The organism is Streptomyces sp. MCA2, assembly GCF_023544705.1.
GTDB classification, from domain to species: Bacteria; Actinomycetota; Actinomycetes; order Streptomycetales; family Streptomycetaceae; genus Streptomyces; species Streptomyces decoyicus.
Window position 1 is genome coordinate 1 of sequence record NZ_JAMJFM010000046.1, and the last position, 57671, is coordinate 57671.

Consider the following 57671-nt stretch of genomic DNA (forward strand, 5'->3'; position numbering starts at 1 on the left):
AACGTGGGGCGACAACCAAACGCGTACGGCGGGTCAGCCGGAATCGTGGGCCGAAAATCCGAGCCCGAGCCGGCTCGGCCGCGTTCCCAGGACCAGTGTCCCCAGTGCGGTGTCGAGGTCGGGGCCCAGGTACCAGTCGCCGGTGTGGTCGAGGCTGTAGACGCGGCCTTCGGTGTCGATGGCGAGGGTGGCCTGGCTGTAGGTGGTGCCGTCGGGGGCGGTGAGTTCTTCGCGGCCGAGGGGGGCCACGTCGGTTTCCAGTGCGCGGCCGAGGTCGCCGAGGGTGCGGGCGAGGTGGAGGCCGTGCAGGGGGTTGATGGCGAACGGGGTGGGGGCGATGTGGCGGCCGGGGCCGGGGCCGGTGATGTGCAGGTCGCCGAATTCGGCCCAGGCCTCGACGGCGGCGGGGAAGACGGTGTGGCGGTGGCCTGCGGGGGAGGCGTGGGCGCGGAGGGTGTCGGCCCAGTGTTCCGCCTGCTGTATGTCCCAGCGTCCGGGTTGCCAGCCGGCTTCCTGGAGGGCGACGTCGACGGCGGCGGGGAAGCGGGTCGAGTCGGTGCGGTCGTGGTCGGCGGAGCGGGGGCCGGGGGTGGTGGGCGGCATGGTGGCGGTCAGCTTCCTGTGGGCGTGGTGCCGCTGATGGGCATGACGCCGAAGTGGGCGAGGAGTGCGTCGCAGGAGCGGCAGGGCGGGGCGTAGCTGCCGTGCTGGGGGTCGCCGTCCTCGCGGATATGGCGTGCGGTGATCTTGGAGTGTTTCAGGGAGCGGCGGGCTTCGCCATTGGTGAGGGGTTTTCGGGAGGCGCGTTTGCCGCGGTTGCCCTCGACGGCGGTGAGGTGGCGGGAGAGCAGGACCGCTTCGGGACAGCGTCCGGTGAAACGTTCGCGCTGTGCGGTGGCGAGCGTGTCGAGGAAGTCCTGCACCAGGGGGTGCAGGGCGGGGGGCTGTTCGGCCTTGCTCGCGGTGCAGGTGAGGGTTTGTCCGCGTACGGACAATGCGGCGCCGACGGTGGGGAGGATGCCGTCGCGGCGGTGGTGGAGGGCGGGCGCGCGATGGGCGTCGGCGGTGCCGCTCCAGCCGATGCGGGGGTCGCCGGCGGCTGAGTGGTGATGACGTGCGGTGGTGCTCATGGTGGTGCTTTCCCTCCCCGAATCCCCGTGGTACTGGGGGTCTCCCCGCCGTAGGTGGGGGAGGGTCAGCCTGCCAAATGTGCTGGGCGTTGCGGTAGTCGGGCGGCCTGTCGGTGATCTCACGGCGAGCTGACGGGGCGTCGGCCGGGGCGGAACGGGGCTGGTCGGCGGGGTGGTGCGCGGGGGGCTCGGGGGTGGTGCGGCGGTGGGTGACGCCGGTGTGTCGCGGGGCTGACGTGCGGGGGCGGGCGGGCGGGGGCGGGTGTTGCGGTACGGCATAGGCTGTGCCCCAAAGCCAGCTTCAGCCAGGGGGCAACCGCGATGACGACAGGTCGGCAAGGGCTGGGGGCACTCCCCGGCCCCCGGGCGGCGGGAGATGCCGCCCCACCGAATTCGGCCTATGCCGGGCAGGTCGTGCAATTTCCGGACCCGGTCCGCGCCACGCGGTATCCCGCCGGAGTGCGCATGGATGAACACGGTTTCCCGGAGTTCTCGCCGTATGCGCGCGCCGCGGCGGAGATCGCCGAGCCGCCGGAGGGGTTCGGCGTCGACGAGCTGCGGCTGACGGACTATGTGTCGGCGAACGCGGCCCTGCACGCGCAGGGGCACGAGCTGTGGATAGATGTGCCGGCGGTGGCGACGCCGCACGGCTGGACCTGGCATCACGTGGCCGGTACGCGGCGGATGGAGCTCATTCCGGTCGAGGTGAAGGCGCTGTTGCGCCATCACGGCGGGCTGGCGACGGCCGCGGTGGCGCACGACAGGCGCGGTACCCGCCCGTTGCAGGAGACGCGGCCGGTGCACTTCGGGCTCCCGCACCGTGATCTGTCGGTGGCCGAGGAGCAGGTGGCGCAGGCCGAGGAGGTGCTGGGCTATCGGCTGCCGGGTGCCTACCGGTCGTTCTTGAAGGCGGCGGGCGGCTGTGCGCCGGTGGGTGCAGCGCTGGACGCGGAGTTGGGGCTGCTGATCGACCAGCCGTTCTTCACGGTGCGCGATGACGCCGCGGTCAACGATCTGGTCTATGTGAACAAGTGTCTGCGGGACCACTTCACCAAGGACTATCTGGGCGTGGTGTTCGTGCAGGGCGGTGTGGTCGCGGTGAAGGTGCGCGGCGAGGCGCTCGGCTCGGTGTGGTTCTGCCCGTACGACGATGCGCGGGATCAGGACGGATGGACGGTGCAGGAGCGGGTGGAGCGGCTGCTGTTGCCGTGCGGTGCGGATTTCGATGAGTTCCTCCAGCGGCTGGCGGGCAATCCGCCGGAGCTGGACACCGTGGCGAACTTGATGGTCGACGGCGGTTTTGCGTACGCGGTTGCGGTGGGGGGCTGAGCACGGTGGTGACGTTCGCGCAGGCGCAGGAGCGCGCGGAGCTGTGGGTGAACGGCGAGGTGCCGGTGCCGCTCCATCGAGAGGTGCGGGTGCGGGAGTTCGATCTGGGCTTCGTGGCCTGGGCCGAGGACCGCGAGGGAGGGCCGTCGACGGATGGCGGCCGGGCCCGGATGGTGATCGCGCGGGACAGCGGGGAGACCACGCTGTGGCCGGGGCTGCCGGTGGGCGAGGTGATCCGGCGGTATGAGGAGGTGTACGGCGCTCCCGCGGACGGCGGGTACGGCGCGTCCGAGGCGCCTGCGCAGCGGATCGATCTGGAGGCCACCTCGTTTCTGCTGACGCCGCCGGAGTGGTTGCAGGAGGCGGCGGACGGGATCGGCGGCGCGGACCGGCGCGGGGCCGGGAGCGCGGGGGCCGCCGGTGAAGCCCCGGCGGCTTCTCCGCCGGGTGCGTCTGCGCCGGCTGCCGCGCCGTCGGCTTCGGACGCCTGGGCCGAGGTGAGCGTCAACGGCACCGAGGGCGGGGCCACCGGGCCCGGTGTGGAGGCGGCCCCGGGTGCCGGTGCCGGGGAGCCGACGCCGTGGGCCGGGACGGACACGACCGCCGGTGCGGGCGGCGAGGACCGGTCGGTGGGGCTGCCCGCGACGGTCTTCGCGCCGCCGCTGGCCGGTTTCGACGAGGAGCACGACGCTCCGCCGACGCCGCGGGCCCGGCCGGAGGCCAAGACCGAACTGCTGCACGGCGGCAGTCAGTTGCCGCGTACACAGGTCGCGCCCGCGCTGGATCTGCCGGAGGGGGCCGGGCCCGACGGCGGTCCGGCCGGTCAGGCACGTCCGGCCGGCGGGCCCGCCGGCGCTCCGCTGCCGCCCCCGATGCCTCCCGCGCCGCCCGCTACGCCGCCTGCCGCGCCGCAGGCCGTGGGGCTGCCGGATCTGCCGCCGCCGTCCGGGCCGCCGGTCGCCGATGTGCCGCCTCCGCCGGGTGCCGGTGCGCCCGCCGCGGGCGGGCCCGGCGTACCCGCCCCCGGTATGCCGCCCGCCCCGCCCGCGGGCGGTGGGGTGCATGCCGCCGCGACGATGCTGGCGGACGGTTCGTCGCTGCCCGGGAACGCCGCCGCGGGACCGCCCCCGCCTCCCGGCGTGCCCGGTCTCCCCGGTGCGGGCCGTTCCGGTGCGGCGCAGGACCCCGCGCAGGCCGCCCAGGCCCAGGCCGGGACGGGCAGGGCCGAGGTGCGCCCGCCCGGCGGGCTCGCGGCGTCCGGCCCCGGTGCGTCCGGTGCGCCGGCCGGTGGTTATGTGCCGACGCAGATGGTTTCGCAGCTGGACGGGGCGGATCTGGATCTCAGCGCGGTCGACGGGCCGGGCGGGACCGGTGAGGCCGCTGGTTCCGACGGTGCCGGTGCCGGTGCTTCCGGTTCCGGTTCCGGTTCCGGTTCCGGCGGCACGGGTTCCCCCGGTGCCGGCGGTCCGGGCCCCGGTGGGGTACATGCCGCCGCGACGATGCTCGCCGACGGCGCGTCCCTCCAGGCCGGTCTCGCGGGCGGCAACGGGCCGGGCGGCGCTGCCGGCGGCCCCGGTGTGCCCCCGCCGCCCGGTCCGCCCGGCCCGCCCGGTGCGCCCAAGCCTCCCGGTGCGCCCAAGCCGCCCGGCCCGCCCGGCAGGCCCGGCGCGTCCGCGGGCGCCCGGGGCTCCGGCGGCCAGGACGGTCCGCCTCCGCCCTCCGCGCCGCCCGCCCCGCCCGCCGCGGGTGGTGGCGGTGGGGTGCATGCCGCGGCGACGATGCTCGCCGACGGCGCGGCGCTGTCCGGGAACGGCCCGGCCGGTCCCGGCGGCCCCGGCGCGCCGGGCGTACCCGGAATGCCGCCGGCGTCCGGCCCCGGCGTCCCGCCCCCGCCCGGTCAGCCCGCCCCGCCCGGGCCTCCGCCGGGTGCGCAGGGTCCCGGTGTGCAGGGCCCCGGCGGTGGTGGTGCGTACGGCTATCCGCAGGCGCCCAGCGGTCAGCCGACCGTCGGCCCGGGCTATATGGCCGTGCTGAGCTATCGCGCGCCGGACGGCTCGGAGCAGAAGATCGTGCGTCGTTCGGCGCCCGGTACGCCGCATCCGGAGTGGCAGCTGCTGCATGAGCTGCGCGCGATGAACATCCCCCCGCAGCAGGTGCTGGAGCTGCACACGGAGCTGGAGTGCTGTGATCTGCCGGGTGGCTACTGCGCCCGGATGATCCGGGACAACTGGCCGCAGGTGCGGATCAGCCACACCGCCGCGTACGGCAGGGACCATGCCTCGCGGCAGCAGGGCGTACGGCATCTCGTCGAGCATCAGGGCGAGTTGCACCAGGTCGCGGACGGTCCGGCGCGGCCGGCGCCGGTGCGGGTGCCGTTGCCGCATCCGTCGCAGGTGCAGCCGGTGCCACCGGTGCCGCCGCAGGCGATCGGGCAGGAGCTGGAGCAGGCGTTCGGGCCGCAGGGCATCTTCCGTTTCGACCAGCGGGCGGTCTCCCGGCACGGCGTGCCCGACGTGGTGGCGCAGACGCTGGTGTGGTCCGGGCTGCCGGTCGACTTCGGGCCGTTCTTCTGGGCGCAGGCGCAGCCGGGCCGTCCGGTGCCGACGCTGGCGGAGCTGGCGGCGGAGCGGATGGTGCAGCCGGCGTCGGATGCCGGTTCGTATCTGGTGATGGGCAACGACTTCGGCCGTCAGCTGTGTGTGCAGTTCGGGACCGCGCACATCGTGGCGGTGCCGATGGAGGCCGGGCCGGGCGGTGCGCCGGCGACGCCGCAGTTCGTGAACTCCGGGCTGCCGGAGTTTGCGCGCTGTCTGGCGATGCTGGGGCGGATGTGGCGGCTGCGGTACGGGCTGACGCCCGAGCAGGCGGGCCGCTGGACCGTCGACTTCCAGGCACAGCTGGTCGCGCTGGACGCGCCGGCGCTGGGTTCGCCGGAGACCTGGTGGTCGGTGCTGCTGGAGCAGATGTGGGACGGGCTGCTGTAGGGCGCGCCGTGCGGAGCACCCCGTCCCCGGCCGGTCCGGAAGACGTGGCTCAGGGCCCCTCCGGCGGATCACGGCCGGGCCCCCGGTGGAGCGGATCCGGCCGGAGGTCCCGGCGGAGCGGACCCGGCCGGACCCTGGCATAGCGGGCGGGCCGGGGTGCTCGACAGGCGGGACGGGGCGGGTGCCCCGACCATGCGTATATGGGCCGTCCGATACCCCCGTTGTCGCAGTCGTCGTCGACGACTGCGCTGTACCGGGCGCAGCGTCCGCGCTGGTGGCACCGGCAGCGGACGGCCAGGTCGCTGCGCGGTCCGGGCCCGCCCCGGCGCCGGTGGAGATGGCTGGTCTGGCTCCTGGTGTCGCTGCTGGTGCTGGTCGTCGCCGTGGTCGCGGTCGGGGCCTGGCTGTATGTCTCGGCGAACCGGCAGCTGCGGCACATGGACGCGCTGGCCGGCTACGCGGGGCGGCCGGCCGCGGGCAAGGGCACGAACTGGCTGCTGGTCGGTTCGGACAGCCGCAGCACGCTGACCCCGCAGCAGCGCAGGGACCTGCACGTCGGCAACAACCAGGTGCGGAACACCGACACGATCATGGTGCTGCACTACGGCGATCACGGGCCCTCGCTGGTCAGCCTGCCGCGCGACAGCTACGTACCGATACCGGGCCACGGCAGCCGGAAGATCAACGAGGCATATGCGGACGGCGGTCCGAAGCTGCTCACCCGAACGGTGGAGCAGGCGACCGGGCTGCGGATCGACCGCTATGCCGAGGTGAACTTCCTGGGGTTCGTGCAGGTCGTGGACGCGCTGGACGGTGTGCGGCTGTGTCTGGACAAGCCGCTGCGGGACGAGAAGTCGGGGGCGGACTTCCCGGCGGGCTGCCAAGAGATGAACGGCACGCAGGCGCTGGCGTACGTACGGGCCCGGTACACCGACCCTGACGGTGACCTCGGACGGGTGAAGCGCCAGCGGCAATTGCTCGGTGCGGTTGCCGACGAGATGGCATCCCCGGACGTGTACCTCGACCCGTCCCGGCTGAAGCGGGTACTGGACACCTCGCTGGCGGCGGTGACCGTGGACGACGGTGCGGATCTGGCGCGGGTGCTGGATATGGGCTGGTCGATGAAGCAGATAGCCGGGGGCGGCGGGACGGCGACGACGGTTCCGGTGCTGCGGCCCGGGGTGATGGTGAGCGGCGTCGGGTCGGTGCTGCGGTGGGACGAGACCGGGGCGGGGCGGTTGTTCCAGGCGCTGCGCAACGATGATCGGATTCCGACTTCTGGCGATAAATAACGCATCCTTGTGGGGTGGGTTGGGCGGAGTGTCGCGATGGTGCGGCTTCGGCACGATCCCCGGGAAGTGCGCGTAACTGCACAGGGCTGCACGGAATCATGCGAAACGACGCGGAACGCCGCGGGTCGCGCGACTGCTGTGCGCGGCGGAGAGGGGCTTGAGGGATGAGTGCATCGGTTTCGCCTCACGGGTTCGAGGCCGTACGAGGGCGTGGCTACCGGCCGGAGGATGTGGACCGCCGGGTCACGGGGCTCTCGGTCGACCGCGACTCCTGCTGGGAGCGCGCCGCACGGCTCACCGTCCTGTCCAACGAGATGGCGGCCGAACTCGAACAGCTGCGGGTTCATCTGGCGCAGCAGCCGCCGCAGACGTACGAGTCGCTGGGCCGCGAGGCACGGCTGATCCTGACGACCGCGGAGTCCGAGGCGGCCCGGCTGCGGACCGAGGCGGAGCAGGCGGCCGGGCAGGCCCGTGGCGCGGCCGCCGCCTATGCGGACGAGGTGCGGGACGCGGCCGAGCGGGCGGCGTACGCGGTGCGCGCCGAGGCGGACACGCGGGCCCGGCGTACGGAGGGGGCGGCGCGCGGCGAGGCCACGGAGCTGGCGGCCGTGTCGGCCGAGGACGCCGAGCGGCTGCGGAGCGAGGCGGCCGAGGGGCTGGCGGAGGTACGCCGGCGCACCGCGCAGCTGCTGCGCGACCAGGAGCAGCGGCAGGCGGAGGAGGCGGACGCGGCCGCGCGGGAACTGGCGGCGATGGAGGCGGAGACGGACCGGCGCGTCGCGGAGCTGGACGCGCGCGGGAAGGCCGTGCGCGCCGACGCCCGGACGCGGTACGCGGAGGCCGAGGAGACCGCCCGGCACCGCCAGGAGGACGCCGAGGACCGTGCCGCCGGGCTGTTGGCGCAGGCGCGGGCGGAGGTGGAGCGCATCGAGCGGACCACGGAGCGGATCCTGCGCACCCACGACGCGGAGCGCGAAGAGGTCCGCGTCCATATGACCCATGTACGCAACAGCCTGGCGGTGCTCACCGGGAAGGCGCCGGTGGCGGAGGGGGACGACGGGGACGCCGCGGGGGCGCGGGCCGGCGGACGGGGCTCCGGCTCCGCCGGTCCCGACGAGGAGGACACCCTGGAGACGCAGGTGCCCCGTGGGGGCGGTGCCGCGGGCGGCTGACCGCGCGGACTCCCCGCGCCGGCCGGCTACTTCCCGGCCGGCTCGCCCTCGCTCGTGGCGCGGACGTCCGTATGTACCGGGAAGTGCCGCGGGGCCAGCAGCAACAGCGCCGCCAGCGCGAGCGCGGCGGCCGCGGCGGCGCCGAGGTAGACGTGGTCGACCGTGGTGTCGACGGCGCGGCGGAGGTAGTCGGTGGCGTGGGCGGTGAGGGCGCCGGGGTGCTGGAGGGTGTGCGAGACCGCGTCCAGGTCGTCGGGCAGGCCGGGGCGGATGTCCGAAGGGGCGTGGGCGAGGCGGTCGTTGAGGGTGGCGTTGGCGAGGGCGCCGAAGAGCGCGGCGCCGAGGGACTGGCCGACCTGGCGGCAGAAGAGTATGGAGGCGGTGGCGGTGCCGCGCTCGGCGTAGCCGACCGAGGACTGGACGCCGATGATCAGCGGTAGCTGGAAGAGGCCGAGGGCCGCGCCGAGCGCCAGCATGATCAGGGCGGGCTGCCAGGCGGCGCCGGGGTAGGGCAGCAGGGGGAAGGCGAGCAGGATCAGACCGGCCGCGCCGATGCCGAGCACCGCGCAGCTGCGGATCCCGAGGCGGTTGTAGACGTGGCTGCTCAGGGCGGCCGAGACCGGCCAGCTCAGGGTCATGACGGAGAGCACGAAGCCGGCGGCCGTCGGCCCCAGGCCCAGTACGGACTGCGCGTAGGTGGGCAGGAACACGGTCGGGGCGACCATCAGCAGGCCCAGGGCGCCGAGCGCGACGTTGACGGCGGAGATGGTGCGGCGGCGCCAGACCCAGCCGGGGATGATCGGTTCCGCGGCACGGCGTTCGATCAGCACGGTGAGGGTGGCGCACAGCGCGCTGCCGCCGAGCAGCAGCAGCGACGGCACGGAGAGCCAGGGCCAGGCCACACCGCCCTGGACCAGGGCGGTCAGCAGCAGCCCGCCGCAGGCGAAGATCGCCAGCGCGCCGGGCCAGTCGACGCGGGGGCGGCGGGCCCGGGGGCTCGCCCGGCCGCGTTCCGGCTCGGTGAAGTACCGCACGATCAGCCAGAGGGCCACCGCCCCCACCGGCACATTGACCAGGAAGATCCACCGCCAGTCGGCGTAGGCGGCGAGCAGTCCGCCCAGTGCGGGCCCGGCGACCGCCGAGGTGGCCCAGACACTGGAGAGCCTGGCCTGGATCTTGGGGCGTTCCTTCATCGGGTAGAGGTCGGCGGCGATGGTCTGGACAGTGCCCTGGAGGGCGCCGCCGCCCAGGCCCTGGATCACGCGGAAGGCGATCAGCGAGGCCATGTTCCAGGCGCCCGCGCAGGCCAGCGAGCCGGCGAGGAAGAGCACGATGCCGGTGATCAGGATGGGCCTGCGGCCGAAGGTGTCGGAGAGCTTGCCGTAGACGGGCAGGGTGACGGTGACGGCCAGCAGATAGCCGGAGAAGAGCCAGGAGAAGACCGCGAAGCCGCCGAGGTCCCCGACGATCTGCGGGATGGCGGTGGCGATGATCGTCGAGTCGAGCGCGGCCAGCGCCATACCGAGCATGAGGGCGGCGACGACGGGGCGGCGGCGGGGGTCCGCGGGTGCCGGGCCCGCCGGTCGCAGGGCATCGCGTTCGCTGTGGCCGGTAGGCCGTGCGCTGTTGCTCACCGTTCCCCCTCCGCAGGTCCTTGTACGGTGCACCCTTCCATGCGGGAGGCGGGTCGCGGAACCGCGTTTCCGGGCCCGGCGCGGGGCAACTGGCCCTGGGGTTCGCCTCGTTGGTGCCCGTGAGGCAAGAAGTGTCCCACGTCACAGGGGTGGCCGCACGGGAGGGCTCTGTGTGCATTTGCCCCCATTGGGGTGACGGCCGGATCCGGACATAGTGATCGAGTCCGGTATCAATTCGCCATGTCCGTGGTTGCGGACTTTGAGGTTCCCCTGAGGATATGCGCGGGCATTCCCGTTAATTCCCTCTTCCGCCCCGCACTCTCGCGCTATTTTCCCTCCCGGAGCCGGTTTCGGATACGGCTTCCGATGCAGCATGAAATCGGGGAAGGGAAACAAGTGAACACGATGCGGACCTCTTTCGGAGGTGTCGTACTGGCCGGTGTCCTCGCTCTGGGGACGGCGGCACCCGCGCTCGCCGCGGCGCTGGCAGAGACGGCCGGGACCGGACCGTCCCGTGTGATGCGGCAGGCGGACGTGGCCGGTCCGGCGGTCGGCGCGGCGTACCGGCTCAAGAAGCTGAAGTCGCTGACCAGCAAGGGGCAGGCGTCCCAGGACGCCTGGTTCAAGTACCTCGGGCTGTACCGCTCGGGCTCGAACTACTTCCGGTTCAACTGGAGCACCAACGGCTGCAACAGCTCGCCGGAGAAGCTGCCGGGCGGCTATGACTTCACCTACTCCTGCCACCGCCACGACTTCGGTTACCGCAACTACAAAACAATTGTGGGGAAGCCGGCCTGGCGCCGGGATCACAAGAAGCGTATCGATGACGTATTCCTCCAGGACATGCGCAAGGCCTGCCAGTACAAGCCCTGGGCCGACCCGCTCACCCCGGCGATGCGGAAGAAAATGAAGGCCGCTTGCCTCAAGACCGCGGACAAGTACTACGCCGCGGTCCGGGTCGCCGGCTGATCTCCGCCGCTCGCGGCTGACGGCGTGCGCCGCGGCCGGGAGCGCGGCCCCGGCGCACGCCTTCCGGCGCGCCGGGGCCGCCCCGGGTTGTCGGCCCGTCCGGGTGGCGGGCGGGCGTACGCTTGGCAACCCCGGCCCGTGAGACGTGTCGGGCTGCTGCGTTGTTCGCCTCGCTGGGACGGAACCTTCTGATGAGCCTGACTGGTCTGCTCGACGCCGTCGTACGGGACCCGGCGCTCGCCGAAGCGCTCCAGGCCGCGACCGACGGGAACCGGCCGCATGTGGACCTGGTGGGGCCGCCGGCCGCGCGCCCGCTCGCGATCGCCGCGCTGGCCCGGGAGGCCGGCCGCCCGGTGCTCGCGGTGACCGCCACCGGCCGGGAGGCGGAGGACCTCGCCGCCACGCTGCGCAGCCTCGTGCCGGCCGGCGAGGACAACTCCGTCGTGGAGTTCCCGTCCTGGGAGACGCTGCCGCACGAGCGGCTCTCCCCGCGCTCGGACACCGTCGGCCGGCGCCTCGCGGTGCTGCGCCGGCTCGCCCACCCGCGCCAGGACGACCCCACCGCCGGGCCCGTCTCCGTCGTCGTCGCCCCCATCCGCTCCGTGCTCCAGCCGCAGGTCAAGGGCCTGGGCGACCTGGAGCCCGTCAGTCTGCGCACCGGCCAGAGCGCCGACCTCGAAGAGATCGTCGACGGTCTGGCGGCGGCCGCGTACGCGCGCGTCGAGCTGGTCGAGAAGCGCGGCGAGTTCGCGGTCCGCGGCGGCATCCTGGACGTCTTCCCGCCGACCGAGGAGCACCCCCTGCGGGTGGAGTTCTGGGGCGACGACGTCGAGGAGATCCGCTACTTCAAGGTCGCCGACCAGCGGTCCCTGGAGGTCGCCGAACACGGCCTGTGGGCGCCGCCGTGCCGTGAGCTGCTGCTGACCGACGAGGTGCGGCAGCGGGCCGCCGCGCTCGCCGAACAGCATCCCGAGCTGGGCGAACTGCTCGGCAAGATCGCCGAGGGGATCGCCGTCGAGGGCATGGAGTCACTGGCTCCGGTCCTGGTGGACGACATGGAGCTGCTGCTGGACGTGCTGCCGGCCGGGAGCATGACGGTGGTGTGCGACCCGGAGCGGGTACGCACCCGGGCCGCCGACCTGGTGGCGACCAGCCAGGAGTTCCTCCAGGCGTCCTGGGCGGCCAGTGCCGGCGGGGGAGCGGCGCCGATCGATGTGGGCGCGGCCTCGCTGTGGGGCCTCGCGGACGTCCGGGACCGGGCGCGCGAGCTGGGGATGATGTGGTGGTCGGTCAGCCCCTTCGCGGCCGACGAGGAGCTGCTGACGGGCGGCGACACCCTCAAGCTGGGCATGCATGCCCCCGACACCTACCGCGGTGACACCCAGCGGGCACTGGCCGACACCAAGCAGTGGGTGGCGGACGGCTGGCGCACGCTGTTCCTCACCGAGGGCCACGGCCCGGCGGCCCGTACGGTCGAGGTCCTCGGCGGCGAGGGCATCCCCGCCCGCCTGGACGCCGACCTCGCCGAGATCTCCCCGTCCGTCGTCCATGTCTCCTGTAGCTCCCTCGACAACGGCTTCGTCGATCCGTCGCTCAAGCTCGCCGTCCTCACCGAGACCGACCTCTCCGGCCAGAAGGCGGCCGGCAAGGACGGCGCCCGGATGCCGGCCCGCCGCCGCAAGACCATCGACCCGCTCACCCTCGAAGCGGGCGACTTCATCGTCCACGAGCAGCACGGTGTGGGCCGCTACATCGAGATGGTGCAGCGCACGGTCCAGGGCGCCACCCGCGAATACCTCCTCGTCGAGTACGCCCCCGCCAAGCGCGGCCAGCCCGGCGACCGCCTCTACATCCCCACCGACCAGCTGGAGCAGGTCACCAAGTACGTGGGCGGCGAGGCCCCGACCCTGCACCGGCTCGGCGGCGCCGACTGGACCAAGACCAAGGCGCGCGCCAAGAAGGCCGTCAAGGAGATCGCCGCCGACCTCATCAAGCTGTACTCCGCGCGGATGGCGGCGCCCGGCCACACCTTCGGCCCGGACACCCCCTGGCAGCGCGAGCTGGAGGACGCCTTCCCGTACGCGGAGACGCCCGACCAGCTCACCACCATCGCCGAGGTCAAGGAGGACATGCAGAAGTCGGTCCCCATGGACCGCCTGATCTGCGGCGACGTCGGCTACGGCAAGACGGAGATCGCGGTCCGTGCCGCCTTCAAGGCCGTCCAGGACGGCAAGCAGGTGGCGGTCCTGGTCCCGACCACCCTCCTCGTCCAGCAGCACTTCGGCACATTCAGCGAGCGCTACGGCCAGTTCCCGGTCAACGTCCGGGCGCTCTCCCGCTTCCAGACCGACACCGAGGCCAAGGCCGTCCTCGAAGGGCTGCGGGACGGCTCCGTCGACCTCGTCATCGGCACCCACCGCCTCTTTTCCTCCGAGACCAAGTTCAAGGACCTGGGCCTGGTCATCGTCGACGAGGAGCAGCGGTTCGGCGTCGAGCACAAGGAGCAGCTGAAGAAGCTCCGCGCCAACGTCGACGTCCTCACCATGTCCGCCACCCCCATCCCCCGCACCCTGGAGATGGCGGTGACGGGCATCCGCGAGATGTCCACGATCACCACCCCGCCCGAGGAGCGCCACCCGGTCCTGACCTTCGTCGGGCCGTACGAGCAGAAGCAGATCGGCGCCGCCATCCGCCGTGAACTCCTGCGCGAGGGCCAGGTCTTCTACATCCACAACCGGGTGGAGTCCATCGACCGGGCCGCCGCCCGGCTCCGCGAGATCGTCCCCGAGGCCCGTATCCAGACCGCCCACGGCCAGATGGGCGAGTCGCAGCTGGAGCAGGTCGTCGTCGACTTCTGGGAGAAGAAGTTCGACGTCCTGGTCTCGACGACGATCGTCGAATCGGGCATCGACATCTCCAACGCCAACACCCTGATCGTCGAGCGCGGCGACAACTTCGGCCTCTCCCAGCTCCACCAGCTGCGCGGGCGGGTGGGCCGTGGCCGCGAGCGCGGCTACGCCTACTTCCTCTACCCGCCGGAGAAGCCGCTGACCGAGACCGCACACGAGCGGCTGGCGACCATCGCCCAGCACACCGAGATGGGTGCGGGCATGTACGTCGCCATGAAGGACCTGGAGATCCGCGGCGCGGGCAACCTCCTCGGCGGCGAACAGTCCGGCCATATCGCCGGCGTCGGCTTCGATCTCTACGTACGGATGGTGGGCGAGGCGGTCGCCGACTACCGCGCCTCCCTGGAAGGCGGCGTGGAGGAGGAGCCCCCGCTCGAAGTCAAGATCGAGCTTCCCGTGGACGCCCATGTCCCGCACGACTACGCCCCCGGTGAGCGGCTGCGCCTCCAGGCCTACCGGTCCATCGCCTCCGCCTCCTCGGAGGAGGACATCGCGGCGGTCCGCGAGGAACTGGTCGACCGCTACGGCAAGCTGCCCGAGCCGGTCGAGAACCTGCTGCTGGTCGCCGGTCTGCGCATGCTGGCCCGCTCCTGCGGCGTCTCGGACATCACCCTCCAGGGCTCCAACGTCCGCTTCGGTCCCGTGGAGTTGCGCGAGTCCCAGGAGCTGCGCCTCAAGCGGCTGTACCCCCGTACGGTCCTCAAGCCGGCCACCCGGCAGATCCTGGTGCCGCGCCCGGCCACCGGCAAGATCGGCGGCAAGCCGCTGGTCGGCCGCGAACTGCTGTCGTGGGTGGGGGAGTTCCTGGCCACGGTCCTCGGGTCGTAGGCGTCGTCCGGCCTTCCCGTTCCGCGGCGGGACGGGGGGTCGGCGTGCGTCCGGCGGGGCGGGGCCGATGGGCGTGCGTCCGGCTGGGCGGGCCCGCCCCGAGGGTGCGCGGCCACGTCCGATTGTCAGTGGTCGCGGTGAGAATTGATGCCATGACGCGGACGGTTCGCACGGAAGCCGGACGCCGCCCCCTGCGCGCAGCGGGGGCGGCGATGCTCGGTTTTCCGTCGGTTCTTCCGCCGATGTCCGGCAGTTTCTGAGTATGCGTCACCATCGTGCGCAGTTGGCGAATGATGCCTCGTCAAACCATTCGTCATCGCAGGTCAACGGGTGTGTGCTGAGGATGCGGAGGGTGGCTCGCGAATTAGGTACGGGTACTCATGCGGGCGGCTTCGAGGGGTGTGACGGTGGGAGTAACGGGGGGCCGAGTGCGGCGGAGGGAAGCGTGGGCCGAACGGCGCGGGGGCGTCGGGGAGCCGGTACACCGCTCGAGTTCGTGTCCCCGGCGCCATACGGGAAGGGAGGGATGCTCCCACCGAAGGGGGCCTGTGTGACGGCACGCAGGCATTCGGCAGCGGCAGTGGGACGGGCCGGTACCCGGGACCGGGGGACGGTGTCCGACCGCTGACCGTGCAAGCAGGGTCCGCCCGGGATGTGTTCACCCTCGCGGGCCCGGACCAGGGGGAAAGCAATGAAGACGTCCTTGCGCGCACGGGACGGTATGCCCTGTCCCTACCAGGGATCGGACGACGGCCCGCTCGAAGGCCCGGTGGATCTCAGCCAGTTGACCGCACGCGAGAAGCAGGTGCTCCTGCTCCTCGGGGGCGGCCCGTCCAACGGCGAGCTGTCCCGGCGGCTGAAGATCTCCGAGCGGACCGTCAAGGCACATATCTCGCGCATCCTGATCAAGACCGGCCAGAGCTCCCGCTTGCAGGCCGCCATGGTCTCCGCCCTCTACCACCACCAGTTGTGCCCGTCGCCGAACTGCCGGTGGAGCCCCGGGGCCGGCTCGCCGTCCCATGACGTGGTGTCCGCCGCTTAGCCGGACGAGGAGCACGCCGTGCCGTCCCTGAGGGCAACTGCCCTCGGGGCGGTGGCGCTAGGCGTGAGCGCCTGCGGCGGTGGTCAGCGCGAGGAGGTCCGGTGCAGGACGAGGAGGTCCGCGGCGCCGCCGAGGACGACGTAAGTGGACTTGGGATGGCGGGCGGTGGCGTCCGCCAGTGCCTGGCGCGGGGTGCGGTTGTCGCGCAGCTGCACGGCGACGTAGTCCGGTGACAGGCCGCCGGTGTCGCCGGTCCAGAAGACCCGGGTGCGGCCGGTGAGGCGGCTCAGCGGCCGGATGTCGGACTCCACGCTCGCACCGTCGGGTATGCGGTCCAGCAGCTTCTCGGCGGCGGCGACGTCCGGCGGGGTGCGGTAGGTGGCGCTTTCGGTGAGGCGGGCCAGCGGAAGCGTGGTGGTCAGCGCGAGGGCCACGGCCACGACGGCGGCCGGCAGATGGTGGGCGTAGGAGCGCAGCCAGGGGCGGGTGGAGACCCGGGCCTTCGGCAGGGCGTCGATCAGTGCGAGGAAGACCACCGGCATCAGGACGGCGTTGTAGTGCCAGTCGATGCCCCAGTAGTGCGGCTCGTGGGACAGGAAACGCCACCCCAGGGTGGGCAGCGCCACCAGCAGCAGAGGGGAACGCAGTGCGAGCAGGCCGGTGGTGGGCAGCAGGACCCACAGCGTGGTGCGCAGGGCGGTGTCGAGGGGAATGGTGAGGCCGCCGCCGTCCGCGCCGAACTTGCTCCAGTAGTCGTACGAGCCGGAGCCGTTGAACCCCGGTATGAGCACGCCGAGGGTGACGGCGGTGGCGGTGATGCCGAAGGCGACCAGCCCGATGGCCAACGGGCTGGCCCGCCGGGTCCGCAGCAGGGCGAGCGCCCCGATGACGGCCGCGGTCACCCCGAGGTCCTCCTTGACCAGCACCAGCGGCGCGGCCCAGCACACCACCGCGGTCCACCGTCCGCGCAGCACCGCTTCGAGCGCGAAGGCGATCAGCGGCAGCGCGAAGGCGATCTCGTGGAAGTCGAAGTCGACGGCCTTCTGCACGCCCCAGGACGTGCCGTAGGCGACACCGATCGCGAGACCCGGAACGCGGCCCAGGTAGCGGGCGGCGGCACGGGTGACCGGTATCGCGGACAGCGCGAAGAGCGCGGACTGCGCGATCAGCAGGGTCAGGGAAGAGGGGAACAGTCGGTAGAGGGGGGCGAGCACGACCAGTACGGGACTGAAGTGGTCGCCGAGGATGTTGGTGCCGGGCCCCTTGAGGTCGACGATCGGGGCCCGGAAGTGGGCGTAGCCCCGTATGGCCTGCTCGAAGATGCCCAGGTCCCAGGAGGACGTGGACAGGGTGCGGAAGCGGTAGAGGGACAGCAGCGTGAAGGCGACGAAGAAGAACCCCGCCGTCCAGTACGGGTCGAGGCGGGGGGCGCGCAGGGGAGCGGTCCGGGTCCGCAGGCGCTGCGCGGCGCTCCGCAGTCGTCCGGGCCGCTCCGGCGGCGGCGCGACGGTGGTCGCGGCCTCGTCGCCGGACGGGGTGGCGGACCGCGGCGGTGGCACGGCACCGGCCGGGCCGGCGGTCCGGGGCGCGGGTACGGCGCCGACGTCCTCCCCAAGAATCCGTCCGGGGGCACCCCCGGCCGTTACTGCGGCCGTGTCCATGCGGATCCTCACTCTCCCATGTCGAAAAGATACTCGAAGCGGATCCCCGGACGGCCCGGCGGCCGCTGCGCCGAGACGGCGGGGTGCCAGTGGGTCAGACGCGGGCGCGGGGCGGTCCGTTCCCGGGGCGGGAACGCGGGCGGCCCGGGACCGCGTAAGTCGCGGTTCCGGGCCGGCACTGTGGAGAGCGATGTCGTGACAAGTCTTCGGTAGGTGACTCCGGCGACGGCTGTACGTTTCCGATGACCGTGTATCCCCATCCCTCGTACAGCCGCTGAACCTTCCCGTCGCCGGCGGCCGGGTTCACCATCAGCGTCGCGTACGGTTCCTTCCTCGTAGCCAGTAGCCCATCGTGGATGCGGCGTGCTACGCCCTTTCCCTGCCATGACCGGATGACCCCGATCTCCTTCACCGCGACCGCGGGCACCGCCGTGTACGCGACGGGGGCGGGTGTGGCCATGCGAGCCCACCAACGGTCGGTCGGCGGCAGTAGGCATAGCCCAGCAGTTTCCCGCCCCCAGCGGCGCGGCCGCCTTTCCCCCGGATTTGCTGCCGAGGTGGTGGTCACGTCAGTACCTCCCGCTGGTATTGCGTCCAGGCGCGGGTGTGCGAGCTGTGTGGTGCGACCTCTCACGGGCCGGAGCCGAAAGCGGCGAGGATGCCAGCCACACGTGGATGTCTCACGACATTGAGCGGGACGCCTATCGCCGTGGCCATGGCGGGTTCCACCTCTCCTTGCCCTAATTGAGCCTGGGCGAGCCGGGCGGTGACGAGGGCGCGGTCGCGCTGCATGGAGGGACGGAGCAGGGTCAGGCTGCGGTGGGCCTGTGCTTCGGCCCGTTCGAAGTCGCCGAGGCTGCTTCGCCGGACCGGCCGAAGAGCGCGTGGACGTCCCGATCTTGGGCAGAGAACGCGTCGTCAGCGTCCTGCGCCGCTGAAGCGGTGGGACCGCATACGCCAGAAACCTGCCGTGCTGACCGGTAAGCGCTGGTCAGTGGGTGCCCGAGTTGGGACTGACCAGATCACTCCGTCACGGGCAGGCACTCGGCGAGCAGGTCGACGACGTCATGCCAGGCTCGCTGCGCATGCCGCGGGTGGTATCCGACGCCGGGGCGCACGGTGTGGTCGACCGGCGGGTGGTGGAAGGCATGCAAGGCGCCGCCGTAGACCACGAGGCGCCAGTCGACGCCCGCGGCTTGCATCTCGGCCGTGAATGCGTCCCGTTGCGCGGGCGGCATGATCGGGTCTTCCGACCCGACCCCGGCCCACACCGGGCAGCGGATGCGCGCCGCCTCGTCCGGTCGGCCGGTGGTCAGTCCGTTGACGGTCCCGATCGCGCGCAGGTTGACGCCGTCGCGCCCGAGTTCCAGCGCGATCGCGCCGCCGGTGCCGTAGCCGACGGCGGCGATCCGGTCGGGTTCGGTCCGCGGTTCGGCGCGCAGCACGTCGAGCGCCGCGTGGCCGATGCCCCGCATCCGGTCCGGGTCGGCGAGCAGCGGCATGCAACGGGCCAGCATCTCCTCGGGGTCGCCCAAATAGCGTCCGCCGTGGATGTCGAAGGCAAGCGCCACGTACCCCAGTTCGGCGAGGGTGTCGGCCCGGCGGCGCTCGACGTCGCTGAGCCCCGTGCCCTCTGGTCCGAGCAGCACTGCGGGCCGGCGGTCGGTACCGGCCGGAAGCGCGAGGTGCCCGAGCATCGTCAGACCGTCGGCCAGGTACTCGACCGTGCGCGTGGTAATCGTCGTCATGAGACTGGACGGTAGTGATCGACGGGCACGGTCGGGCCGGGGTTCACCGCCGGCAGAACAGCGCGGGTGTCCCTCTGGCCGCGCCAGAAACCGCTGAAGATACGGATGTTTCTCAGCTGCCGTGTCCGTGGACCGGGGCGGCTTCAAAAAGGCGCGGGAGCTCTTTGTGGACGCGGCCCGTATGTGTCTCAAGGACTCCTTGAGTGGTTGAGCCCTGACCGGCCCGGCGACGGATCTCGTCGCCAGCCGGTTGGCGCTGGGGCGCACGCAGCCGATGAGGGCGGGCAACGAGCCGCCGCTCGGGAACAGAACCGACCCCGCCCCAGATCGTTGGCCGAAGCAGTGGCCTGGGCCACGCCGACTCCATAGCATCGATCCACCAAGGTCGAGACTCCGTCGCACGATCTGCCGGGAGGCCAAGTGTTCCGCCGTAGGACAGCGCTCTCCGTATCCGCCACCGCCGCTCTGCTGGCCGTGGCCCCGTTGCTCACGGCCTGTGGCAGCGACGCCCATCCGGGGGCCGCGGCCATCGTGGACGGGAAGCGGATCACCGTCTCGCAGTTGCAGGCGAAGGTGAAGGACGTACGCGCCGCCCAGGCGAAGTCCCCGCAGGGCGGCCAGATGATCATGAACACCGGGCGGCTGAGCCTGGCCACGCTCAACGGCATGATCTTCGACGAGGTGCTGGCCCGCGGCGCGAAGGACGCCGGGGTGACGGTCACCCGCCGCGACGTCCAGCGGTGGCGGGCCGAGGCCGAGAAGCAGGCCGGCGGCGCCGAGCGGCTGAAGGCGATGTGGCTCCAGCAGGGCGTCGCCCCCGACGAGGTCGACTCCACGGTCCGCAATCAGCTGCTGCTCGACGGTGTCGCCCGGCACCTCGGCGCGGACCGCGGCAAACCGCAGGGCCAGCAGAAGCTCGCCCAGGCGCTGGCCAAGACCTCCCGTTCCATGGGGATCGACGTCAATCCGCGGTTCGGCAAGTGGGACGACCACCAGGTCATCCTCGGCGAGACCAAGGAAGCGTGGATCACCCGGGAGCCCGCGAAACAGCAGGCCTGAGCGGTCGGGGCAGCTGTAGGGGGCGGTCCGTAGGGGTTGGCCACGGGCGCCGTCCGTACAGGCCGGCCCTCACGGGGCGGGCCGTACGGGGTGAGCGGAGGGGAGCGCGGGGGTGTCCGGGCCCTTGCCGGCCGGGGCCGGGCATTGTCGGTGCGGTGCGTTACGTTCGAGGCGTGAACGCTGACGCCTCTGCCGCCGAGACCGGCGCCGACGCCCGCCCCGAGGGCACCGGCACCGGACGCCTGGTTCTGCTCACCACCAGCCACCGGGTCGCCCCCGGACTCCTGTCATGGCCTGCCTGGCAGATCCTGCGCGGGGCGGACCGGGTGCTGTGCGCCGACCCGGACCATCCGCAGCTGCCCTATCTGCGGGAGGCCGGCATCGAGGTGGAGACGGCCGCCCCCGCCGCCCGTGAACTGGTCGACTACTGCGTGCCGGAGGGCCGTACGGCCGTCGTCCTGACCTCGGCGGACGGTGAGAGCGCGCTGACCGACGGCCTGGCCCGGCTGGCCGGCTCCGGCCGCGAGACCATGCCGGACCTGGAGCTGCTGCCCGGCTCCTACGACCTGCCCGGCGCCCGGCTGCTCGACCTCGTCCAGGTCATGGACCAGATCCGCGCCGCCTGCCCCTGGAGCAGCATCCGTACGCACCGTGACCTCGCCAAGTACGGCATCGAGGAGGCGTACGAGCTGGTCGAGGCCATCGAGGAGGGCGACCGCGAGGCGCTCCGCGAGGAGTTGGGCGATGTCCTCCTCCAGGTCGTCTTCCATGCCCGGATCGCCCAGGACGACCCCGATGAGCCGTTCTCCCTCGACGATGTCGCGGGCGGCATCGTCGAGAAGCTGATCCATCGCCATCCCCATGTCTTCGGGGAGGAGGATGCCGCGACCCCGGAGGACGTCAAGGCGCACTGGCTGCGGACGAAGGCCGAGGAGAAGCAGCGCGAGTCGGTGACCGAGGGCATTCCGCTGGCCCAGCCCGGTCTGGCGCTGGCGGCGAAGCTCGCCTCGCGGGTCCGCACGGCGGGGCTCGACGTCGCGCCCCCGGCCGGCCAGGGCATCGGGTACGAGCTGCTGGCGCTGGCCATGCGGGCCGAGGCGGAGGGCGTGGACCCGGAGGCGGCGCTGCGGGCGGCGGCGCGGGCCTACCGGGATGCGGTGGTGGCCGCCGAGGGCGGTGCCGCCCCGGACCGGTCCGGCGGATCCGGGCCGGACTTGGCCTGAGGGCCGCACCCGTCATGAGGGCCGCACCTGTCCTGGCGCCGGACCGTCCCGAGGACCGCACCCGTCCTGCGGGACAGTGCGGCAGCGGATTCCGCAAGGGGCGGTTGGGGCACGGGAGTTGACGCGGCCGGCGCCACCGCCTCCTTCACGACGTGACCGACGCGGCTGTCTCCGTCACGAAGCGACCGGGGCCGTCGCCTCCGTCACGACGTGACCGGGGTGGTCGCTTCGCCGGCGGACGTCCCTTCGCCGGCGGCCGCCGGTTCCCGATCGCCGCGGCTGCCCGTCGTGGGGCGGCGCCGTAGCCGGTCGGCGAGCCAGAGCCCCACGACGGCCAGGGCCAGCGCGGCACCCAGTACGCACACCCCGCCCCAGTCCGCCGTGCCCCACACCACGGACGTCAGCGCCGAGCCCGCCGCCCCGCCCACGAAGTAGCTGGTCATATAGGCCGAGTTGAGGCGGTTGCGGGCCTCGGGGCGGACCGCGTAGACCAGGTTCTGGTTGCTGATGTGGACCGCCTGCGCGGCCAGGTCCAGCACGATCACCCCGGCCACCAGCGCCGCCAGCGACCAGGCACCGCCCGCCCCGCCGGCCGCCAGCAGGCCCCAGGACCCCAGCAGCAGGAACGCCGCGGCGCCGGTGACGTGATGCGCCAGACCCCGGTCCGCCAGCCGTCCGCCCACCGAGGCGGACAGCGAACCGGCCGCGCCCACCAGCCCCAGCAGACCGATGGCCGACTCCTGCCAGCCGTAGGCCGGTCCGGACATCAAGAACGCCAGCGCCGTCCACAGCACGCTGAAGCCCGCGAAGGTCAGCGCGCCCAGCGCGCCCCGCCACCGCAGCACCGGCTCCTGGGCGAACAGCGCCAGCGTGGAGCGCAGCAGCGCCGGATAGCGCAGCCCGGCGGTGGTGCGCAGCGTGGGCAGCCGGAGCCGCAGCAGCACCGCCATCAGCAGCATCAGCGCCGCGTTCACCCAGTACACGGTGCGCCAGCCGCCCAGCTCTGCCAGCAGCCCGGCGGCCGTACGGGCCAGCAGGATGCCCAGCAGCAGCCCGGTCATGACGGTGCCGACGGTCCGGCCGCGCTCGGCGGGCGCCGCGAGGGTCGCCGCGTAGGGCACCACGACCTGGGCGGCGACCGAGGTCAGGCCGGTCAGGGCGGTGCCGGTCAGCAGGAGGGCGGCGTTCGGCGCGCTCGCGGTGACGGTGAGGAAGGCCGCGGTCGCCGCGGTCAGGGTGACGGCCAGCCGGCGCCGCTCCAGCAGATCGCCGAGCGGGACGAGCAGCAGCAGGCCGAGGCCGTAGCCGACCTGGGCGACCGTGACGACCAGCGCGGCGGTGGACGCGGACAGCTCCAGGTCGCGGCCGATGACGTCCAGCAGCGGCTGGGCGAAGTAGTTGCCGGCGACGGACAGTCCGGCGGCGACCGACATCAGCAGCAGCATGCCGCGGCCCAGCCCCGGCCGCGGGCCCGCCGCGCCTTCCGCGGCCGGCTCGGGTATCTGCGCGCTCGCCATGACATGACCTCCCCTGTAACGCCCGCGGCCACCGCGGCGGCGGGCACGTCCCAGCCTGGGCCCGTCCGATCGATGAGTCCAACACATCGTTGTCATCGCATCCATCGTGGATCGAGATCAGTGCTGGCTAGGATCGGTGGACATGGAGCTCCAGCAGATGCGCTATGTGGTCGCGGTGGCCGAGACCGGTGGGTTCACCCGGGCCGCCGAGCGCTGTCATGTGGTGCAGTCCGCGCTCAGCCATCAGATCGCCCGGCTGGAGAAGGAGCTCGGGGCCCGGCTCTTCGACCGGACCAGCCGCAGCGTCCGGCTGACCACCGCCGGTGAGGCCTTCGTCCCGGTCGCCCGGCAGGCGCTGGAGGCGGCCGAGCGCGCCCGCGCGGAGGTGGCGGCGGCGACCGGCGAGGTGCGCGGCCGGCTCGCGGTCGGCGCGATCTCCACCGTCGCGGCCGTGGACCTCGCCCGTGAGCTGGGCGCCTTCCGCACACGTTGTCCCCAGGTGCGGATCAGCCTCCAGATGGAGATGAGCGATGCGCTCCTGGAGAAGGTGCGGCAGGGCGTGCTGGACGTCGCCTTCGTCGGGCTGGTGCCCGGCGCCCGCACCGTCGGCGTACGGGAGAAGGAGCTGGCGCGCGGTGAGCTGGTCGCCGTGGTCCCGCCGGGGCATCCGCTGGCGGGGCGGGAGTGGACCACGCTGGCGCGGGTGGCGCGGGAGACCTTTGTGGACTTCACGGCGGGGTCCGCGGCCCGCCGGCAGCGCGACGAGGCGTTCCGTGCGGCGGGGCTGACCTCGGAGGTGGCCTTCGAGGTGACCACCGTTGAGTTCCTGGCGAAGCTGGTGCGGGCGGGCCTCGGCGTCGGCATGGTGCCGGAGGCCATCGCCTCCGAGCTGTCCGGGCTGCACATCGTGCGGGTGCGCCCGGCGCCGGAGCGGACCGAGCGGGTGGTCTGGAGCGGTCTCGGCCCGTCGCCGGCGGCCGTGGCGTTCCTGCAAGGGCTGGGGGTGGATCCGGCGTAGCGCGGGGTGCGGTGGGCCCCGGCCGGTGCGCGGGCGCGCCGTGGTGCGCCCAGCGGTTACGGTCGGAAGGTGCACGACAAGCCCCACGCCCCCTCCGCCGACGCCCCCGCGGGCTGCCCCGCCGCCGCGCCCGCCCCCGAGCTGTTCACCTGGGAGTTCGCCGCCGATCCCTACCCCGCGTACGCCTGGCTGCGCGAGCATGCGCCGGTGCACCGGACCGAGCTGCCCAGTGGTGTCGAGGCCTGGCTGGTGACCCGTTACACCGAGGCGCGGCAGGCGCTCGCCGACGGCCGGCTGTCCAAGAACCCGGTGCATCACAGCGAGGCCGCGCACGGCAAGGGCAAGGTCGGCATCCCCGGTGAGCGCAGCGCCAACCTGATGACGCATCTGCTCAACATCGACCCACCGGACCACACCCGGCTGCGCCGGCTGGTCTCGAAGGCCTTCACCCCGCGCCGGGTCGCCGCCTTCGCCCCGCGGGTCCAGGAGCTGACCGATCACCTCATCGACCAGTTCGCGGCGAAGGGGGAGGCGGATCTGATCCATGAGTTCGCCTTTCCGCTCCCCATTTACGCGATCTGCGATCTGCTGGGCGTCCCGCGCGAGGACCAGGACGACTTCCGCGACTGGGCCGGCATGATGATCCGGCACGGCGGGGGGCCGCGCGGCGGTGTCGCCCGGTCCGTGAAGAAGATGCGCGGCTATCTCGCCGAGCTGATCCACCGCAAGCGCGAGTCCCTGGGCGACACCGCGGAGCCGGACGAGGATCTGATCTCCGGCCTGATCAGGGCCTCCGACCACGGCGAGCACCTCACCGAGAACGAGGCCGCCGCGATGGCCTTCATCCTGCTCTTCGCCGGTTTCGAGACCACCGTCAACCTCATCGGCAACGGCATCTATGCGCTGCTGCGCCACCCCGCCCAGCGCGAGCTGCTCCAGAAGTCGCTGGCGGCGGGCGACACCGAGCTGCTCACCACCGGTATCGAGGAACTGCTCCGTTATGACGGGCCCGTGGAGCTGGCGACCTGGCGGTTCGCGACCGAGGAGCTGACGCTGGCCGGGCAGCGGATCGCGAAGGGCGACCCGGTCCTGGTGGTGCTGGCCGCCGCCGACCGCGACCCGGCACGCTTCGACGAGCCGGACGTCCTCGATCTGACCCGTCGTGACAACCAGCATCTGGGATACGGGCACGGCATCCACTACTGCCTGGGCGCGCCGCTCGCCCGGCTCGAAGGACAGGCCGCTCTGGCGACGCTGCTGAACCGGCTCCCGGACATCCGGCTTGCCGCGGAACCGGATGATTTGCGCTGGCGTGGCGGGCTCATCATGCGCGGACTGCGGTCGCTGCCGGTGGAGTTCGGGCCCGAGCGGCCCTGACCAGCGAAAAGGACAAATGTGACGCTGAGTCAGTCGTGTGACCTTTACGTGATCTCCACTACACCGACTTGTGACTACCCGTGACCCCGGCTACCTTTCGACCGACGATCGACGGCTTCACTCGATCGGCCGAAGCGGTGATGTGGGGGACCGGTGTAACGGTGTGCCTCGTGCGCGCCGGCCGGGCGGGTGACCCGTCGAGCAGCTCGACGAGCTCGTCGTACAACTCAACCGCCGCGCGAAAGGCATCCGCATGCGTTCCGGGAACGGCCGACATCGTCGCCCCCGTCAGGCACCGGCCATCTTTGTCACGGTGGGAGCGACCGGCGCCGGCATCGCCCTGCCCCTGCTCGGTGCGAGCGGCGCTCACGCCGCCGACACCGCGACCTGGGACAAGGTCGCCCAGTGCGAGAGCGGCGGCGTCTGGAGCGCGGCCTCGGGCAACGGCTACTACGGCGGGCTCCAGCTCACCCAGGAGCTGTGGGACACCTACGGCGGCGCGGCCTATGCCTCGCGCCCCGACCTCGCCAGCCGCTCCCAGCAGATCGCGGTGGCCCAGTCGATCCTCGACGCCCGCGGCCCGGACCAGTGGTCGAGCTGTGCGGTGAGCGCCGGTCTCGCCAAGGACGGGCGCGCGCCGGAGGTCGACCCGGGCAGCGTCGCCACCCCCTCGCCCGCCCCGTCGGACGCGGACGGGTCCTCGGACCCCTGGGACTCGTCCGGTTCGTCCGGCACGCACGGCGACCCGGACTCCGTCGGGCAGCAGCGCGACGAGCCCGGCGACGAGCCGTCCGATCCGGCGCCCTCGCCCGACGCCACGGACTCCGGCCGCTCCGGCGACGCGTCCACGAGCCCGGAGCCGTCCGACCCGGAGCCGTCCGACCCGACGCCGTCCGACCCGGCGACGCCGGACGACCGGGACGGCGGCCCGTCGCAGTCCGCCGACCCGTCCGACGGGGGCAGCCGTCCGGACACGACCGGCACCCCGCAGGAGAAGCCCGCCAAGGGCAAGCACCGCGGCGGCGCGGGCGACGACGAGGACAGGTCCGCCGGCGGCCGGCATGCCTCGCGGGGCGATGACGCGCACCGCACGGGCCCGGCGGCCGACGGCGACTACACCGTGCGGCCGGGTGACACGCTGTCAGCCATCGCCCAGGCCCACCGGCTGCCCGGTGGCTGGGCCGCGCTCTACGAGGGCAACGAGGGCGTCATCGGCTCCGACGCCGACCTGATCAAGCCGGGCCAACTGCTCGATCTGGGGCACAAGGAAGGGTAGTTCGCCACCTTCGCCCGCTTTTGGGGAAAGTGAGACAAGGCTCTCGTTGACTCCGGTGAACCCCGGTTCGTCCCACCTCGTGGAACCGGGGTTCACCTGCGGATATGTGACCTAGCCGTGATCAAAAACGGTCAACTTGGTTCACATGATGGGGTTTGAACCCCAGGGCGGTTACTGCTTAACGTCAGGACCGCTCGCCAAAGCGGGCCCTTTGATCACACGCCGAATCCTGCCGGTGATCGGAGGCACTTGACGCGCAAGCGCCGAAGGCAGGAGCGGGGGACCCAAGGTACGTGCCGGCCCCACCCGTGAAAGCGGGTCAACCGGCTTGGGGTGAAGCCACGTGCGCCACGCGCACGCGGCCGGGCGACTTCTCACAGCCCGAACCCGACAGCTCACCTCGTAGGCGTCGGTGAGGAAACGAACGAACCATGCTGATCATCAAGGGCAAGCACCGTCGTCCCTCCAAGGCCGTCCGCGTCGCCACCCTCGCCGGCATCGCCGGTGCTGCCGTGGCCGTCCCGCTGATGGGCGCCACCTCCGCCTCTGCCGCCTCCGTGGCCACCTGGGACAAGGTCGCCCAGTGTGAGTCCGGCGGCAACTGGTCGATCAACACCGGTAACGGCTACTACGGTGGCCTCCAGTTCTCCAACTCCAGCTGGGCCGCCGCCGGTGGCACCCAGTACGCGGCGCGCGCCGACCTGGCCAGCAAGTCCCAGCAGATCGCCGCCGCCGAGAAGCTCCTCGCCATCCAGGGCCCGGGTGCCTGGTCCTGCGCCGGTGCCGGCAACCTGACCTCCGGTGGCCCGGCCGCCGACGTCGACACCTCCGGCTCCGCGCAGACCAAGTCCGCGCCGCAGCAGGACCAGGGCAAGACCGAGGCGAAGAAGGCCCCGGCCGCCCCCGAGCAGCACGCCTCGCGCTCGACCGAGCGCAAGTCCATGGGCCACGGCAACTACACCGTCAAGGCGGGCGACACCCTCGCCAAGATCGCCAAGGCCCACGGCAGCGACTGGAAGTCGGTCTACAAGGCCAACAAGTCGGTCATCGGCGGCAACCCGAACCTGATCTTCCCGGGTCAGAAGCTCAACGTCTGAGTCCCTCCCTCTCCGGGACGCGGGCGGGCCCGAGCGGCGGGCCCCCTTCCCCCGTGAGACCGCCCCGCCCCGGCGCGCCCTTCCCCCGAGCGCGCCGGGGCGGGGTTTCTTCTGCCCGGGCCGAGACCGGACCGCGCCCGGGCAGACGCCGCCGGGCCCGAGGCCGGACCGACGCCGGGCCGCGACCGCACGCCGCCGACCGCTCCCGCTCGGCGAATGTTCCCGTTCGGCGAACAATGCGGCCAAACGCCCGTGAACTGGGTCTTCAGAGGGCTTTGCACGGCTTTCCATCCCACAGAGCGGGCCAAGGGCAGGCGGACGAGCCCGGGGCCGTTAGGCTCATGCGCAGAACGCCAGACACCCACGAAGGAGACAACGTGCCGTCGATCGACGTCGTCGTAGCCCGCGAAATTCTCGACTCGCGAGGTAATCCCACGGTCGAGGTCGAGGTCGGCCTCGACGACGGCAGCACCGGCCGTGCCGCCGTCCCGTCCGGTGCCTCCACCGGCGCCTTCGAGGCCATCGAGCTCCGCGACGGCGACCCGAACCGCTACCTGGGCAAGGGCGTGGAGAAGGCCGTCCTGGCCGTCATCGAGCAGATCGGCCCGGAGCTCGTCGGCTACGACGCGACCGAGCAGCGGCTGATCGACCAGGCCATGTTCGACCTGGACGCCACCGACAACAAGGGCTCGCTCGGCGCCAACGCCATCCTCGGCGTCTCCCTCGCCGTCGCGCACGCCGCCTCCGAGGCCAGCGACCTCCCGCTGTTCCGCTACCTCGGTGGCCCGAACGCGCACGTCCTGCCCGTCCCGATGATGAACATCCTGAACGGCGGCTCGCACGCCGACTCCAACGTGGACATCCAGGAGTTCATGATCGCCCCGATCGGCGCGGAGTCCTTCTCCGAGGCGCTGCGCTGGGGCGCCGAGGTCTACCACACCCTCAAGAAGGTCCTGAAGACCAAGGGTCTGGCCACCGGCCTCGGCGACGAGGGCGGCTTCGCCCCGAACCTGGGCTCCAACCGCGAGGCCCTCGACCTCATCCTCGAGGCCATCAAGGAAGCCGGTTACGCCCCCGGCCAGGACATCGCGCTCGCGCTGGACGTCGCCGCCTCCGAGTTCTACAAGGACGGCAAGTACCAGTTCGAGGGCAAGGACCGCTCGGCCGCCGAGATGACCGAGTACTACGAGGAGCTGGTGGCGGCCTACCCGCTCGTCTCCATCGAGGACCCGCTGTTCGAGGACGACTGGGCCGGCTGGAAGGTCATCACCGACAAGCTCGGCGCCAAGGTCCAGCTCGTCGGCGACGACCTGTTCGTCACCAACCCCGAGCGCCTCGCCCGTGGCATCGAGGAGGGCTCCGCCAACGCGCTGCTGGTGAAGGTCAACCAGATCGGCTCGCTGACCGAGACCCTGGACGCCGTCGAGCTGGCCCAGCGCAACGGCTTCAAGTGCATGATGTCGCACCGCTCCGGTGAGACCGAGGACGTCACCATCGCCGACCTCGCCGTCGCCACCAACTGCGGCCAGATCAAGACCGGCGCCCCGGCCCGCTCCGAGCGCGTCGCCAAGTACAACCAGCTGCTGCGCATCGAGGAGATCCTCGACGACGCCGCGGTCTACGCCGGCCGCTCCGCCTTCCCGCGGTTCCGTCACGGCAGCTGACCCACGGCGGCCCGCCGCCCCGGCCGACCGGGGCAAGGGCTGAACGGGCGAGACAACCGCCCAGCACCCCGTACGTCCCCGGCAACGGTCCCGTACCGTTGCCGGGGACGCGTCTGCTTCAGCAGTCAGGCGTCCGTCAGTGAAGGGGAGACGACGTGCCCGCGGACCGGTTCTCGACCGCGACCCGACTCAAGGCGCTCGGCGAGCAGGCCGCCGCCCGCGTCTACCGAGCCCGCCCGCCCCGCCGCAACCGCCTCACCGGCCGTGCCGCACTGCTGGCGCTGGTGATGTGCTCCCTGGTCGTCGCCCTCGCCTACCCGATAAGGCAGTACGTCTCCCAGCGTTCGGACATCGCCGACCAGCGCCGCAGGGCCCAGGACGCCGGCGCCGCCCTGGACCGGCTGCGCGAGCAGAAGGCCCGCTGGCAGGACCCGGAGTACGTACGCCAGCAGGCCCGCCGGCATCTGCACTACGTCATGCCGGGCGAGACCGGATACATCGTCCAGGACGGCTCCGGCACCGGCTCCGCACCGAAGGGGCCGCAAGCGGCGCAGCGCCCCTGGTACGAGAACCTGTGGGACACCGTCGACGCGGCCGACAAGCGGTAGCCGCGGCCTGCCCGTACCACCGCCGGGCGGCAGCCCGTAATGTCGGCACGGGACGGCCCGCACCGGCCCGCCGTCACCTCACCACTCACCTCACCGAAAGCGCACATGGACACGCCCCCGCCCCAGACCGAGTCCACCGAGCCCACCGACGCGGACATCGCCGCCTTCCGGGAACAGCTCGGCCGCCCGCCGCGCGGCCTGCGCGCCATCGCGCACCGCTGCCCCTGCGGGCAGCCGGATGTCGTCGAGACGGCGCCGCGCCTGGAGGACGGCACGCCCTTCCCCACGCTCTACTACCTCACCTGCCCGCGCGCGGCCTCCGCGATCGGCACGCTGGAGGCCAACGGCGTGATGAAGGAGATGACCGAGCGGCTGGCGGCCGACCCGGAGCTGGCCGCCGCCTACCGGGCCGCTCATGAGGACTACATCCGGCGGCGGGACGCCATCGACGTGCTGCAAGGCTTCCCGAGCGCGGGCGGCATGCCGGACCGGGTCAAGTGCCTGCATGTCCTCGTCGGCCATTCGCTGGCGGCCGGGCCGGGCGTCAACCCGCTCGGCGACGAGGCCCTCGCGATGCTGCCGGAGTGGTGGAAGAAGGGGCCGTGCGTGACCCCCTGCCAGGACACCCCCGGAACCCAAGTCGCTCCCGAAGGAGACGCCACGTGAAGCGGGTCGCCGCCATCGACTGCGGTACGAACTCCATCCGTCTGCTGGTCGCGGACGCCGACCCGGCGACGGGCGAGCTGAAGGACCTCGACCGCCGGATGCAGATCGTCCGGCTGGGCCAGGGCGTGGACCGCACCGGGCGGCTGGCGCCCGAGGCGCTGGAGCGCACCTTCGCGGCCTGCCGGGAGTACGCCGCGGTGATCAAGGGCCTGGGCGCCGAGCAGGTCCGCTTCGTGGCGACCTCCGCCTCCCGGGACGCCGAGAACCGCGAGGACTTCGTCCGCGGTGTGGTGGACATCCTGGGCGTGGAGCCCGAGGTGATCACCGGTGACCAGGAGGCGGAGTTCTCCTTCAACGGCGCCACCAAGGAGCTCACCGCCCGCGAGGACCTTCGGCGGCCCTTCCTGGTGGTCGACATCGGCGGCGGCTCGACCGAGTTCGTCCTCGGCAGCGAGTCCGTACGCGCCGCCCGCTCGGTCGACGTCGGCTGCGTACGGATGACCGAGCGGCATCTGGTGCACGGCGGCGACATCAGCGACCCGCCGGCCCCGGGGCAGATCGCGGCCATAAAGGCCGATGTCGCGGCGGCACTGGACCGGGCCGAGGAGACCGTCCCGCTGGGCGAGGCCGCCACCCTCGTGGGCCTGGCCGGCTCCGTGACCACGGTCGCCGCGATCGCGCTGGGTCTCGGCCAGTACGACTCCGAGGCCATTCACCACTCCCGGATCCCGCTGGCGAAGGTCCGCGAGATCACCGACATGCTGCTGTCCTCCACCCATGCCGAGCGCGCGGCCATCCCCGTCATGCACCCGGGCCGGGTCGACGTGATCGCCGCGGGCGCGCTCGTGCTGCTGTCGATCATGGAGCGGACGGGCGCCGGGGAGGTCGTCGTCAGCGAGCACGACATCCTGGACGGCATCGCCTGGAGCCTCGCCGGCTGAGGCTCTTCGGAGCGCGGCGGAGGCCGGCAACGGGCCTCTGCCGCGTGGCCTTTCGAGCGGTGGGTCCGCCCGTCCGAGCGCCCTTCGGGGGGCGCCGGGAGGTCCCGCGGACAGGTCCGCGGAGAAAGTTCGTGAAATCCTTCACATGAAAAAGCCTCCCGTTGGACGAACAATCTGATCGTCCGACCCTCATTCGAAGGCTTCGGGGCGTCCGGACCCGGAAAATGCGCGGCTGCCGATCCGCGGGCGGCGCGCTCGCACCGGCGCTGGTTCCTCCGTCGGACGGGCGACAATCCCTGATCAACAGGGGTCTCCAACGCCTCGCATGACATGGTGGTTCCGGATTGGACTATGGCGTCGGTCACGAAGGCGGCGGAGTGTAGCAGATGCCTCCCGGGTGCTTGTGAAGGGGCTCACGAGCGACCCCCCATGTGGGGGTGGATACTCGATTGCATGAGCACCACGGAGCGTCCCAGGATCCTCGTTGTAGGCGGTGGGTACGTAGGCCTGTACGCGGCACGTCGCATCCTCAAGAAGATGCGGTACGGCGAGGCGACCGTCACGGTCGTCGACCCGCGCTCGTACATGACGTACCAGCCCTTCCTCCCTGAAGCTGCGGCCGGCAGCATCTCCCCCCGCCACGTCGTGGTTCCGCTACGACGCGTGCTCCCCAAGGCGGAGGTTCTCACCGGCCGGGTCACGACCATCGACCAGGACCGCAAGGTGGCGACGATCGCCCCGCTGGTCGGCGAGGCGTACGAGCTGCCCTTCGACTACCTGGTCATCGCGATGGGTGCGGTCTCCCGTACCTTCCCGATCCCCGGTCTGGCCGAGAACGGCATCGGCATGAAGGGCGTGGAAGAGGCCATCGGCCTGCGCAACCACGTGCTGGAGCAGCTGGACAAGGCCGACTCCACGACCGACGAGGACGTCCGCCGCAAGGCGCTGACCTTCGTCTTCGTGGGCGGTGGCTTCGCGGGTGCGGAGACCATCGGCGAGGTCGAGGACATGGCCCGTGATGCCGCGAAGTACTACAACAACGTGAAGCGCGAGGACATGCGCTTCCTGCTGGTCGACGTCGCCGACAAGATCCTCCCCGAGGTCGGTCCCAAGCTCGGTGCCTACGGCAAGGAGCACCTCGAGAGCCGCGGCGTCGAGGTCTACCTCAAGACCGGCATGGACTCCTGCGTCGACGGCCACGTGAAGCTCAACAACGGCCTCGAGGTCGACTCCAACACCATCGTGTGGACTGCGGGCGTCAAGCCGAACCCGGCGCTGGCCCGCTTCGGTCTGCCGCTCGGCCCGCGCGGCCACGTCGACACCGGCACCACCCTCCAGGTGCAGGGCACCGACTACATCTGGGCGGCCGGCGACAACGCGCAGGTCCCCGACCTGGTCGGGCGCAAGGCCGGCAACGAGAACGCCTGGTGCCCGCCGAACGCGCAGCACGCGCTGCGGCAGGCCAAGATCCTCGGCGACAACGTGGTGTCCGGGATGCGCGGCTTCCCGCAGAAGGACTACAGCCACGCCAACAAGGGTGCGGTCGCCGGTCTGGGCCTGCACAAGGGCGTCGCGATGATCGTCATGGGCAAGATGAAGATCAAGCTCAAGGGCCGTCTCGCCTGGTACATGCACCGCGCGTACCACGGCATGGCGATGCCGACGTTCAACCGCAAGATCCGGGTCTTCGCCGACTGGACGCTGGCGATGTTCCTCAAGCGCGAGGTCGTCTCGCTCGGCGCCATGGAGAACCCCCGCGAGGAGTTCTACGAGGCCGCCAAGCCGGCGCCGGCCCCGCCGACCGCCGCCGAGGCCGGGGACAAGACCAAGGCCAAGGCTTCCTGAATTCCCGGTCGGGTACTCCGACCAGCCCGAAGGGCGTCCGCCATCCGTGGGGCGGACGCCCTTTGGCGTGTCCGCTCTGGCGAAAACCGGGCGGTGTGCGGTTCTCTTGCGTGTGAACGGGACTATCTGGGCGCCCCATTGGCGTTTACGTGGTGGGTGAAACTTCTTTGCCCGACTCGTCAACACGGAGGTGTGCGACATGGCCGACGCCGCTGGACGGCTCACCAAGCTCGCCGAGGAGGTGCTGGGGGCCCCGCTCCCCGTACGCATCCGCGCCTGGGACCGCAGCGAGTCCGGCCCGCCGGGGGCACCCACACTCGTCATCCGCCATCGCCGTGCGTTGCGGCGGCTGCTGTTCAAGCCGGGTGAGCTGGGGCTGGCCCGTGCGTGGGTGGCCGGTGACCTCGATATCGAGGGCGATCTCTACGCCGCGCTCGATGTGCTCGCCGGGCTGATCTGGGAGCGCGGCACCGACGCCCCCCAACCGCGGCGCGCCGCCGTGCTGCGCGCCCTGGCCCGCCCGGAGATCCGCGCCGCCGCCCGGGAGATGCTGACGCTGGCCGGCGTCCCGGTCCCGCCGACGCCGCCCGCGGAAGAGGTCAGACGCCGGCGTGGACCGCTGCACACCCTGCGGCGCGACAAGGAAGCCATCAGCCACCACTACGACGTCGGCAACGACTTCTACGCCCTGGTGCTGGGCCCGTCGATGGTCTACTCGTGCGCCTACTGGGGGACCGCGGACGACGGCGTCACCAGCCTGGAGGACGCCCAGCGCGACAAGCTCGACCTGATCTGCCGCAAGCTCGGGCTCCGGGAGGGCGCGCGGCTGCTCGATGTCGGCTGCGGCTGGGGTTCGATGGTGCTGCACGCGGCCCGCGAGTACGGCGTACGGGCGGTCGGCATCACGCTCTCCGAGGAGCAGGCCACCTTCGCCCGTAAGCGCATCGCCGAGGCCGGGCTGGCGGACCGGATCGAGATCCGGGTGCAGGACTACCGCGAGATCAAGGACGAGCCGTTCGACGCCATCTCCTCGGTCGGGATGGCCGAGCATGTCGGGCGGACGCAGTACGCGGAGTACGCCGAGGCGCTGTTCTCCCTGCTCAAGCCCGGCGGGCGGCTGCTCAACCACCAGATCGCCCGCCGCCCGGTGGCCGACGAGGAGACGTACCACGTCGACGAGTTCATCGACCGGTATGTGTTCCCGGACGGTGAGCTGGCGCCGCTCGGCCGGACCGTCGGCCAGCTGGAGGAGGCCGGGTTCGAGGTGCGGGACGTGGAGGCGATCCGTGAGCACTATGCGCTGACGCTGCGGCGCTGGGTCGCCAACCTGGAGCGGCACTGGGACGAGGCCGCGCGGATCACCTCCGTGGGGCGGGCCCGGGTGTGGCGGCTGTACATGGCCGCGTGCGCGCTGTCCTTCGAGCGCAACCGGATAGGAGTCAACCAGGTGCTGGCCGTCCGTACGCCGGAGCCCGGGGCCTCGGGGATGCCGCTGCGGGCGCGCGACTGGCGCACCGGCACCCACCGCGGCTGAACGCCGTCCGCCCACCCGCTGCCGTGACGGAGCGGGTGGGCGGGCCGGGGGCCGGAGACGGGGGGCGTTATTCGGCCTTGATGGCGGCCAGCATGTTCAGCCTCGCCGCCCGGAACGCCGGCCACAGGGCGGCCAGTACGCCGACGAGCGCGGCCAGGCCGAGGAAGAGGCCCATCCGGGCCCACGGCAGCACCAGTTCATAGGTGGGCAGGTGGGCGCCGATCAGCTGACCGACCGCCCAGCCCATGAACACGCCGAGCCCGACGCCGAGCACCCCGCCGAACAACGAGATGACCAGCGACTCCAGCCGCACCATCCGCTTGATGCCGCGCCGGTCCAGGCCGATCGCCCGCAGCATGCCGATCTCCTGCGAGCGTTCGAAGACCGACATCGCCAGGGTGTTGATGACCCCGAGCACCGCGACGATCACGGCCATGGCCAGCAGACCGTAGAGCATGTTCAGCAGCAGGGTGAACATCGAGGCGATGCCGCTCGAGACGTCCTTCTTGTCCGCGACGGTGACCGCCGGGTTCTTGCCGAGCGCCTCGATCAGGTCGTCCTTGTGCGCGTCGGTCGCGCCGCCGGCCATCTTGACCAGCAGCTGCTTGTCGCTGATGTCCTTCTGGTGCGGAGCCAGGGTGCGGTTGTCCAGGAAGACGCCGTGGAGCATCTCGTTGCCCTTGTAGACGCCCGAGACGGTCAGGGTGGCCTTCTTGCCGTCCTCGAACGTCACGGGGAGCCGCGAGCCGGCCCGCCAGCCCTTGTTGGTGGCCGTGTTCTCGTCCACCAGGACCCGGTCGCCGCGCAGGGTGCCGAGCGACCCCTCGCTGATGTCGAGCCGGACGAGCGAGCCGAACCGTGCGCCGTCCACACCGGTCAGCTCGGTCGGCTGCCGGGCGGCGCTGCCGGTGCCGATCGTCGCCATGCCCGCGCGCAGCGGGGTGAGGGCCGTGACGCCGGGCACGTCGCGGACCGCCTTCTCCGCGGTGGTGGGCAGCCGTGTGTTGCCCTGCATGGAGACCGTGTAGTCGGCCTTCAGCGCATCGACGGCCATCTTGTCGATGCCCTTCTGCGTGCTGCCCGCGATCACCGTCATGCCGGTGATCAGGGTCAGCCCGATCATCAGCGCGGAGGCGGTGGTGGCCGTACGGCGCGGATTGCGCAGTGCGTTCTGCCGGGCGAGGAGGCCGGAGATGCCGAAGGCGCGCAGGACGGGGGTGGCCAGCGCGATCAGCGGACGGGACAGCAGCGGCGTCAGGATGAACACGCCGACCAGCAGCAGCATCCCGCCGCCGCCCAGCATGATCTTGCTGGTGTCGTCGCCCTCGTAGACGGAGGTGGCGACGACGACCGAGGCCGTGCCGATGCCCGCGACGAGCGCGCCGAGGATGTTGCGGACCAGCAGCGATTTGGTGGTGGCGACGGCGTGCACGCTGTTCATCGCGGCGACCGGCGGAACCTTCGCGCCGCGCCGCGCGGGCAGCCAGGCGGCCAGCACCGTGATGACGATGCCGATGCCCAGGGCGGCGACGGCCGTGGAGGGCGAGACCACCAGCGGCCCCTCGGGGAACTTCGCGACGAAGCCGTTCAGCACCTCCCGCAGCAGTGCGGCGATGCCGATTCCGGCCGCCAGGCCCGAGACACCGGCGATCGCACCGACGAAGAACGCCTCGATCAGCACCGAGCGGGTGACCTGGCGCCGGCTTGCGCCGACCGCCCGCATCAGTGCCAGCTCCTTGGTGCGCTGGGCGACCAGCATGGTGAAGGTGTTGGCGATGAGGAAGATGCCGACGAAGAGCGCGACGGCGGCGAAGGCCAGCAGCGCGGTCTTCATGCCCTCCATGTCGTGGTCGATCGCCTTGGCTTCGAGGTCGGCGAGTTCCTTGCCGGTGATGGTGGTGGCGCTGTCCTTGGGCAGCGCCTTGCCGATCGCCTGCTGGAGTGCGGTCTGGGACGTCCCGGCCTTGGCTTCGACGTCGATCTGGCTGTATCCGCCGGACAGTCCGAACAGCTGCTGCGCGGTCCGGGTGTCGAACAGGGCCAGCGAGCCGCCGGCGGCGACCCGGCCGTCGTCGGTGGTGAAGATGCCGGTCAGCTTCTGCTGCCGGACCGGTCCGTCGGCGGATATCCGGACGGTGTCGCCGACGTGGTAGCCGCCCTTCGCGGCGGTGCCCGCGTCCAGCGCGAACTGGTCCGCGCCGGTGGGGGCCGTGCCCTGCTTCAGCGGGTAGCGGGCGTCCTTGCCGTCCTTGCCGGGGAAGTAGTTGCTGCCGCGGCTCTCGCCCGAGCCGATCAGCTTGCCGTCCTTGTCGCCGATCCCGGTGAAGCCGTCGACGGTGCCGGTGACGGAGGCGGCGCCGGGGAGACGGGACACGGTGTCGAGCGTCTTGCCGTCGAGCCGGGGGTCCTTGGCCCGGGTGCCGGGCCCGTCGGGCGACGGTGGCGTCAAGGCGACATCGACGTGGTCGAAGCTCTTCTGGGAGCTGGTGCGGAAGGCGTCGGAGATGGTCGAGGTGAAGACCAGGGTGCCGGAGACGAAGGCCACGCCGAGCATCACGGCGAGGACGGTCATCAGCAGCCGGGCCTTGTGCGCAAGCACATTGCGCAAGGCGGTACGGAACATGGTGGTTCAGTCCTGGAGGAGTGGTCCGAAGTGAGGGTGGCGGCTGCTGGTCAGGTCGTACGGCCCTGGGCACCGGGGCCGGGGGTGCGGGCGGAACCCCCGGAGAGGTGCCGCATCCGCTCCAGCACCATGTCGGCGGTCGGGTCGGGCATGTCGTCGACGATCCGGCCGTCGGCGAGGAAGACCACCCGGTCCGCGTAGGCGGCGGCGACCGGGTCGTGGGTCACCATCACCACGGTCTGGCCCAGTTCGCGCACGGAGTTGCGCAGGAAGCCGAGGACCTCGGCGCCGGAGCGCGAGTCGAGGTTTCCGGTGGGCTCGTCGGCGAAGATGATCTCGGGCCGGGAGGCCAGCGCGCGGGCGACCGCGACGCGCTGCTGCTGGCCGCCGGAGAGCTGGGCGGGGCGGTGCTTGAGGCGGTCGGACAGCCCGACGGTCTCCACGACGCGGTCCAGCCAGGCGCGGTCGGGCTTACGGCCGGCGATGTCCATGGGCAGGGTGATGTTCTCCAGGGCGTTCAGCGTCGGCAGCAGGTTGAACGCCTGGAAGATGAAGCCGATCCTGTCGCGCCGGAGCTGGGTGAGCTTCTTGTCCTTCAGCCCGGTCAGTTCGATGTCGCCGATCGTGGCGGAGCCGCCGGAGATCGCGTCCAGTCCGGCCATGCAGTGCATCAGCGTCGACTTGCCGGACCCGGAGGGGCCCATGATCGCCGTGAACTGGGCCTGGTGGAAGGCGACGGAGACCGCGTCCAGGGCGACCACCTGGGTCTCGCCCTGGCCGTAGACCTTGGTGAGGTCGGTGGCGCGGGCGGCCGCCGCGGTGGCGCGGGTGGCGGTGGAGACGCCGGAGTGGGTGGTGGTCACGGGAAGGGGCTCCTGTCGGGACGAGGGACCGGACGGCGAGGGCCACGAGGGCGGCTGTCGCGGGGGGATGCAGACGCTTTCCATCGTGGGGCAGCGCGGGGGGCGTGGACGTCAACCCCTGTGCCCGTCCTCGGCCACACCTGGGAGGTAGCCGTGCCGCGCGCGGTCATCCCTGGGGAGGAGACGGCCCCTGAGGGCGCTGCCGCGTCCGCAGTAGTCGGACGGGCGTGCCCGTCGGGGTGACGGGGGGCGTTGAGGAGGCGTCGAGTTTCCGTCAATTCGGGCACGGAATTGTGCGCGGGCGCGTCATGACGAAGGGGGGCTTCAGGCATGTGCCCAAGGCCTGTACCGGTCACTGATGCACCCTCAGTTGCCAATAAAATAAGACAACCTCGGGAAGAGCGGCCGATCTGTGTCGTGCGCTGCGGGCTACGCTCGTGCTGCCTCTTTGGGGTGGCATGGGGGAACCCAGGCCCGGATGGTGGAATGCAGACACGGCGAGCTTAAACCTCGCTGGCCTACGGGCCGTGCCGGTTCAAGTCCGGCTCCGGGCACTGCGCAGCCGCAGCTTTGAGACCTTGAACAAACAACCATATAGAGCCGAGGCTCATGCCGCCCGCGGGAACACGCCGCGAACGCATGAGCCTTTGATGGTGCGCAGGCGCGGGTCCGCGGGCGGAAAAGCCGTGCCGGAAATATCAGTGATTACCAAGTGAAGTGCCGCGATGACGGCACCTGGGAAGCGCCTGGCCTGCCTGCCGGGAGCGCGGACGAAGCCAGCCGGCCGGTTGAGAGGGCGTCAAGTCGAGAACGCCGCCGCGTGCTTCGGGAGTTTCTGACGGTCGTGGACCACGGGCCGCCGAAGAGATGTTCGGCGGGGCGCAGTTGCTTCGGCATCTTCGTGACGCGGCGGATGCCGCGCACGGTCATCGAAGGACGTACCCGTGACGCATACCCGAAGTAACTTGAATATTGGATTTTTCTTCCTTCGGTGCGGGCGGCTGGCGCGGCGCCGCGTACTTCCGTCCGGCGCCGTCCGCCGGTCGGGGCGGGAAAGGGTCGCGCTTGTTCTGTTGCCCGTGAGCGCGTTCGTCTTCTTCGCGCCGGGTTCCGGGCGGGAGGGGCGGCCGGCCCCGAGTGCGGCCGCGTACGGGAGCAGGTTGCGGCGGGGTGGAACCTTCGGCGGAGCGCACCGGGCTTTTCCGGTTTTCCGGTGTGCGTCCCTTCCGCCGGGCGCGGGGGAATTCTCATGAACGCGCCCGGCTTTCGGGAGTTCCGCGGCGCGAAAGGAAAGTGCCGGGAATCGTCATGAGTGCGCGGGGGTGCGGCGGTACCTACCGGGGTGAGCCGGCGCACTTTCCGGTTGCCGGAAGTATGTCGCCGGATGGCGCGGAGAATATGTCGCGGGGTGCGGCGTCGGCCCGCGGATCGGTGATCCGGGCCTGCTGAAGCGGAGTCCCGGGGTGCCGCGTCGGTGAGGTGTGTGTGCCGTCCGCTCAGCGGACGGATCCAGGGCCGCGGCCCGGCCCCCGCCCGTGCCTCGCGGCCCGCCGATCAGCCGTGATCGCCGCGCGGTCCATGCCTGGCGACGACGTGCGGAGGTGCGGGTTCCCGGCCTTCGAGGGGGCTTCGTCCGCCCGTGGGCCCGCGGGTTTCGGAACAACGTTGCATATAAACAAGCGGAGCCGCACAACCCTTTATCGTCTCATTACTGTGCGGGTAATTCGGTCGAGGAATCCGGGGGCGGCCGGGTATCTTCGCGCGCGAGATCGTCTCGAATTCAACTTTCCCAGTCTCGGGTTCGCCTCAACTCGGGCCGCTCGCTTGACGTGTTTCTTGGATGCGACGATGATCCCGGATGGTGGGATCTCGTCGGGGGGCGAAGAAAGCAGCGCCGCACGGACGCGGCGTCGAGGTTTCGGCCAGGTGTCCCCGGGATCCCTTTGGCGCACGTCGGTGGCGTGCCCAAGGAAGTAAACGGGGGTAGAGATGACGGATACGCGCGATCGATGTCAGCTCGCGGGACTCGACCGACTTGTATGGGGCGGCGCCACTCAACGGAGCGCGGCCGGCCTGGACCACCCTGACACGGCCGTGCGGAGATCTCCGCGATTCGAACGGTGGGCGGCGGACGTCCGGCAGGTGACCGGCGCGGAACCCACCTCTCAGCGGCTCTCGCTCGGCTGGCCGGCCCTCCAGCCCGAGGGCCCCGGTACCTGGGACCGCGCGGCGCTCGACCGCTGCGACCGGGTCCTGGACACCCTGCTCGCCCAAGGCGTGCAGCCCTGCGCGAACTTGGTGCACATGGACCTGCCCGGCTGGCTGGACGCGGCGGGAGGATGGCTGGTCCGGGACGCCGCTCAGCGGTTCGCCGACTACGCGGGCGAGATGGGGCGGCGCTTCGGGGACCGCGTCGCGCGCTGGGTCACCGTCAACGACATCGCCGCTCCGACGCTCGCCGACCGGGTGGCGGGGATGTTCTCCACGGAGCGGGGGGCCGGCCCGCAGGGGCTGTCGGCCGTTCACCATGCGCTGCTGGGGCACGGCCTGGCCCTGCGGGCACTGCGCGCCGCGGGTGCGACCGGCCCGGCAGGGCTGACCACCTCGCTGGTGGCGGCCTACCCCGCGGCGGACGACCCCTGGGACCGACAGGCCGCCGAACGCATGGAGTTCTGGGGAAACCGCTTCTTCCTCGACCCCCTCTTCTTCGGCGAACATCTCACGACGGAAACCGGCCACTCCCCGATCGGGGATCTGGGCTGTGTCCGGCCCGGGGACATGGAGATCATCGCGACCCCGCAGGACTTCCTGGGCGTCTCCTGGCATGCCCCGCACTGTGTCACCGGGCCCGAGAACCTCGCCGACATGTCCGACCAGCTGGCGTCCTTCGACGCCCTGCGGGACCTCAACCGTCTGCTGTCCCGGCTCGACTTCGCGGTGGTGCCGTTCCCGGACCTGGAGACGACCTCCTACGGCTGGTCGATATTCCCGGAGTCCCTGGCGGACGGACTGGCCGGCCTCCATGAGCTCTACGGCACTCTGCTGCCCGCGCTGTACGTCACCGACCACGGGCTCCAGGACCAGGAAGTCGTCGACGACCGCGGCCGGCCCGATGACGACCGGCGCCGCTCGCTGCTCGCCGCGAAGCTCTCCTGGCTGCACCGCATCATGGAGTCCGGGGTCGACGTCCGCGGCTACGAATACTGGTCGGTCTTCGACAACGCCGACTGGAAGCAGCGCTATGCGCGCCTGTACTCGGGCGGCGTGCCCGCCGGCGGCCCCGGCCACGTCAGGCCGGAGATTCCGCAGCAGTGGGTGTGCCGGTTCGAGGCCGGGTCGCGTGCGCAGGATCTCGCTCCAGGTGTCCAGGTCCCGTGAGGGGCGTCAGTAGGCCACGCCGCCATCGGCGCGGATCAGGGTCGCGTTGATGTAGTCCGCCTGCGCGGAGGCCAGGAAGGCGGCGGTGGCGGCCATGTCCTCCCCCCGGCCGGCACCGAGCAGGGACCGCCCGGCCTTCTGCGTCCGCAGGTCCTCGCCGAGCTCGGCACCCTGACCGGTGTCGAGCAGGCCGGGGGCCAGGACGACGGAGCGGACGCGGTAGCGCGCGTACTCCTGCGCCACGGTGTTGGACAGGCCCAGCAGGCCTCCCTTGCTCGCCGCGTAGGCGGCCTGGCCCGCATTGCCGAGGACGGCGGAACCGGAGGAGACATAGACCATGCGGCCGTAGCGCTGACGCATCATCAGCCGCAGGGCGTGCTTGGTCACCAGGAAGCTGCCTCGCAGATTGACCCGCTGGACCGCGTCCCAGTCGGCCACGGGCATGGTGACCAGGGGCTGGTCACGGATGATCGCGGCGTTGTGGATCACCGCGTCCAGCCGGCCCAGCCCGCGCGCGGCGGCGACCAGCGCCTCGGCCGCTGACTCCTCGCCGATATCGCCCTGGCACAGATGCAGCCGGCCGGGGTGGCTCTCGTGCAGCGCCGTCAGTTCGTCCGTGGGCGTGCGGTAGTTGGCGAGCACCCGGGACCCGCCGTCGAGCAGTGCCTTGACGATGAGCAGGCCGAGACCGCGCCCGCTTCCGGTGACCGCGACGGTCCGGGCGCCGTCCGTGGTGCCCGCGGTCGGGCTCTCCGTGGTGTCCGTCATGTGTCGCTCCTCTGTTCAGCGGTGGGTGGGGACGGGCGGGCAGGGGACATCGGCGGCTTCTTCCGGATCGCCGAAGAGGTAGGAGGCGGTCTTGGCCATGTGCGAGGCGGAGATCGCGGCGCTGCCGGTGCGGTAGGCGAAGCGGACGTGCGGGGCGTCGCTCCGCGGCGGAGCGACCAGCAGCGGCGGCAGCAGCGGGTGCGGGTAGTGGGCGAGCAGCCGCTCGCACTCCTGGAGGTGGTCCAGTCCCCGGCTGCGGAGCGCGGCCGGCAGCCAGTCCAGCCGGGGGATGCGGAACTCGACCAGCTCCCCGTCGTCCGTGCTGACCCCCGCGAGGTCCGGGCCCCAGGCCGCACCGGCGCACTCCTCGGGGAGCAGGGGGACGACGGGCGGCTCGCCGTCCAGGACGACGAGGAGGGGGCGGCCCTCGCCGAGGTGGGCGTGCAGCGCCCGGACGTCGGCCGGCTCCGGCCACAGGGCGCGGACCCGCCACGGCCCGCCCTCGCCCCGGTGGAGGATCAGCCGGTCCTTGCCCTCGAAGACGACCATGATGTCGTCGCAGTGCAGCACCGGGTCACAGGTCAACGTCCGCATTCGCGCTCCTCCTGGTGAGCAGTCAGTTCCCGGAATTCGTCCAGCCAGTTGATGACGTCGCGCATGACGTAGTGGTCGCGGTCCGGCCGCAGGGCGGAGAGCAGGAAGGAGCGGCGGCCCTCCGCGGCCGGACCCAGGACCGTGAGGCCGGGCTCGGCCGCGCCGTCGGCACCTACCGGATGGAACCCGGCGGTCAGATCGAGACCTCCCGGCTCGAAGGACGTGCCGTCGGCGGACTCGTTGCGCCACAGCCGTACCAGCCCGCGCTCCGTCAGCCGGCGGAACAGCGGAGCGGAGTCCAGCCGCGGATCGAAGGGATGGATACGGGCGTCCACCAGGGTGTCCACCAGGTGCACCGCGCCCGTCGCCGGTCCCGTGACGCGGAACCTCCCCTCGGTGTCGTCCGTTTCCACGGTCGCTCCCGGGCCGGTCGTCAGATCGAGCAGCCCGTGCCGGGCGAGCGCCTCGATCCGGGTCATCACCTCGACGGCGGCCCCGTTCGCCAGCCGGTTGTGATGCCGGGTGTGCCGGGCGAGGAAGGCGCGGTGCGACGACGCGGTCAGTCCGGCGTCGTCGACCGCGTAGGACAGGACGGACCGCAGATCGCGCCAGACGCCGTCGGCCGCCGCCTTGTGGGGGTTGGCGGTATTGCCCTGCCGCGCCCAGACGCGGTCGGTGGCCATGGCCCGGAGCAGGGCCGCCCGGTACTGGCCGGGCGTGGCGTACGCGGACCGCGGGACCGGAGCGATCGTGCGGTGCCAGCTGAAGCGGTTTCCGGTCGGGCTCTCGTCGAGCCGCCAGGGGGAGCGCCAGGCCGCGGCGGCGCGCTGGAGGGCGGCCGGGTCGTTGCCCGCCTCCCGCAGCCGTTCCCGGGCGTCGTCGCCGAAGACGACACCCGTCCAGTGGGCGAGGGTCGCCCCGACCGGCCACTCCCGCACCCGGGCAGCGGCCGTGGCCGGTGCCTCCTTGCCGGCCAGTACGCGCTCCAGCACGGCGCCGATCTCGTCCACCGCGGCCCGCAGCGGGCCCAGCAGCCGTTCGGGGGCGTCCGGCGGACCCGCCGCGGTGCAGGTGCCGTCGAGGAAGTCACGCCAGACCGCGGCGGAACGCTCCGCCAGGAAGCGCACGGCGGGCCGGAACAGCGTGGCGTAGTGCAGCTGGGCCATCTCCAGGACGACCAGCGGCAGCACGTCGCGGTCGAAGTCGAGCTGGGCGGGCGCCGCAGCGGCGGGGGCCGTCCCGGCGGGGGCCGTCCCGGCCGGGGCCGTCCCGGCCGGGGCCGTCCCGACGCTCGTGCGGAGCCGGTCGACGGCCTCGCGGGTGAAGAAGACGCCCTGGTGCTCCCGTATGCCGGCGCCCGGTTCGGCGCCCTGTTCCTTCGTGTGGTGCGGACGGGCGAAGGTGAACATCCCGGCGTCGCTGAAGGCCACAATGGACGACGGCTCCCGGCCGCTGGGGACATAGCGCAGCCCGTGCCGGGCATCGGGGACGAACCTGCCGCCCCGCCCCTCGGTGAGGTGCAGGACGACATCGATCGCCGTCAGCCCCATCCCGGCGCAGCCCACGACCGTGCCGGGCCCGGTGACCGCGGGGGAGAGCGTGGTGGCGAGGGGGTAGGCGGACGGGAGGTACGTGGAGCGGGTGCGCCGGGCGAACGCGGCGCGCTCGCGGCCGGCCGGGGACCGCTCGGGGTCGTGCGGCCCGTGCCCGGTGACGAGCAGGACATGGTCGGCGCGGTGGCGCTGCCCGGCCGCCGTACGGAGATCGAAGCCCTCGTCCTGCCGGGACACGTCCACCACTTCATCGGGGCAGAGGTGCACCGGCACGCCGTGGGCCCGCAGTTCGCGTACGTAGGCCGTGAAGCTGTCCTGGAGGGCGAGCCCGTGGACGTAGCGCTTCGGCCAGTCCTCGGGGCCGAGATCGAAGTCCGGCTCACCGGTCTCGGCGAACCGCCGCCGGCACCACTCGTGCAGCGTGGGGCGCCCGGCCCGCGGCCGCAGCGGGCCCGCGCCGGGCATCGACTCGTCCGCCGCGAAGCTCACCTGGCCGGCGATCCGGTTGAGGAAGCTGGTGGCGGGCTGGGTGGGGCTGTGGGCCTGGCCGGCGCCGAACTCACCGGTCCGCTCGTAGACCCGCACCTCCAGCCGGCCTTCCCGGCCCGGCCCCGCGGCGTCCGCCGAGAGGCGCTCCAGGACGTAGGTGGCGCGCGGGCCGCCCCCGACGATCGCCAGACGGAACGGCGCACGCCGCGCGGTGGGTGCGGGGCGGTCGTTCATCGGGCCGCTCCGGTGGCGCCCGCGGACGGCGTTGCCGTGAGCCGGGGCAGCAGACGGGCGAGCGTGGCGAGGAAGCGCTCGATGTCGTCCCCGGTCAGCTGTCCCATCGTGGACAGCCGGAAGAAGCCCTGGGCCAGCTGCTCCTGGGCGGCGTAGATGACGAACCCCTCGGCCCTGAGTGCGGAGTGCAGGGCGTCGAAGCCGACCTCGTCGGGAAGGCGGACGGCGGTCAGCCCCACGGCCCGTTGTCCAGCGGGCAGCAGCAGTCGCAGGCCGAGCCGCGCCAGGCCCTCGCGCAGCCGGCCGGCCAGGGCGTCGTAGCGGGCCCGCCGGCCTTCCACGCCTTCCGCCAGTGCCAGGTCGAGGGCGATGTCGAAGGCGTGGAAGGCCGGTACGGCCGGTGTGAAGGCCGGTGCCCCGGCCTTCTCCTGGGCCGTGAAGTGCCGGTGGAGGTCGAGGTAGTGGGTGCGGCGGGGCCCGGTGGCCAGCGCGACGAAGGCGTCCCTGCGCGCACACACGAAGGACAGGCCGGGTGCGCCCTCCAGGCACTTGTTGGCCGATCCCGCGAGCCAGTCGATCCCGTCCCGCTCCAGCGAGAGCGGCTCGCAGCCGACGCTGCTGACCGCGTCCACCACGACCTCCCGGCCGTGACGGTGCGCGAGCGCCGCGACGGCCGCGACATCATTGAGCATCCCGGTGCTGGTCTCGTGATGCACCACGCCCACGTGGGTGAGACGGGGGTCGTCCCGCAGCGCGCGCTCCACCGCGCCGAGGCCGAGCGGGGTGCCCCAGCCGAACTCCAGCCGCCGGGACCGGATGCCGTACGGCGTGGCGATCTCGTGCAAACGGTGCCCGTAGTGGCCGTTGTCCAGGACCAGCAGGCCGCCGTGCGCCGGGACCGCCGAGACGATCGCGGCCTCCACGGCGGAGGTCCCCGAACCGGTCAGGACCACGGCGGTATGGTCCGCGCCGCCGCCCGAGATCCGGGTGACCTTGGACCGTACGCGGGTCATCAGCGCGGCGAAGTCCCGCTCGCGATGGCACATGTCGGGCCCCGAGAGCGCGGACCTGACACGGGCGTCGGTGACGACCGGGCCCGGGTTCATCAGCACCAGCCGCTGCGGCTGCTCGTCGGTGGTCACGGGGCGATCGCCTCCTGGAAGCGGGCGGCGGACACGGGAGGACTCAGTGCGGGGCGGCCCAGCCGCGGATCGGAGCCGGGCGCGATACGGACCCTGATCAGCCGGGGTCCCGTGGCGCCCGGCCGGGCCTCGGCGAGGGCGGCGCGCAGCCCCGCGGCGTCGTCCACGTCGGCCGTCGAGCGGTAGCCGCAGGCCGCGGCGACGGCGGCGAAGTCGGTGGCGGCGGACCCGGTCGGCTGGGTACCGGTCGAGTCGTAGGCCTCGTTGTCGAGCAGCACATGCACCAGACCGGCCGGACCGGCCCGGCCGATGGTGGCCAGCGCCTCCATCCGCATCAGCGCCGCACCGTCGCCGTCCAGCACCACGACCTGCCGGGCCGACGCATGCAGGGCGACCCCGAGGGCCACGCTGGAGGCGCAGCCCATCGAGCCGACGACATACAGATTCTCCGGACGGTCCCAGTCGCGCTCCAGCTCGCGGGCCGTCTTGCCGGTGGTGGCGATCACCGGTGTGCGGGCGCAGACGGCGCGCATCACCTCCGCGATCGCCTCGGTGCGCAGCATCCGCTCCGGCCGCGGCGCGGGCCGGGCGTCGGGCCCCTCGTACGGCGCCACGAGGCCCTTGGGCACCACGAACGCGTACGGCAGCCCGGTGCTGCGCATATGGTCCACGGCGACACCGAGCCGTTCCGCGAGGGCGGCCTGCTCTGCGGGCAGCACCTCATGGCGGATCTCCATCGCGGTGAGCAGACCGGGCGTGATCCGTCCCATCAGCTCGTGCTGCGGCTCGTCGGGGGAGCCGGGGCGGCCGCGCCAGGTGATCAGCAGCAGGACGGGGAGCCGCAGGGTGTGGCACAGCGAGGTGAGCGGGTTGACCGCGTTGCCCAGGCCGGAGTTCTGGAGGATGACGACGGGCAGCCGGCCGGCCAGCCGGGCGCCGGCGGCGATGGCCACGGCCTCGCCCTCGTTGGCGGTGGTGAGGTAGTCCGCCGGGTGTTCCTGCTGGAGGCAGCTGATCACCGGCCCGAGGAACGAGCAGGGCACCCCGCTGAAGGGGCCCAGGCCCGCCTCGCGGAACGTGCGGACGATGACGGCCGGGTCGAGCGTGCGGGGCAGGGCGGGCGCGGCGGTCACGGGGCGTCCCCTCCGGTCAGCACGGGGACCGGGCGGGCGTGCTCCGCCGGCTCGTCGTCGCGCTCGGGGGCGGGGGCCGGAGGCGTCTCCGGTGTCCCGCCGCGGACGAACCGCTTCTCGTTCTCCGTGAACTCGTCCATGCCCTGGAGGTCGAAGACGGTCTTCAGCGGGGCGATGTGGTCCTCGATCGCGGTGGTGCGGCCGTCCTTGAGGATCGTCTCGAAGGTCTGGCTGACGGCCTGGATCCCGGCCCGCAGCCCGTGGTTGGCGTAGACAACCATCTTGGCGCCGGCCGCGCCCAGTTCACCGGCCGAGATGGTGTGGTACGTGGTGGGCACCACGACCACCGGCTGGGGGAGGTGCCACCGCTGGAGGAAGTCCAGCACCGGCTGCGGGGAGCCGGACTTGGCGTGGATGAGGACCGCGTCGGCACCGGCCGCGGCGTAGGCCTCGCCCCGGCGGAGCGCCTCGTCCAGGTCCCAGCCGGCGATCAGGGCCTCGATCCGGGCGATCACCATGAAGTCGGGGTCGCGCTGGGCGTCCTTGGCGGCTTCGATCCGGCCGCAGAACTCCGGTACGGACGCCAGCTCCTGACGGCCCGGAATGAAGCTGTTGACCTTGGGGAAGCGCTTGTCCTCGATGGTGACGGCGGCGATACCGGCCGCTTCGTAGCGTCGGACCATGTGCATGACATTGTTGGCGTTGCCGTATCCGGCGTCGCAGTCGGCGACCACGGGCACGCCGACCGCGGACGCCATCGACCCGGCGACGCCCAGGAGTTCGGTCATGGTCAGGATGTCCGCGTCGGGCAGGCCCTGGGACGCCGAGATCTCCAGACCGCTCGACCAGATGCCGTCGAACCCCGCGCGTTCCGCCAGACGGGCGCCCAGCGGGTTGTGGGCGCCGGCGATGCGCACGGTGCCGGGGGCGTCGAAAAGGGCGCGCAGTTGTGCCGCGCCATGACGCGGGGCGGGCCGGGCCGAGGGCTCGCGATGTGTGCTGTGGAGGTGGTCCACGGAATTCCCCTCTGCTCAGCTCTGTGCGTGTGCCGGAAGTGCCGGTGAAGTGTCCTGCTGCCTTTCGGATTCCGGGCGCCAGCCCGGCCGGCCGAAGAGATATCCCAGGCGGTGCCGCCAGGTGTCGGCGCCGCGTACCTCCCGGGCCATGGTGGCGAATTCATGCACCTGGATCTTCCAGATGCTGTAGGTGTTGATCTGCTTCGTCAGCCCGTAGGTGGGGCGTCGGCCCTCCGGCTGGAAGGTGCCGAACATCCGGTCCCAGATGATGAGGATGCTGCCGAAGTTCTTGTCGAGATACTCCGGTTCCGTGCCGTGGTGGACACGGTGGTGCGACGGCGTCACGAAAAGGAATTCCAGCGGGCGCGGCAGCCTTCCGACCTTTTCGGTGTGGGCGAACAGCCCGTAGATCAGGTGGAAGGAGTGCATGGTGAAGACCAGCACCGGTGGCACACCCAGCAGCGGCAGCGGAAGCCAGACGAGCTTTTCGAACCACTGCGCCCACTTGCGCCGCAGCGCGGTCGAGGTATTGAAGTACTCGCTGGAATGGTGGACTTGGTGACCGGCCCAGATGATCCGGATCATATGGGCAGAACGGTGATACCAGTACAGCAGGAATTCGACGCCGAAGAAGAGCACCACCCAGGTCCACCAGGCGTCGGCCGGCAGATGGAACGGGGCGAGGTACGTATAGACCACCGCGTAGAGCCCGAGCGCGGCGGCGCGCAGCAGGGTGGACACCACCAGCGCGCCCAGCCCGGTCAGCACGCTGGCGCGGGTGTCGCGGGCGTCGAAGCCCTTGGCGTCCTTGTCGTCACCGAAGCGCAGGGCCAGCATCTCGATGGCGACCAGCAGGCCGACGGCGGGGAGGGCGAAGACGATCGGATCTCTGAGACGGTCGAGGATCTGTGACAGCACGTATTTCTCCAGGAACCCTTATTCGCTGACGGTGGCGAGTGCCTTCGCCTTGGTGGCGTACATGTCGACGTACTCCTGACCGGAGAGCACCGCGATCTCGTGCATGACCTGGTCGGCCACCTGACGGCGCAGACGCGCCTCGCCGGACCGCCCCCGGTGCTCGGAGAAATCCATGGGGGCGCCGAAGCGCAGCCGGAAGCGGTGCGGGCGGAACATCAGCGTGCCGGGCGGCTGGACCTTTTCGGTGCCGATCAGCCCGCACGGAATCACCGGTGCCCCGGTGAGCAGGGCCAGATAACCGACCCCGGTGCGGGCGCGGTAGAGGCGGCCGTCATGGGTGCGGGTGCCTTCCGGATGAATACCGAAGATCTTTCCCTCGCCCAGTACGCGCTCGGCGAGCTGGAGCGCGGCCACACCGCCGTGACCGCCGTCGCGCTCGACCGGAACCAGCCCGATGGCCCGGAAGAAGCAGGCGGCGAGCCGGCCTTTGACGCCTTTCCCGGTCAGCCGCTCGGCCTTCCCGATGAACGCGACGGGGCGCTTGACGGCCAGCGCGATGAAGACATGGTCGGAGAACGACAGATGATTCGCCGCGATGATGCAGGGGCCCGTGGTGGGAATGTTTTTGGTGCCGTCGATATGCGGCCGGAAGACGATCCGCATCAGCGTCGCAAGGACAACTCTGAGCGCTCTGAAGAACACCGTCCGCCTCCAATCTGCAAAGGAACGTGCGGGGTTGCCGACGCCGGTACGCGGTGGGTACCGGGAAAGGTTCGGGGGAGGGGGAGCGGCGCCTCAGTGCACGATCGTGCGGCCGCCTTCGAGGACGAGGGTGGCGCCGGTGAGGTAGCGCATCCCGTCGTCGGCCAGCGCCACCACGGCCCGGCCGATGTCCTGCTCGGCGTCCCCGAGCCGGCCGAGCGGAATCTCCGACAGCACCTCGGCGTGCTTCTCGGGGTGCGCCTCGAAGTACGCGGCCGCGCCGGGGCTGAGCGCGACCGGGCAGATCGCGTTGACCCGGATGCCGTACGGGCCCCACTCCCGGGCGGCGACCCGGGTGAGGCCGCGGATCGCCTCCTTCGCCATCGCGTAGGAGGCGAAGCCTTCCTGGCCGATGAGCGCCGCGGACGAGGCGAGGTTGACGATGCTGCCGCCGCGCCGCTTGAGGTACGGCAGGGCCGCACGCATCGCGTGGAAGGTGCCCAACGGGCCGCTGCGGTAAGAGAGTTCGAGGTCCTCGTAGCTGGTCTCCGCCAGCGGCCGCTGCACGACCGACTGGGCGTTGTTGACGAGGATGTCCAGCCCCCCGAAGGCCCGGACGGTCTCCTCGACCATGCGGTCGACCTCGTCGCGCTGCCCCACGTCACCGACGACGGCGTGCCCGGCGGCCCCGCGCTCCTCGATCTCGGCGACCACGGCCCGCAGCGTTTTCTCGGTGCGCCCGGTGACGACGACGTCGGCGCCGTCGGCGGCCAGCGCCAGGGCGATGCCCCGGCCGATGCCCTGGCCGCCGCCGGTGACCAGAGCCGTCGTCCCGGCCAGACGCTGGTGGGAAGTCATGGAGTGGTGTGCCCTTTCGCGTGCGGTACGGGGGCGTCGTCGCCCCAGAAGGTCTGCCAGGTGGGGAAGGAGTGCGGGAGGGCGGGGCGTCCCGCGGGCGGCCAGTCCGCGAAGCCGACGGCCTGCGGGCGGTCCGTCACATCGGCGGCGTACCAGTGCCGTTCACGGCGCCGGGTGAAGAGCCATTCGCCGTCCACGCACGCGTAGTCGTCGAAGTAGCAGATCGCCATGACGATCCAGCGGTCGTCCACCTCGTGCTCGGCGCGGCAGTAGACCGTCCCGGTCGCCCGCTGCGTGCCCTGCCACTCGATGCGATGGCCGGTGATGTGGTGCACCGACCGGCGGAAGGTGCGCAGCATCGGTGCGATGTGGCGGCGCAGCACCTCGCGGCCGCGGCCGGCCCGCCCCATGTCCACGTCGGGGTGGAAGCACCCCACCCATGCGTCCAGGTCGCGTGCGTCGACGGCGAGCGCATAGCGGAACGCGAGCTGCTGGATCGCCAGGTGCGCTTCCACCCGTGCCAGACGCCGCTCGATCTCCGGGCCGGTCACCGCGTCCACCCTCCCACCACCACCCTCAAAGGACTATATTAGTTAACTAATATAGCGGGTTAGGTACCTGAAGGTAAGGGAGAGCCATGCCCGACAGAGAGTTCTTCGATCCGGAGGCAGAGACCCTGCCCAGGGAGCGGCTGCTGGCCCGGCAGGAAGCGCGCATCCTCGAACTCGTCCCGTACGTCTTCGAACGCTCCGCGTTCTACCGGGAGTTGTGGAGCGCACACGGTGTCCACCCGCGCGAGGTCCGCTCGTTGGAGGACTTCCGCCGGCGCATCCCGACGATCACCAAGGACATGGTCCGCGCGTACCGGGACCGCACCGGCGACCCCTTCGGCGGGCTGCTCTGCACCGACGTCTCGGAGCTGACCTCGGTCTCCTCCAGCTCCGGCACCACCGGCCGGCCGACGTTCTTCGCCGAACAGTGGGACCAGTGCCCGCCGCTGCCGGCCGCGATGCTGCGCGACCTGTGGGGGCTGGGGCTGCGGCCCGGCGACCGGGTGCTGAGCCAGCCCGGCACCATCCGCAATCTGCTCGACTACGTCTTCCACGCGCTGGGCACCACCGTCGTCTGCGTGGAGTCGGGACCCGGGCAGATGGCCGGGGTCGTCGAGGCGGCCCGGCGCTACCGGCCCGCCTTCTTGCAGCTCACCTACGCCCAGGTCGTCGAGCTGACCCGGCTCGCGGACCGGCTCGATCTGCGCGAGGCGTTCTCCTCCCTGAAGGCCGCCGCCTTCGCCGGTGCGCCCATGAGCCGCCGGATGCGGGAGATGGTCCGACAGGACTGGGGCATCGAGCTGTTCGAGTACACCAGCGCCGCCGACACCGGGATGGCGTGGGAGTGCGACCGGCACGACGGCTTCCATCTGTGGGAGGACACGGTCTTCGCCGAGTGCCTCGATCCGCAGGGCCTCGCCGAGGCCCCCGAGGGGGAACTCGGCGAGCTGGTCGCCACCGACCTCGACAACCCCACGGCACCGCTGATCCGCTACCGCAGCGACGACCTCGTCCGGCTCAGCCGGAAGGCGTGCGACTGCGGGCGCACCCACGGCCGGATGTGGCTGCGGGGCCGGTGCGGCGACGAGACCCTGGTCGGCGGGGTGCCCGTCATGCTGCGCGACATCGGACTCGCGGTCGAGGACCAGCCGGAGTGCGCCGGCGGGGTGTTCCAGATGGTCCGGCCGCAGCGCGAACTGAGCGCGCTCACGGTCCGGGTCGGCTATGAGACCGCCGGGGCCGGTGCGCCGCCCCCGGATCTGGCCGAGCGGCTGCGCACGGCGATTCACGCACGCACCGGGGTGACGCCGGTGCTGGAACTGCGCACGGAGCACGAGCTGCTGGCGGGTTCCAGCGGCGTGGGCAAGCTGACACGAGTGGTGAGGTCATGATGGTACGAACGGAATCCCTGGCACGCGCCACGTCCCTCGGCCGGCCCGAAGTCGCCTACGTGGCCCGGTTCACCGCCGCCGACGGCGCCGGCGAGGAGTTCAAGGTCACCTGGTCCGACATCGCCCGGGACACCATGTGGCTGCAACAGCGCTTCACGGCATGGGGGATGGGGCGGGGCAAGCAGGTCCTGCTCTCGACCTCGGGCCACGAGGGCGCCTGGTTCCTGCCGGTGATCAACGCGCTGAAGGCGATCGGCTGCACTTATGCGATAGCCGAGGCGATGGCCTGGGACTGGCGCCGGTCGCTGGTCTTCCACGAGGAGCTGGAGCTCTACGCGATGCTGGGGCTGTCCGGCGAGATCGTGGCGGAACAGACCAAGTGCCGCAAGGCGGCCGACCTCTTCGGCAATGTCCCGGTGCTCCTGGCGCGGCCCGCCGCCGTCCGGCAGCTGGCCGCCGGCGGGGTCGCCGCGGGCGTGCTGACGCCCATGGGCCCCGCGCTGGCCGTGCAGTGCCCCGAGTCCCCCGGGGCCCATATCGACTCGGTGCGGTGGTGGGTGGCGGAGCGCCGGGGCCGGATCCACCTCTCCGCCCGCGCCGGCGGCGGGGGCCGCGGTGCGGCGGAGACCGGGCTGGGCATCGAGGGCGTGGTGCTGGGCGGGCGGTGCGGCTGCGGCAGCGACGATCCCCGGGTGCTGCTGAGCTGACCCGGGCTGCCGCGCCCCGGTGCGGGCCGGGGCGCGGCAGCGGCGGTCAGCGGGTGCCGTCCGGCACGAAGTACGGCAGGCTGATCTCGTCGCTGACGGGCCGGAAGCTGACCCGGACCGGCATACCGATCACGACCTGCTCCACGGGTACGTCGACGACATGGCTGAGCAGGGTGCCGCCGTCCTCCAGATCGACGGCGGCCAGGGCGAAGGGCACCTCGAAGCCCGGCCCGGGGGCGCGGTGCACCACGGTCACCGCGTACACCGCGCCGCGGCCCGTGCTGGGCTCCCAGGTCCAGTCGTCCGACCAGCACGCGGGGCAGACCGGTTCGGGAGCGAAGAAGCGGAGGCCGCAGGGGGCGCAGGCCGGCACGATCAGCCGGCCGTGCCGCGCGGCCGCCCAGAAGGGCCGGGTCAGCTCCGTCGGTACGGGAACGGGGCGGGCCATCACCGGCTCCTTCCCAGCAGGCACATTTCGTAGTGCTGCGCGCCGGAGCCCGCATTGGCGACCAGCGCCAGCCCGGCGCCGGGGATCTGGTGCACGGCGCTGCCGCGCAGCTGCCGTACGGCCTCCACGACCCGCAGGGTCATCTGCTGGGTGCCGTTCCAGGCGTAGGACAGGCAGCCCCCGTCGGGGTTGACCGGATGCCTGCCGTCCGGGGCGATCGCGCCGGACGCCGCGAGCGGGCCGCCCTCGCCCTCCGCGCACAGCCCCAGCACCTCCAGCTGGCGTATCACCTCGAAGGAGTTCGGGTCGTAGAGGGAGAAGACGTCGATGTCGTGGGCGGTGAGCCCGGCCCGTGCGTAGCAGCGCGCGGCGGACGCGGCGCCGATCCGCCCGACCTCACGGCCCAGCGCCGGATTCACATACGCCGCATGGTGGTACTCCATCGATCCGGCGAGCACCGCGACCGGCGGCCGTGGCAGATCGCGGGCCCGTTCGGCCGTGGTGACCACGAAGGCGGCGCCGCCCTCGCCGACGATGCAGCAGTCCAGGAGGTGCAGCGGGCTACAGATCATCCGCGAGGCCAGCACGTCCTGGGCGGTGTACGGGCCGCGTCCGTACATCATCGCCTCGGGGTTGGTGCTGCCGTTGTTCCGCAGGGTGGCCGCGACCTGCGCCAACTGCTCCTCGGTGGTGCCGAATTCATACATGTGGCGGGAGGCGACCAGGGCGAACTGGGCCACCACGTACGCGCCCCACACATCGGTGAACTCCAGCGGCCGTCCTGCCCCGACCGGTGCGCGGTCCGTGCCGCGGGAGACCAGCTTGCAGCCGCCCACCACGACGGTGTCGGCGTATCCGGCGCGCACCGCGGCGGCCGCCTTCAGCAGCCCGCGCACCCCGGCGTTGTCCATGAAGGAGTCGCTCGTCCAGTGCAGCCGGCCGCCGAACAGCCGGGCCCAGGAGGCACCGTCGTCCGGCGCGCCCCCCGGCCCCGGCCAGTCCAGCTGCACACCGTCCACGTCCGCGGGACGCAGGCCCGCGTCGGCCACCGCCTCCCGCGCCGCCTCCAACGCCAGGTCCATCGCACTGCGGTGGGGGAGGGACAGCGCCTGTTCGGTCGCGTGAATGCCCACGATCACGGGCTGCCGGTCACTCATCTCAGCGCCCGGGGCCGAGCGTCGCCGAGCCCGGGTAGCCGCCCCCGCCGTACTCCTTGTCGAGCGCGTCGTAGTCCCGTGCGCCCGACACGGTCCGGGGCAGCGCCGCGGTGAACTCCACCGACTTGGGCTTCTTGTACGAGGCGATCCGCGGCCGGCAGTGCTCGATGATCTCCTGTTCGCTCAACCCGGCATCCGGCGCCAGGACCACGATCGCCTTGACGTCCTGCGCCCAGCGGGTGTTCGGCACGCCGATGACGGCCGCCTCACGGACCGCGGGGTGCTGCTCGATGCAGTTCTCCACCTCGGCGGGGAAGATGTTCTCCGCCGCCGACTTGAGCATCCGGGTCGTGGTGCCGAGGAAGGTGAGCGAGCCGTCCGGCTCCCGCCGGCCGAGGTCGGTGGTGTGCCACCAGCCGGAGCGGAAGCGGTGCGCGTTGACCTCGTCCCGGTTCCAGTAGCCCCGGTGGACGACGGTGCCGCGGGCACAGATCTCACCGGCCTCGCCCACCGCGCACTCCCGGCCCCCGGCGTCGAGGATGCGGACCGTCAGACCGGGGCCCGGCCGTCCCGCGTTGCCGGCGGCCGGTCCTCCGTACGCGGCCGTGACCGAGAAGCCGGACAGCTCCGTCTGGCCGTAGCCGCGTCCGGCCGCACCGCCGCTGCGGGTGAACCGGCTGGTGTCGGTGGTGGCCATGCCCTCCCACAGATGGGGCGCCACGGTCGCCCGCAGCCGGGAGAGGTCGTGCCCCGTACCGCGGTTGAGCCGGACGATCTCCGCGACCGTGGGCGGCATCAGGAACGCGTGGGTGCACTCCTCGGCGACGAGCAGGTCCCGCACCTCCTCGGCCACCACCCGCCGCACGATGACGTTCTTGCCGGCCATCAGCAGCGTCGGCATCCCCCAGAACTGGTAGTTGCCGATGTGGAACATGGGACCGGAGTTGAGGAACGCCGTGGTGTGGTCGATATCGCCCAGCCAGGCCGCCGCGGTGGCCATCGCGATCAGATTGGTGTGGGAGAGCAGCGAACCGCACTGCCGCCCGCTCATCGCGGCGGTGTACAGGACCAGGACGGGGGAGTCGGGATCGATGTCCAGGTCCGGGTCCGCGAGCCCGCCCGCGGCGAGAAAGGCCTCGTACCCGTCGGGGTCCTGTGGCGCGCTGTCATGGCGCAGCCACCGCGCGGTGTCGTCGGACCCCAGCGCCTCCCGGGTCCGGGCGACGGTCTCGTGGATCTCCTGGTGCTGCCAGACCACGAGGTGCGGGTCGAAGTCCCGCAGCGCGAACTCCATTTCGGGCGGCGCCCAGCGCCAGTAGCCGACGCACACCATCGCGCCGAGCTTGCCGGCCGCGGCGATCAGTTCGTAGACCCGGAACGAGTTCTGTCCCAGCCACATGATCCGGTCGCCGCGGCCGATCCCCGCAGCCGCCAGGGAGCCGGCCAGCCGGTTGACCCGGTCGTCCAGCTCGGGCCAGGTGAGCCGGACGGGGCCGTCGACCAGGGCGGTACGCCCCGGATGCGACCGGCGGTGTTCGCGCAGGACGTCGCCGATGGTCGTGTGCTGCAAGGTGGCTCCTAGGCGGTCGGGGACCCGGTCAGACCGTGGCCGGCAGGGCGGGCACGGTGAACAGATCGGTGAAGTTGCGCCGCGTGATCAGGTCGCGGACCTCGGGGTCCACCCCGGCGAACAGCTCGGTCACCACTTCCTGGGTGCGCGGGAAGGTGCCCTCCAGGTGCGGGTAGTCGCTGCCCCACAGCACGTTGGTGTAGTTCATCGCCGTGACCGCGCCGATCGCCGTCTCGTCGTGCTGGAAGGACGCGTACACCTGGCGGCGCACCAGCTCGCCGGGGAGCATCGAGAGCTTGGGCCGTACGAACATGCCGTGCTGGCGGTAGGCCTCGTCCATCCGGTCGGCGAGGGCGGGCACCCAGGCGCAGCCCGCCTCGGCGATGAGGACGCGCAGCCCCGGGTGGCGGTCGAGCGCTCCCGAGGCGACCAGCTGTGCCACGGCCCGCTGCGCGGGGAACAGGGTCTCCACGTAGTTGATGACCGCGCCGCCGGGGCCCCGCGCGACCACGGTGTCGGCGCCGGTGCCGATGTGGATGCTCACCGTCATGCCCGCTTCTTCGGCGGCGGCCCACAGCGGCTCCCACACGTCCATGTTGAACTCCCGGCCCGGCGGGGGAGTCGCGGCGAGGAAGACCGTCTGGTAGCCCAGGTCCGCGGCCCGCCGCAGTTCGGCGACCGCGTCGTCGGTGTCCAGCATGGAGACCATCGCGGCGCCGACCAGCCGCGGCGACAGGGAGAGGAAGTCCGACTTCAGCCAGTCGTTGTAGACCTTGATGCACTCGTGGGCCAGCACCGGGTCGGTCATCACGGCGGTCCACAGGCCCCGGGAGGGGAAGACCACCTCGCCCCAGATGCCCTGGTCGTCGAGGTCCTTGAGCCGGATGTGGTGGTCCAGCGCACCGGGCGGGCGCATGGCGTCGGCGAAGTCGAGCGGGTCGCGCCGCACGACCTGGCCGTCGACGTAGACCGTCTCGCGGCCGTTGTCGCGCACGCAGCGCGGCGCCCGGTCGCGCAACGCCGCGGGCAGGGCGCGCTCCCAGAGGTCGTCGG

General features: G+C 72.1%; 44 protein-coding genes, 1 tRNA gene and 1 riboswitch (1 of these 46 running past the window's edge). Of the genes, 23 read left to right on the forward strand and 22 right to left on the reverse strand.

Annotated elements, in window-relative coordinates:
- Positions 1 to 33: 33 nt before the first annotated feature.
- Positions 34 to 603: an SUKH-3 domain-containing protein gene (locus M8I34_RS30430; RefSeq protein WP_244414339.1), complete on the reverse strand. Its 570-nt coding sequence runs from the start codon at positions 601 to 603 to the stop codon at positions 34 to 36.
- 8 nt (positions 604 to 611) lie between these two features.
- Positions 612 to 1130, reverse strand: a complete 519-nt coding sequence (locus M8I34_RS30435) for a YwqJ-related putative deaminase (RefSeq protein ID WP_244414340.1) — start codon at positions 1128 to 1130, stop codon at positions 612 to 614.
- A gap of 321 nt (positions 1131 to 1451) precedes the next feature.
- Between M8I34_RS30435 and M8I34_RS30440 the strand changes: the two genes are divergently transcribed.
- The 4 genes from M8I34_RS30440 (at position 1452) to M8I34_RS30455 (ending at position 7907) form a co-directional block, all read left to right on the forward strand.
- Positions 1452 to 2459, forward strand: a complete 1008-nt coding sequence (locus M8I34_RS30440) for an HNH endonuclease (protein ID WP_244414341.1) — start codon at positions 1452 to 1454, stop codon at positions 2457 to 2459.
- 5 nt (positions 2460 to 2464) lie between these two features.
- Positions 2465 to 5443 carry an SUKH-4 family immunity protein gene (locus tag M8I34_RS30445; protein ID WP_250054844.1) on the forward strand — a complete coding sequence of 993 codons (2979 nt, stop codon included), beginning with the start codon at positions 2465 to 2467 and terminating at the stop codon, positions 5441 to 5443.
- Positions 5444 to 5799: 356 nt separating this feature from the next.
- Complete coding sequence (locus M8I34_RS30450; RefSeq protein ID WP_250054953.1) at positions 5800 to 6735, forward strand: LCP family protein; 936 nt, start codon at positions 5800 to 5802, stop codon at positions 6733 to 6735.
- A 164-nt stretch (positions 6736 to 6899) separates the two neighbouring features.
- Complete coding sequence (locus tag M8I34_RS30455) at positions 6900 to 7907, forward strand: cellulose-binding protein (RefSeq protein ID WP_250054846.1); 1008 nt, start codon at positions 6900 to 6902, stop codon at positions 7905 to 7907.
- Positions 7908 to 7933: 26 nt separating this feature from the next.
- On the opposite strand, the gene M8I34_RS30460 is transcribed toward M8I34_RS30455, so the two are convergent.
- The gene (locus tag M8I34_RS30460; RefSeq protein WP_250054954.1) at positions 7934 to 9436 is read right to left on the reverse strand and encodes an MFS transporter; all 1503 of its coding nucleotides are present in this window, start codon (positions 9434 to 9436) and stop codon (positions 7934 to 7936) included.
- A 510-nt stretch (positions 9437 to 9946) separates the two neighbouring features.
- On the opposite strand from M8I34_RS30460, the gene M8I34_RS30465 reads away from it, so the two are divergent.
- From M8I34_RS30465 to M8I34_RS30475, 3 genes are all read left to right on the forward strand, one after another.
- The gene (locus M8I34_RS30465; RefSeq protein ID WP_250054848.1) at positions 9947 to 10510 is read left to right on the forward strand and encodes a phospholipase A2; all 564 of its coding nucleotides are present in this window, start codon (positions 9947 to 9949) and stop codon (positions 10508 to 10510) included.
- A 191-nt stretch (positions 10511 to 10701) separates the two neighbouring features.
- Positions 10702 to 14247 carry a transcription-repair coupling factor gene (mfd, locus tag M8I34_RS30470; RefSeq protein ID WP_250054857.1) on the forward strand — a complete coding sequence of 1182 codons (3546 nt, stop codon included), beginning with the start codon at positions 10702 to 10704 and terminating at the stop codon, positions 14245 to 14247.
- Between the two features lie 691 nt (positions 14248 to 14938).
- A complete protein-coding gene (locus tag M8I34_RS30475; protein ID WP_250054859.1) occupies positions 14939 to 15289 on the forward strand; it encodes a helix-turn-helix transcriptional regulator in 351 nt (116 codons plus the stop codon).
- Positions 15290 to 15372: 83 nt separating this feature from the next.
- Here M8I34_RS30475 and M8I34_RS30480 read toward each other — a convergent pair whose 3' ends face one another.
- Positions 15373 to 16950, reverse strand: a complete 1578-nt coding sequence (locus M8I34_RS30480; RefSeq protein WP_250054862.1) for a DUF2079 domain-containing protein — start codon at positions 16948 to 16950, stop codon at positions 15373 to 15375.
- 1022 nt (positions 16951 to 17972) lie between these two features.
- Entirely contained in the window at positions 17973 to 18698 is a 726-nt protein-coding gene (locus tag M8I34_RS30490) for a dienelactone hydrolase family protein (RefSeq protein WP_250054863.1), read from the reverse strand.
- Positions 18699 to 19118: 420 nt separating this feature from the next.
- Between M8I34_RS30490 and M8I34_RS30495 the strand changes: the two genes are divergently transcribed.
- Complete coding sequence (locus tag M8I34_RS30495; RefSeq protein WP_250054865.1) at positions 19119 to 19757, forward strand: SurA N-terminal domain-containing protein; 639 nt, start codon at positions 19119 to 19121, stop codon at positions 19755 to 19757.
- A 173-nt stretch (positions 19758 to 19930) separates the two neighbouring features.
- Positions 19931 to 20980: a nucleoside triphosphate pyrophosphohydrolase gene (locus M8I34_RS30500; RefSeq protein ID WP_250054867.1), complete on the forward strand. Its 1050-nt coding sequence runs from the start codon at positions 19931 to 19933 to the stop codon at positions 20978 to 20980.
- Positions 20981 to 21183: 203 nt separating this feature from the next.
- Here M8I34_RS30500 and M8I34_RS30505 read toward each other — a convergent pair whose 3' ends face one another.
- Positions 21184 to 22497, reverse strand: a complete 1314-nt coding sequence (locus M8I34_RS30505; RefSeq protein ID WP_250054869.1) for an MFS transporter — start codon at positions 22495 to 22497, stop codon at positions 21184 to 21186.
- Between the two features lie 142 nt (positions 22498 to 22639).
- Between M8I34_RS30505 and M8I34_RS30510 the strand changes: the two genes are divergently transcribed.
- The 10 genes from M8I34_RS30510 (at position 22640) to M8I34_RS30555 (ending at position 34523) form a co-directional block, all read left to right on the forward strand.
- Entirely contained in the window at positions 22640 to 23515 is an 876-nt protein-coding gene (locus M8I34_RS30510) for a LysR family transcriptional regulator (RefSeq protein ID WP_250054871.1), read from the forward strand.
- Positions 23516 to 23584: 69 nt separating this feature from the next.
- Positions 23585 to 24892, forward strand: a complete 1308-nt coding sequence (locus M8I34_RS30515; protein ID WP_250054873.1) for a cytochrome P450 — start codon at positions 23585 to 23587, stop codon at positions 24890 to 24892.
- A 313-nt stretch (positions 24893 to 25205) separates the two neighbouring features.
- Positions 25206 to 26168 carry a transglycosylase family protein gene (locus M8I34_RS30520; RefSeq protein WP_308372729.1) on the forward strand — a complete coding sequence of 321 codons (963 nt, stop codon included), beginning with the start codon at positions 25206 to 25208 and terminating at the stop codon, positions 26166 to 26168.
- A gap of 210 nt (positions 26169 to 26378) precedes the next feature.
- Positions 26379 to 26592, forward strand: a riboswitch (cyclic di-AMP (ydaO/yuaA leader).
- Between the two features lie 7 nt (positions 26593 to 26599).
- Positions 26600 to 27265 (forward strand): transglycosylase family protein, encoded by a 666-nt coding sequence (locus tag M8I34_RS30525; RefSeq protein ID WP_244414354.1) that lies wholly within the window; start codon positions 26600 to 26602, stop codon positions 27263 to 27265.
- 341 nt (positions 27266 to 27606) lie between these two features.
- Complete coding sequence (eno, locus tag M8I34_RS30530) at positions 27607 to 28929, forward strand: phosphopyruvate hydratase (RefSeq protein ID WP_244414355.1); 1323 nt, start codon at positions 27607 to 27609, stop codon at positions 28927 to 28929.
- A 155-nt stretch (positions 28930 to 29084) separates the two neighbouring features.
- On the forward strand, positions 29085 to 29537 hold the full coding sequence (locus tag M8I34_RS30535; protein WP_244414356.1) for a septum formation initiator family protein: 453 nt from the start codon (positions 29085 to 29087) through the stop codon (positions 29535 to 29537).
- Positions 29538 to 29642: 105 nt separating this feature from the next.
- A complete protein-coding gene (locus M8I34_RS30540; protein ID WP_250054877.1) occupies positions 29643 to 30203 on the forward strand; it encodes a DUF501 domain-containing protein in 561 nt (186 codons plus the stop codon).
- Positions 30200 to 31144, forward strand: a complete 945-nt coding sequence (locus M8I34_RS30545; protein ID WP_250054880.1) for a Ppx/GppA phosphatase family protein — start codon at positions 30200 to 30202, stop codon at positions 31142 to 31144. Before M8I34_RS30540 ends, M8I34_RS30545 begins: the two co-directional genes overlap by 4 nt.
- A gap of 453 nt (positions 31145 to 31597) precedes the next feature.
- The gene (locus M8I34_RS30550; protein ID WP_030080449.1) at positions 31598 to 32989 is read left to right on the forward strand and encodes an NAD(P)/FAD-dependent oxidoreductase; all 1392 of its coding nucleotides are present in this window, start codon (positions 31598 to 31600) and stop codon (positions 32987 to 32989) included.
- 199 nt (positions 32990 to 33188) lie between these two features.
- On the forward strand, positions 33189 to 34523 hold the full coding sequence (locus tag M8I34_RS30555) for a cyclopropane-fatty-acyl-phospholipid synthase family protein (RefSeq protein WP_250054882.1): 1335 nt from the start codon (positions 33189 to 33191) through the stop codon (positions 34521 to 34523).
- Positions 34524 to 34590: 67 nt separating this feature from the next.
- Here M8I34_RS30555 and M8I34_RS30560 read toward each other — a convergent pair whose 3' ends face one another.
- Together M8I34_RS30560 and M8I34_RS30565 are read right to left on the reverse strand one after the other, a co-directional pair.
- Entirely contained in the window at positions 34591 to 37146 is a 2556-nt protein-coding gene (locus tag M8I34_RS30560) for an ABC transporter permease (RefSeq protein WP_250054884.1), read from the reverse strand.
- A gap of 50 nt (positions 37147 to 37196) precedes the next feature.
- Positions 37197 to 38009, reverse strand: a complete 813-nt coding sequence (locus M8I34_RS30565; RefSeq protein ID WP_250054886.1) for an ABC transporter ATP-binding protein — start codon at positions 38007 to 38009, stop codon at positions 37197 to 37199.
- A 472-nt stretch (positions 38010 to 38481) separates the two neighbouring features.
- Between M8I34_RS30565 and M8I34_RS30570 the strand changes: the two genes are divergently transcribed.
- Positions 38482 to 38563 (forward strand) — tRNA-Leu (locus tag M8I34_RS30570).
- Between the two features lie 1435 nt (positions 38564 to 39998).
- Entirely contained in the window at positions 39999 to 41387 is a 1389-nt protein-coding gene (locus M8I34_RS30575) for a family 1 glycosylhydrolase (protein ID WP_284050983.1), read from the forward strand.
- Between the two features lie 6 nt (positions 41388 to 41393).
- Here the strand turns inward: M8I34_RS30575 and M8I34_RS30580 are convergent, their stop codons facing one another.
- The 10 genes from M8I34_RS30580 to M8I34_RS30625 form a co-directional block, all read right to left on the reverse strand.
- Positions 41394 to 42155 (reverse strand): SDR family NAD(P)-dependent oxidoreductase, encoded by a 762-nt coding sequence (locus tag M8I34_RS30580; protein ID WP_250054890.1) that lies wholly within the window; start codon positions 42153 to 42155, stop codon positions 41394 to 41396.
- Positions 42156 to 42170: 15 nt separating this feature from the next.
- Positions 42171 to 42749: a hypothetical protein gene (locus M8I34_RS30585; RefSeq protein WP_250054893.1), complete on the reverse strand. Its 579-nt coding sequence runs from the start codon at positions 42747 to 42749 to the stop codon at positions 42171 to 42173.
- Positions 42737 to 45025, reverse strand: a complete 2289-nt coding sequence (locus M8I34_RS30590; RefSeq protein WP_250054895.1) for an FAD/NAD(P)-binding protein — start codon at positions 45023 to 45025, stop codon at positions 42737 to 42739. Before M8I34_RS30590 ends, M8I34_RS30585 begins: the two co-directional genes overlap by 13 nt.
- Positions 45022 to 46167: a 2-aminoethylphosphonate aminotransferase gene (locus tag M8I34_RS30595; protein WP_250054897.1), complete on the reverse strand. Its 1146-nt coding sequence runs from the start codon at positions 46165 to 46167 to the stop codon at positions 45022 to 45024. The genes M8I34_RS30590 and M8I34_RS30595 overlap by 4 nt, the downstream gene beginning before the upstream one ends.
- On the reverse strand, positions 46164 to 47300 hold the full coding sequence (gene aepY / locus M8I34_RS30600) for a phosphonopyruvate decarboxylase (RefSeq protein WP_250054899.1): 1137 nt from the start codon (positions 47298 to 47300) through the stop codon (positions 46164 to 46166). The genes M8I34_RS30595 and aepY overlap by 4 nt, the downstream gene beginning before the upstream one ends.
- Complete coding sequence (locus M8I34_RS30605; protein WP_250054901.1) at positions 47297 to 48316, reverse strand: isocitrate lyase/phosphoenolpyruvate mutase family protein; 1020 nt, start codon at positions 48314 to 48316, stop codon at positions 47297 to 47299. Before M8I34_RS30605 ends, aepY begins: the two co-directional genes overlap by 4 nt.
- 15 nt (positions 48317 to 48331) lie before the next feature.
- Positions 48332 to 49234 carry a sterol desaturase family protein gene (locus M8I34_RS30610; RefSeq protein WP_250054903.1) on the reverse strand — a complete coding sequence of 301 codons (903 nt, stop codon included), beginning with the start codon at positions 49232 to 49234 and terminating at the stop codon, positions 48332 to 48334.
- A gap of 18 nt (positions 49235 to 49252) precedes the next feature.
- On the reverse strand, positions 49253 to 49897 hold the full coding sequence (locus tag M8I34_RS30615) for a 1-acyl-sn-glycerol-3-phosphate acyltransferase (protein WP_250054956.1): 645 nt from the start codon (positions 49895 to 49897) through the stop codon (positions 49253 to 49255).
- A gap of 132 nt (positions 49898 to 50029) precedes the next feature.
- Entirely contained in the window at positions 50030 to 50794 is a 765-nt protein-coding gene (locus M8I34_RS30620) for an SDR family NAD(P)-dependent oxidoreductase (RefSeq protein WP_250054905.1), read from the reverse strand.
- Positions 50791 to 51345, reverse strand: coding sequence for a nuclear transport factor 2 family protein (locus tag M8I34_RS30625; protein WP_250054907.1), 555 nt, complete (start codon positions 51343 to 51345; stop codon positions 50791 to 50793). The genes M8I34_RS30620 and M8I34_RS30625 overlap by 4 nt, the downstream gene beginning before the upstream one ends.
- An 86-nt stretch (positions 51346 to 51431) precedes the next feature.
- Here M8I34_RS30625 and M8I34_RS30630 point away from each other — a divergent pair, with 86 nt between their 5' ends.
- Both M8I34_RS30630 and M8I34_RS30635 read left to right on the forward strand, forming a co-directional pair.
- Positions 51432 to 52736 (forward strand): phenylacetate--CoA ligase family protein, encoded by a 1305-nt coding sequence (locus tag M8I34_RS30630; RefSeq protein ID WP_250054909.1) that lies wholly within the window; start codon positions 51432 to 51434, stop codon positions 52734 to 52736.
- Positions 52733 to 53443, forward strand: a complete 711-nt coding sequence (locus M8I34_RS30635; protein WP_250054911.1) for a hypothetical protein — start codon at positions 52733 to 52735, stop codon at positions 53441 to 53443. Before M8I34_RS30630 ends, M8I34_RS30635 begins: the two co-directional genes overlap by 4 nt.
- Before the next feature lie 46 nt (positions 53444 to 53489).
- On the opposite strand, the gene M8I34_RS30640 is transcribed toward M8I34_RS30635, so the two are convergent.
- The 4 genes in view from M8I34_RS30640 to M8I34_RS30655 are tightly spaced (at most 28 nt apart) and all read right to left on the reverse strand, a layout consistent with a single transcriptional unit that may run on beyond the window.
- Positions 53490 to 53891, reverse strand: coding sequence for a Zn-ribbon domain-containing OB-fold protein (locus M8I34_RS30640; RefSeq protein ID WP_250054914.1), 402 nt, complete (start codon positions 53889 to 53891; stop codon positions 53490 to 53492).
- Positions 53891 to 55048, reverse strand: a complete 1158-nt coding sequence (locus M8I34_RS30645; protein ID WP_250054916.1) for a thiolase family protein — start codon at positions 55046 to 55048, stop codon at positions 53891 to 53893. Before M8I34_RS30645 ends, M8I34_RS30640 begins: the two co-directional genes overlap by 1 nt.
- Before the next feature lies 1 nt (position 55049).
- Positions 55050 to 56618 (reverse strand): AMP-binding protein, encoded by a 1569-nt coding sequence (locus M8I34_RS30650; RefSeq protein ID WP_250054918.1) that lies wholly within the window; start codon positions 56616 to 56618, stop codon positions 55050 to 55052.
- 28 nt (positions 56619 to 56646) lie between these two features.
- A protein-coding gene (locus tag M8I34_RS30655) for an amidohydrolase family protein (RefSeq protein WP_250054920.1) crosses the window boundary here: on the reverse strand, positions 56647 to 57671 show its 3' portion. The gene runs 46 nt beyond the window's last position; 1025 of the gene's 1071 nt are visible here — the last part of the coding sequence; the start codon falls outside the window, past its right edge; its stop codon occupies positions 56647 to 56649.

Bases quoted from the DNA above. Each gene is read 5' to 3' on its own strand.
- M8I34_RS30430 (WP_244414339.1), bottom strand. From the start codon at position 603: ATGCCGCCCACCACCCCCGGCCCCCGCTCCGCCGACCACGACCGCACC.
- M8I34_RS30435 (WP_244414340.1), bottom strand. From the start codon at position 1,130: ATGAGCACCACCGCACGTCATCACCACTCAGCCGCCGGCGACCCCCGC.
- M8I34_RS30440 (WP_244414341.1), top strand. From the start codon at position 1,452: ATGACGACAGGTCGGCAAGGGCTGGGGGCACTCCCCGGCCCCCGGGCG.
- M8I34_RS30455 (WP_250054846.1), top strand. From the start codon at position 6,900: ATGAGTGCATCGGTTTCGCCTCACGGGTTCGAGGCCGTACGAGGGCGT.
- M8I34_RS30460 (WP_250054954.1), bottom strand. From the start codon at position 9,436: ATGCTCGGTATGGCGCTGGCCGCGCTCGACTCGACGATCATCGCCACC.
- M8I34_RS30465 (WP_250054848.1), top strand. From the start codon at position 9,947: ATGCGGACCTCTTTCGGAGGTGTCGTACTGGCCGGTGTCCTCGCTCTG.
- mfd (WP_250054857.1), top strand. From the start codon at position 10,702: ATGAGCCTGACTGGTCTGCTCGACGCCGTCGTACGGGACCCGGCGCTC.
- M8I34_RS30475 (WP_250054859.1), top strand. From the start codon at position 14,939: ATGAAGACGTCCTTGCGCGCACGGGACGGTATGCCCTGTCCCTACCAG.
- M8I34_RS30480 (WP_250054862.1), bottom strand. From the start codon at position 16,950: ATGGACACGGCCGCAGTAACGGCCGGGGGTGCCCCCGGACGGATTCTT.
- M8I34_RS30490 (WP_250054863.1), bottom strand. From the start codon at position 18,698: ATGACGACGATTACCACGCGCACGGTCGAGTACCTGGCCGACGGTCTG.
- M8I34_RS30505 (WP_250054869.1), bottom strand. From the start codon at position 22,497: ATGGCGAGCGCGCAGATACCCGAGCCGGCCGCGGAAGGCGCGGCGGGC.
- M8I34_RS30510 (WP_250054871.1), top strand. From the start codon at position 22,640: ATGGAGCTCCAGCAGATGCGCTATGTGGTCGCGGTGGCCGAGACCGGT.
- M8I34_RS30525 (WP_244414354.1), top strand. From the start codon at position 26,600: ATGCTGATCATCAAGGGCAAGCACCGTCGTCCCTCCAAGGCCGTCCGC.
- eno (WP_244414355.1), top strand. From the start codon at position 27,607: ATGCGCAGAACGCCAGACACCCACGAAGGAGACAACGTGCCGTCGATC.
- M8I34_RS30540 (WP_250054877.1), top strand. From the start codon at position 29,643: ATGGACACGCCCCCGCCCCAGACCGAGTCCACCGAGCCCACCGACGCG.
- M8I34_RS30550 (WP_030080449.1), top strand. From the start codon at position 31,598: ATGAGCACCACGGAGCGTCCCAGGATCCTCGTTGTAGGCGGTGGGTAC.
- M8I34_RS30555 (WP_250054882.1), top strand. From the start codon at position 33,189: ATGGCCGACGCCGCTGGACGGCTCACCAAGCTCGCCGAGGAGGTGCTG.
- M8I34_RS30560 (WP_250054884.1), bottom strand. From the start codon at position 37,146: ATGTTCCGTACCGCCTTGCGCAATGTGCTTGCGCACAAGGCCCGGCTG.
- M8I34_RS30575 (WP_284050983.1), top strand. From the start codon at position 39,999: ATGACGGATACGCGCGATCGATGTCAGCTCGCGGGACTCGACCGACTT.
- M8I34_RS30580 (WP_250054890.1), bottom strand. From the start codon at position 42,155: ATGACGGACACCACGGAGAGCCCGACCGCGGGCACCACGGACGGCGCC.
- M8I34_RS30585 (WP_250054893.1), bottom strand. From the start codon at position 42,749: ATGCGGACGTTGACCTGTGACCCGGTGCTGCACTGCGACGACATCATG.
- M8I34_RS30590 (WP_250054895.1), bottom strand. From the start codon at position 45,025: ATGAACGACCGCCCCGCACCCACCGCGCGGCGTGCGCCGTTCCGTCTG.
- M8I34_RS30615 (WP_250054956.1), bottom strand. From the start codon at position 49,897: ATGCGGATCGTCTTCCGGCCGCATATCGACGGCACCAAAAACATTCCC.
- M8I34_RS30620 (WP_250054905.1), bottom strand. From the start codon at position 50,794: ATGACTTCCCACCAGCGTCTGGCCGGGACGACGGCTCTGGTCACCGGC.
- M8I34_RS30630 (WP_250054909.1), top strand. From the start codon at position 51,432: ATGCCCGACAGAGAGTTCTTCGATCCGGAGGCAGAGACCCTGCCCAGG.
- M8I34_RS30635 (WP_250054911.1), top strand. From the start codon at position 52,733: ATGATGGTACGAACGGAATCCCTGGCACGCGCCACGTCCCTCGGCCGG.
- M8I34_RS30640 (WP_250054914.1), bottom strand. From the start codon at position 53,891: ATGGCCCGCCCCGTTCCCGTACCGACGGAGCTGACCCGGCCCTTCTGG.
- M8I34_RS30645 (WP_250054916.1), bottom strand. From the start codon at position 55,048: ATGAGTGACCGGCAGCCCGTGATCGTGGGCATTCACGCGACCGAACAG.